At 42.4% G+C, this 57,671-nt stretch carries 42 protein-coding genes and 2 tRNA genes (1 of these 44 running past the window's edge); 22 read left to right on the forward strand and 22 right to left on the reverse strand.

Annotation, left to right across the window (positions count from 1 at the left end):
• Positions 1-352 precede the first annotated feature (352 nt).
• From B5D06_RS00830 to B5D06_RS00895, 13 genes are all read left to right on the forward strand, one after another.
• Positions 353-796 carry a DUF5606 family protein gene (locus B5D06_RS00830; protein WP_078736141.1) on the forward strand — a complete coding sequence of 148 codons (444 nt, stop codon included), beginning with the start codon at positions 353-355 and terminating at the stop codon, positions 794-796.
• A gap of 45 nt (positions 797-841) precedes the next feature.
• Positions 842-2,032 (forward strand): glycine C-acetyltransferase, encoded by a 1,191-nt coding sequence (kbl, locus tag B5D06_RS00835; RefSeq protein ID WP_078736142.1) that lies wholly within the window; start codon positions 842-844, stop codon positions 2,030-2,032.
• A gap of 157 nt (positions 2,033-2,189) precedes the next feature.
• The gene (locus tag B5D06_RS00840) at positions 2,190-2,735 is read left to right on the forward strand and encodes an RNA methyltransferase (protein WP_078736266.1); all 546 of its coding nucleotides are present in this window, start codon (positions 2,190-2,192) and stop codon (positions 2,733-2,735) included.
• A 73-nt stretch (positions 2,736-2,808) separates the two neighbouring features.
• Positions 2,809-3,777 carry a PorP/SprF family type IX secretion system membrane protein gene (locus B5D06_RS00845; RefSeq protein WP_078736143.1) on the forward strand — a complete coding sequence of 323 codons (969 nt, stop codon included), beginning with the start codon at positions 2,809-2,811 and terminating at the stop codon, positions 3,775-3,777.
• A gap of 134 nt (positions 3,778-3,911) precedes the next feature.
• On the forward strand, positions 3,912-5,378 hold the full coding sequence (porK, locus tag B5D06_RS00850) for a T9SS ring complex lipoprotein PorK/GldK (protein WP_078736144.1): 1,467 nt from the start codon (positions 3,912-3,914) through the stop codon (positions 5,376-5,378).
• A gap of 30 nt (positions 5,379-5,408) precedes the next feature.
• Positions 5,409-6,383, forward strand: coding sequence for a type IX secretion system motor protein PorL/GldL (porL, locus tag B5D06_RS00855; protein ID WP_078736145.1), 975 nt, complete (start codon positions 5,409-5,411; stop codon positions 6,381-6,383).
• A 5-nt stretch (positions 6,384-6,388) separates the two neighbouring features.
• Entirely contained in the window at positions 6,389-7,936 is a 1,548-nt protein-coding gene (porM, locus tag B5D06_RS00860; protein WP_078736146.1) for a type IX secretion system motor protein PorM/GldM, read from the forward strand.
• A 16-nt stretch (positions 7,937-7,952) separates the two neighbouring features.
• A complete protein-coding gene (porN, locus tag B5D06_RS00865; RefSeq protein WP_078736147.1) occupies positions 7,953-9,083 on the forward strand; it encodes a type IX secretion system ring subunit PorN/GldN in 1,131 nt (376 codons plus the stop codon).
• Positions 9,084-9,209: 126 nt separating this feature from the next.
• Complete coding sequence (locus tag B5D06_RS00870; RefSeq protein WP_078736148.1) at positions 9,210-9,764, forward strand: chromate transporter; 555 nt, start codon at positions 9,210-9,212, stop codon at positions 9,762-9,764.
• Complete coding sequence (locus B5D06_RS00875) at positions 9,761-10,333, forward strand: chromate transporter (RefSeq protein WP_078736149.1); 573 nt, start codon at positions 9,761-9,763, stop codon at positions 10,331-10,333. Before B5D06_RS00870 ends, B5D06_RS00875 begins: the two co-directional genes overlap by 4 nt.
• 465 nt (positions 10,334-10,798) lie before the next feature.
• Positions 10,799-11,407, forward strand: coding sequence for an HU family DNA-binding protein (locus tag B5D06_RS00880; protein WP_078736150.1), 609 nt, complete (start codon positions 10,799-10,801; stop codon positions 11,405-11,407).
• A 653-nt stretch (positions 11,408-12,060) separates the two neighbouring features.
• Positions 12,061-12,978 (forward strand): RHS repeat protein, encoded by a 918-nt coding sequence (locus B5D06_RS00890; protein WP_143742547.1) that lies wholly within the window; start codon positions 12,061-12,063, stop codon positions 12,976-12,978.
• Positions 12,979-13,152: 174 nt separating this feature from the next.
• Entirely contained in the window at positions 13,153-13,722 is a 570-nt protein-coding gene (locus B5D06_RS00895; protein WP_078736153.1) for a thioredoxin family protein, read from the forward strand.
• A gap of 88 nt (positions 13,723-13,810) precedes the next feature.
• Here the strand turns inward: B5D06_RS00895 and B5D06_RS00900 are convergent, their stop codons facing one another.
• The 4 genes from B5D06_RS00900 to pflB all read right to left on the reverse strand — a co-directional run bounded on the left by B5D06_RS00900 (position 13,811) and on the right by pflB (position 17,814).
• Entirely contained in the window at positions 13,811-14,086 is a 276-nt protein-coding gene (locus B5D06_RS00900; RefSeq protein WP_078736154.1) for a hypothetical protein, read from the reverse strand.
• Positions 14,087-14,096: 10 nt separating this feature from the next.
• Positions 14,097-14,672 carry a hypothetical protein gene (locus B5D06_RS00905; protein ID WP_078736155.1) on the reverse strand — a complete coding sequence of 192 codons (576 nt, stop codon included), beginning with the start codon at positions 14,670-14,672 and terminating at the stop codon, positions 14,097-14,099.
• Between the two features lie 167 nt (positions 14,673-14,839).
• A complete protein-coding gene (pflA, locus tag B5D06_RS00910; protein WP_078736156.1) occupies positions 14,840-15,583 on the reverse strand; it encodes a pyruvate formate-lyase-activating protein in 744 nt (247 codons plus the stop codon).
• A gap of 2 nt (positions 15,584-15,585) precedes the next feature.
• The gene (pflB, locus tag B5D06_RS00915; RefSeq protein ID WP_078736157.1) at positions 15,586-17,814 is read right to left on the reverse strand and encodes a formate C-acetyltransferase; all 2,229 of its coding nucleotides are present in this window, start codon (positions 17,812-17,814) and stop codon (positions 15,586-15,588) included.
• 459 nt (positions 17,815-18,273) lie between these two features.
• Here pflB and B5D06_RS00920 point away from each other — a divergent pair, with 459 nt between their 5' ends.
• Entirely contained in the window at positions 18,274-19,248 is a 975-nt protein-coding gene (locus tag B5D06_RS00920; protein WP_078736267.1) for an SDR family oxidoreductase, read from the forward strand.
• A 76-nt stretch (positions 19,249-19,324) separates the two neighbouring features.
• On the forward strand, positions 19,325-20,596 hold the full coding sequence (locus B5D06_RS00925; protein WP_078736158.1) for a nucleotide sugar dehydrogenase: 1,272 nt from the start codon (positions 19,325-19,327) through the stop codon (positions 20,594-20,596).
• 232 nt (positions 20,597-20,828) lie between these two features.
• Here the strand turns inward: B5D06_RS00925 and B5D06_RS00930 are convergent, their stop codons facing one another.
• Complete coding sequence (locus B5D06_RS00930; protein WP_143742549.1) at positions 20,829-22,859, reverse strand: leucine-rich repeat domain-containing protein; 2,031 nt, start codon at positions 22,857-22,859, stop codon at positions 20,829-20,831.
• A gap of 1,148 nt (positions 22,860-24,007) precedes the next feature.
• Here B5D06_RS00930 and B5D06_RS00940 point away from each other — a divergent pair.
• From B5D06_RS00940 to B5D06_RS00965, 5 genes are all read left to right on the forward strand, one after another.
• Positions 24,008-25,165, forward strand: a complete 1,158-nt coding sequence (locus B5D06_RS00940) for an NAD(P) transhydrogenase subunit alpha (RefSeq protein ID WP_078736161.1) — start codon at positions 24,008-24,010, stop codon at positions 25,163-25,165.
• A gap of 122 nt (positions 25,166-25,287) precedes the next feature.
• On the forward strand, positions 25,288-25,590 hold the full coding sequence (locus B5D06_RS00945) for an NAD(P) transhydrogenase subunit alpha part 2 (protein ID WP_078736162.1): 303 nt from the start codon (positions 25,288-25,290) through the stop codon (positions 25,588-25,590).
• Between the two features lie 8 nt (positions 25,591-25,598).
• A complete protein-coding gene (locus B5D06_RS00950; protein ID WP_078736163.1) occupies positions 25,599-28,685 on the forward strand; it encodes an NAD(P)(+) transhydrogenase (Re/Si-specific) subunit beta in 3,087 nt (1,028 codons plus the stop codon).
• Between the two features lie 240 nt (positions 28,686-28,925).
• On the forward strand, positions 28,926-30,824 hold the full coding sequence (locus B5D06_RS00960) for a DUF4954 family protein (protein ID WP_078736165.1): 1,899 nt from the start codon (positions 28,926-28,928) through the stop codon (positions 30,822-30,824).
• Positions 30,825-30,889: 65 nt separating this feature from the next.
• Positions 30,890-32,992, forward strand: a complete 2,103-nt coding sequence (locus tag B5D06_RS00965) for an alpha-L-fucosidase (protein ID WP_078736166.1) — start codon at positions 30,890-30,892, stop codon at positions 32,990-32,992.
• 158 nt (positions 32,993-33,150) lie between these two features.
• Here B5D06_RS00965 and B5D06_RS00970 read toward each other — a convergent pair whose 3' ends face one another.
• The 17 genes from B5D06_RS00970 to B5D06_RS01050 form a co-directional block, all read right to left on the reverse strand.
• Entirely contained in the window at positions 33,151-33,918 is a 768-nt protein-coding gene (locus tag B5D06_RS00970; RefSeq protein WP_078736167.1) for a TIGR03915 family putative DNA repair protein, read from the reverse strand.
• Positions 33,919-33,928: 10 nt separating this feature from the next.
• A complete protein-coding gene (locus tag B5D06_RS00975) occupies positions 33,929-35,191 on the reverse strand; it encodes a putative DNA modification/repair radical SAM protein (RefSeq protein WP_078736168.1) in 1,263 nt (420 codons plus the stop codon).
• Positions 35,192-36,355: 1,164 nt separating this feature from the next.
• Positions 36,356-37,111 (reverse strand): succinate dehydrogenase/fumarate reductase iron-sulfur subunit, encoded by a 756-nt coding sequence (locus tag B5D06_RS00980; protein ID WP_078736169.1) that lies wholly within the window; start codon positions 37,109-37,111, stop codon positions 36,356-36,358.
• A 21-nt stretch (positions 37,112-37,132) separates the two neighbouring features.
• Positions 37,133-39,076 carry a fumarate reductase/succinate dehydrogenase flavoprotein subunit gene (locus tag B5D06_RS00985; protein WP_078736170.1) on the reverse strand — a complete coding sequence of 648 codons (1,944 nt, stop codon included), beginning with the start codon at positions 39,074-39,076 and terminating at the stop codon, positions 37,133-37,135.
• Positions 39,077-39,088: 12 nt separating this feature from the next.
• A complete protein-coding gene (locus B5D06_RS00990; RefSeq protein WP_078736171.1) occupies positions 39,089-39,793 on the reverse strand; it encodes a succinate dehydrogenase/fumarate reductase cytochrome b subunit in 705 nt (234 codons plus the stop codon).
• A 468-nt stretch (positions 39,794-40,261) separates the two neighbouring features.
• The gene (locus tag B5D06_RS00995) at positions 40,262-40,684 is read right to left on the reverse strand and encodes an RNA-binding S4 domain-containing protein (protein ID WP_078736172.1); all 423 of its coding nucleotides are present in this window, start codon (positions 40,682-40,684) and stop codon (positions 40,262-40,264) included.
• Between the two features lie 127 nt (positions 40,685-40,811).
• A complete protein-coding gene (gene pth / locus B5D06_RS01000; RefSeq protein ID WP_078736173.1) occupies positions 40,812-41,387 on the reverse strand; it encodes an aminoacyl-tRNA hydrolase in 576 nt (191 codons plus the stop codon).
• A gap of 96 nt (positions 41,388-41,483) precedes the next feature.
• Positions 41,484-42,053, reverse strand: coding sequence for a 50S ribosomal protein L25/general stress protein Ctc (locus B5D06_RS01005; RefSeq protein ID WP_078736174.1), 570 nt, complete (start codon positions 42,051-42,053; stop codon positions 41,484-41,486).
• Positions 42,054-42,259: 206 nt separating this feature from the next.
• Positions 42,260-42,334, reverse strand: a tRNA-Val gene (locus tag B5D06_RS01010).
• Positions 42,335-42,366: 32 nt separating this feature from the next.
• Positions 42,367-42,441, reverse strand: a tRNA-Val gene (locus B5D06_RS01015).
• A gap of 206 nt (positions 42,442-42,647) precedes the next feature.
• Positions 42,648-44,336 (reverse strand): putative transporter, encoded by a 1,689-nt coding sequence (locus B5D06_RS01020; protein ID WP_078736175.1) that lies wholly within the window; start codon positions 44,334-44,336, stop codon positions 42,648-42,650.
• A gap of 133 nt (positions 44,337-44,469) precedes the next feature.
• Entirely contained in the window at positions 44,470-45,012 is a 543-nt protein-coding gene (gene rplI, locus B5D06_RS01025; protein WP_078736176.1) for a 50S ribosomal protein L9, read from the reverse strand.
• A gap of 17 nt (positions 45,013-45,029) precedes the next feature.
• Positions 45,030-45,308 carry a 30S ribosomal protein S18 gene (gene rpsR, locus B5D06_RS01030; RefSeq protein ID WP_078736177.1) on the reverse strand — a complete coding sequence of 93 codons (279 nt, stop codon included), beginning with the start codon at positions 45,306-45,308 and terminating at the stop codon, positions 45,030-45,032.
• Positions 45,309-45,324: 16 nt separating this feature from the next.
• Positions 45,325-45,666: a 30S ribosomal protein S6 gene (gene rpsF / locus B5D06_RS01035; RefSeq protein ID WP_078736178.1), complete on the reverse strand. Its 342-nt coding sequence runs from the start codon at positions 45,664-45,666 to the stop codon at positions 45,325-45,327.
• A 641-nt stretch (positions 45,667-46,307) separates the two neighbouring features.
• A complete protein-coding gene (locus B5D06_RS01040; protein ID WP_078736179.1) occupies positions 46,308-47,282 on the reverse strand; it encodes a glycosyltransferase family 2 protein in 975 nt (324 codons plus the stop codon).
• Between the two features lie 7 nt (positions 47,283-47,289).
• Positions 47,290-49,617, reverse strand: a complete 2,328-nt coding sequence (gene tamL, locus B5D06_RS01045; RefSeq protein ID WP_078736180.1) for a translocation and assembly module lipoprotein TamL — start codon at positions 49,615-49,617, stop codon at positions 47,290-47,292.
• The gene (locus B5D06_RS01050) at positions 49,607-54,517 is read right to left on the reverse strand and encodes a translocation/assembly module TamB domain-containing protein (RefSeq protein WP_078736181.1); all 4,911 of its coding nucleotides are present in this window, start codon (positions 54,515-54,517) and stop codon (positions 49,607-49,609) included. Before B5D06_RS01050 ends, tamL begins: the two co-directional genes overlap by 11 nt.
• Before the next feature lie 857 nt (positions 54,518-55,374).
• Here B5D06_RS01050 and B5D06_RS01060 point away from each other — a divergent pair.
• Together B5D06_RS01060 and B5D06_RS01065 are read left to right on the forward strand one after the other, a co-directional pair.
• The gene (locus B5D06_RS01060) at positions 55,375-56,631 is read left to right on the forward strand and encodes a lipopolysaccharide biosynthesis protein (protein ID WP_078736183.1); all 1,257 of its coding nucleotides are present in this window, start codon (positions 55,375-55,377) and stop codon (positions 56,629-56,631) included.
• Positions 56,603-57,671: the 5' portion of an asparagine synthase-related protein gene (locus tag B5D06_RS01065; RefSeq protein WP_078736184.1), read on the forward strand. It continues 542 nt past the right edge of the window; the window shows 1,069 of its 1,611 coding nt (coding positions 1-1,069); the start codon lies at positions 56,603-56,605; the stop codon falls past the right edge of the window. Before B5D06_RS01060 ends, B5D06_RS01065 begins: the two co-directional genes overlap by 29 nt.

A 57,671-nucleotide genomic window follows, 5' to 3' on the forward strand; every position in this document is an offset into this window, starting at 1 on the left:
TTTTGTACTAATCGCACTATAATAGAATTGAAACGCTATTTAGTACATCAGCCTTTCCTTGAAGTTCCGTACTAATCGCACTATAACAGAATGAAAAATAAGACTTAGATAGAGTCTGATAACGAAGTATTACTACATAAAACTATTTCTACTACACGAGAACAATCTATTTCCTTTAAGAATACCGCTACAATACCTCTCCTCTTCTCTCCAAGAAAAAGATTAGATTATGCAGAAAAATGGTTACTTTTGCCCCTGCGGAATTGTCTGCCTTTCCATTAAGAAAAGAAGAGCATTCTTTTCTAAGAAAGAGTGCTCATAATCAAATAAAAATCAGTTACTGGTATATACTATGCTTAGAGAAATCTTATCTATTTCGGGTCGTCCTGGATTATTCAAACTTCTTTCACATACAAAAGGCTCTATCATTGTAGAGTCTTTGACTGATGGCCGTCGTACACCTGTTTATGCGAGTGATCGTGTAGTCTCTCTTGCCGAAGTAGCCATCTACACTACAGAACAGGAAAAACCCTTAGGAGAAGTTTTAGATCTTATATATAAACATACTGAAGGTAAAGAAGTAGACCTGAAAGCTCTTGGTACTAACAAGGAAAGTCTTTATGCTTTCTTTGAAAAAGTACTTCCCTCGTATGACAAACATCGTGTCTATCCTACTGATGTGAAAAAGGTAGTTACATGGTACAACCTACTCGTGAAGAATGGATTCGACCGTTTTGTGGAAACAAAAGAGGAAAAAGAGTCTACAGGAAACAACGAGCAAGGAACTAACGAGTAAGATTAGAACATAAAAGCATCTATAAATAATTAAATCATAATCAATATGTTTAAAGGCATGAAGAACTTCTTAGGTGAAGAACTTAAGAAGATTAAGGAAGACGGTCTTTACAAGGAAGAACGCATTATCACGACACCACAGCGTGCCGATATAAAAGTAAATGCTGGACAAGAAGTACTCAACTTCTGTGCTAACAACTATTTGGGACTTAGTGACCACCCTCGCCTTATAAAAGCGGCCAAGGATGCAATGGACAGCCACGGATATGGTATGAGTAGCGTTCGTTTCATTTGTGGTACTCAAGACCTACACAAAGAGTTGGAACGTGCTATTGCAGAGTATTTCCACACTGACGATGCAATTCTCTATGCTGCTTGTTTCGATGCTAATGGAGGTCTTTTCGAACCTCTATTCGGGGCAGAAGATGCTATCATTAGCGACGCTCTAAACCATGCTTCGATTATAGACGGAGTACGTCTTTGTAAAGCAAAACGTTATCGCTATGCCAATGGTAACATGGAAGAACTTGAAGCTTGTTTGAAAGAAGCGCAAGAACAACGCCATCGTATCATCGTAACCGATGGTGTATTCTCCATGGATGGTAACGTTGCTCCTATGGATCAAATTTGTGCTCTAGCAGAGAAATATGATGCCCTTGTAATGGTAGATGAGTGTCACTCTGCAGGAGTAGTAGGCAAAACCGGACGTGGTGTAGCAGAACAATATAACTGTTGGGATCGTATTGACATCCACACAGGTACATTGGGTAAAGCTTTTGGTGGAGCTGTAGGAGGTTTTACGGCAGGTCCTCAAGAAGTAATCGATATGCTTCGTCAACGCTCTCGTCCATATTTGTTCAGTAACTCTATTCCTCCCGCAGTAGTAGGTGCAGGATTGGAAGCCTTCAAGATGTTCAAAGAAAACAACGAATTGCACGACAAATTGATGGAAAACGTTGCTTACTTCCGTGATAAGATGCTCGCTGCTGGATTTGATATCAAACCTACTCAAAGTGCTATCTGCGCCGTAATGCTGTACGATGCAAAGCTATCTCAGGTATATGCAAAACGTATGCTTGAAGAGGGGATTTATGTAACAGGGTTCTACTATCCTGTGGTGCCTAAAGGTGAGGCTCGTATCCGCGTCCAACTTTCAGCAGGACACAGACGCGAGCACTTAGACCGCTGTATCGAAGCTTTTATCAAAGTAGGTAAAGAGTTAGGTGTTATTAAGTAAAATAGCCCCTCTACTCGTTATATCATCAACTATAAAAGAGTTTTCATAATTATATATAGTCCTATCTAAATCGAGACCCCGAAACGACCCCCTATATAGGGCTTCTTTTCGGGGTTTTTATGTGTTCTCTTACGAATTAAGTTTTACCCTTTCTTCTATGTCCCGAAAACTGCACATTACCGAAATGAACCGTCTTGACATAGGTACGTACAAAGAGCGTAAGAAAATCCCTCTTACAATCTTACTCGATAACGTGCGTAGTATGAACAATATTGGCTCTATTTTCAGGACTGCAGATGCCTTTCGTATAGAAAGGATGATTCTTTGTGGTATCACAGCTGTGCCTCCGCACCCTATGATTCATAAGACGGCATTGGGAGCTGAGGAAAGTGTAGAATGGGAGTATAGCCCCTCTATTCTGGATCGCGTTCTCGCTTTAAAAGCAGAGGGCTATGAGATATGGGCACTTGAATTGGCAACTCATAGCCTTCCCCCAGAACAAAGTCTACTACAAAAAAATCAGAAAGTGGCACTGGTTATCGGCAACGAGGTACATGGGGTTAGCGATGAAGTTATCGCACTGGCAGATCGCTGCATAGAAATCCCCCAATATGGCACCAAGCATTCTCTCAACGTGAGTGTCTCTACAGGTATTGCTCTTTATACCCTTGTTTCTCCACTACTATCCTCTCTTGAGGACTAAAGTTCTACCTCGAAACTTTCATTGATTCTCTTATTTAAAGTACTAAACTGAAAACAAAAAACGTTGTAGAAAGATGGGAGTTAAAACAGGTATCTTATCCTATATAACGGGGGTGTTTGTCCTCTTTTTACTAACTCCACAGCTTGCTGGAGCACAGTATGATGCTGTTTTTTCCCAATACTCTCGACTCTCTCCCTACTATAACCCTGCTACTGTTGGTGGCCAGAAAGAATGGCTTACCCTCACAGCCTCCTACCACCAACAATGGATTGGCATGCCAGGAGCTCCTGCAAACTTTATACTTTCTGGCAATACAGCAATAAAATTCTTAGAACGAGATCATGGTGTAGGCATAACTATATCTGGACAGAAAAAAGGGCTTTTTCTCCACACACAACTAAGCGGAGCTTATGCCTTTCTTATGCCTTTATGGAGGGGGACGCTATCAATTGGAGTGCAGGGTTCTTTTATCTCATCCTCTTTTGATGGGGCTGGAGTTTTTATCCCTGACGGAGAGGGGCTCTCTCCTAATGACCCTGCTATCCCTCTAACACGTATCGGGGGAAAAACTCTCGATGCTTCTGTAGGAATTTCCTATCGCAATAAAAACATCTCGGTTGGCATTGCATCGCAACATCTATTACAACCCGAAATACGTCTCAACGAATCTCATTACTTCCGCCTACGAAGAAGTTATATCGTACAAGCAGAATACGCTATACGTCCCCTTGATAGCCAAGTTTCATGGCATCCCTCCCTTTTTGCCATCAGTGATTTAAATTCCTACAGAATAGATGCCAATCTTAACATCGCCTATAACGATAAGTTTTTTGCGGGGGTAATGTACAGAGTACTAAGTGCCGCGGGCTTTAACTTAGGTATGCGATGGAGTAGCTTTTTCGTAGGATATGCATTTGAGATGCCAACCTCTGAACTTGTAAGAGGTAATTGGGGTAGTCACGAACTTTTATTCAGTTACTTAATCCCAATGAATAAGAAAAAAAATAAGTCTGCTCGCTCAAAAAGCGTACGACTTTTATAACCTGGTTATACACTACTCAGATAAGCATAATTATCTTTGTGAGCGAAAAAACGAATATAAGACAAATTTATTCTCCCTATTTTACAATAATAAAAAGAGGGGGTGCGTTAATGACAGAGATATAGTACAGATGTATGATAAAAATAAGTAGTTCGAAACTCTTAGCTCTTACCCTACTATTGGGAACAACCTTTCTGATGTACTCCTGTGCCTCTTCTCGTTCTCGAAGCAGTGTAGGAGGAGAGTTGGTGGGAGCACATTTAACTTCTTGGCAAGAGCCCTCCCCTTTTGGCATGGTATTAATTCCGAGAGGAACAATCATTTTGGGGCATACAGAAGCGGATAGCTTGTGGGGGTTCCCAGCAGAATCCAAAGCGATATCCGTAGATGCCTTTTGGATGGATCGTACGGAGATTACCAATGCCCAATACAGGCAATTCGTCTACTATGTACGAGACTCTATCATAAGGGAACGTTTGGCAGACCCTGCTTTTGGTGGCAATGCCGATTACAAGATTACTACCGATAAGTTTGGAGATCCTGTAACTCCCTATCTCGACTGGTCTCGTCCACTGCCAAATCCGAAAAAAGCCTTTGACGAAGAGCTTGCAGCGATGAATAGTGTTTACTATACCAATCCCGTAACAAAAGAGCGTCGCTTAGATCCCAACCAAATGCTCTATAAATACGAGAGATATGACTATCGTTTAGCTGCCTTGTATAGAGATGAAATTTTACTGCTACAACGCATGACTCCCGAGGAGGTGTTTGCCAACAGCGAACGTCCCATGATAGCGAAAGATACGGCCTATATCGATGACAATAATAAATTGGTACGTACCACAATCAATAGGCCTCTGAGTGGAGAATATGATTTTCTAAACACCTACATCGTGCCCATTTATCCCGATGAATCTTGCTGGGTACGAGATTTTCCCAACTCTACAAATGACGAATATAGCCGTCTATACTTCAACCACCCTGGTTACGACAATTATCCCGTGGTGGGAGTAACATGGGAGCAAGCAAATGCCTTTTGTGCATGGCGTTCTGACTCGTTCCGTAAAGGCATGAATATACCCGAAGGACTTGTTGTGGAAGAGTTCCGTCTTCCGACAGAAGCAGAGTGGGAATATGCTGCTCGCCAGGGCGACTCTAATCGAAGATACCCTTGGAGCAGTGAAGACATCTCCTCTAAAAATGGTTGTTATTTGGGTAACTTCAAACCAGGAGAGGGAAATTATACTGCCGATGGACACTTGATTACCAGTCAAGTCTCCACCTATTCGCCTAATGATTTCGGTCTCTATGATATGGCTGGGAACGTAGCGGAGTGGACTACCTCTGCTTACTCTTCATCGAGCTATAAAGAAGTAGATGATATTAACCCCGAGTTGGACTATAAGGCAGACAGAAAAGACCCCTCACTTCTTCAAAGAAAAGTAGTAAGAGGAGGTTCTTGGAAGGACGTTGCTCGCTTTATACAATCTTCTACTCGCAGTTTTGAACAACAAGACAAACCCCGCTCCTATATTGGATTTCGCTGTGTTCGCAGAGCTATCTCTTTTGAAGCTCCTCGAAAGACAAAAAAACGCAAGTAAAAACAGTTCTTCATTACGATCTATAAGACAATGAAAAAGTCATTTGCAAACAGTAAGATTACACGTTTTCTCGCCACTCCTCGTGGGAAACGAGCTTTAAATATCGCCTATAGCTGGGGTGCCGCAGTGGTTATTCTGGGAGCTCTCTTCAAGCTTTTACACTGGTCTTTTGGCGACGAAATGCTTTTTGTCGGTATGATGACCGAGTTTTTTGTGTTCTTCATCTCTGGATTTGAGAGTACAGAAGAGCCCTACAAATGGGAGAGAGTTTATCCTGAATTGCGTAGAGATGATGAAATGAGTCCCGAAGAACTCGAAGAGCACCGCTCCTACATCTCTGAAAGAGCTGCAGAAGCTCACAAGAGAGTAGAAGGTTGGGAACGATCGCCTATCTATTCCCACCACACTACTTCGGGCAATGTTATTGCAGCAAATACACAAACTCCTCCCCTTGCAGAGGTTCTTTCGGAAGAACAAATCAACGAACTGGCTACGAGCATCGGTCGTCTGGGAAAAGCCGTAGACCAACTATCTCGTTTGGCCACACTCACTACAGACTTAACACACCAGTGGGAAAACCTTCACATAGATAGTAATTCTTTAGAGCAACAAACTAAAGCCTACAAAGAGCAGGTAGAAACGCTCAACAGAAGCCTTGCAGGGCTTAGCAGTGCCTATGAAGCACAGCTGAGAGACGTTACTGGTCAGGTAAATGCTATAGAAAATATCAATCGAGGGCTAGACCGCTTGGGCCAAATGTACGATGGTTGTATCATGGAGGGTAATATATTCCGCAGCGAACACTCACGTATGGCACGCCAACTACAAGATCTCAATGCCGTATATGCACGACTACTGGATGCAATGACAGTTAATATGACTATTTCGCGTCCTTACGATCCTTATACTCCCCAATATGGGACAAGAGATAACTACCCCCCTTCTCGCAGAGAGGCTTACCCTCCACGAGATGAACACTCTACCCCTAATAATCAGCAACATTAATAGCTATGGCTATTTCAGGAGGAAATAAAAATCGTCAAAAGATGATTAGTTTGATGTACCTCGTATTTATTGCGATGGTAGCATTAAACGTATCGTCTGAAGTATTAGATGGATTTGACAAAGTCGAGGAGAGTCTACACTCTATGTTGCAGGGCACGGAAACTCGCAACAAGTATACCGAACAAGCCCTCAACTCTGCCTATGCCGCCAATCCCTCAAAAGCCAAACAGGCATACAATAAAAGCAACGTACTTAAGCGAGAAGCAGACTCTCTCTATAATCTTATAGAAACACTCAAGGTCAAGATTGTAAAAAAGACCGATGGAGCTAAAGGTGATGTGCACAACATCAATCGAAAAGATGATATGAACGCCTCTTCTGAAGTAATGCTTAATACGCTATCTCCTTGGGGAGCTCATCTTCGTAAACGTATTGAACTCTTCTGCCAACTATCCTCATCCTACATTGAAAGCCCCCTCAAACGCCAAACTATTGAGAAGACACTCTCTACCGAGGGAAAGGGTATGAAGTCTTGGGAAGAAAGCCTCTTTGAGGGAATGCCTACCATTGCAGCGGTTACCCTTTTGACCAAACTACAAACGGATGTTCGTAGCGTAGAGGGTGAGGTATTGCAGGAACTTATCCGCAGCATAGATGTATCGGATATCCGTGTAAATAAAGTGGAGGCACAGGTCATCCCCGAGAGTCAAATCGTAATGCGTGGAGGAGCTTATAGAGCACAAATCGTGCTAAGTAGTGTAGACTCTACAGCACAACCCAAAGTAGTGGTAAACGGTAAAGAATTATCTGCTGAGAGCAGGGGGATTTTCACAGCATCGGCAAACACTGCAGGCACCTACCCCATCAAGGGATATATCGAGACATTGGGAGGCGATGGCACCGCCATCCGCAGAGAGTTTTCCTCTCAATACGTAGTTACGGAACCAATGGCTTCCATTGCCCCTACCTTGATGAATGTACTTTATGCAGGTATTGACAACCCTATCAACATAGCGGTTCCTGGGATAGCCTCTGAACAAATACAGGCTACTATGAGTAACGGCACCCTCTCTCGCAGAGGGAATCTGTGGGTAGCACGCCCCGAGAAAGTAGGAACCGAAGCGGTTATTACCGTTTCTGCCAAAGGCAACAATGGGGTTGTATCTCGCATCACAGAACAGAAATTGCGTGTACGTGCCCTACCCGATCCTCTTCCTTTCATAGAGTATCAAGATGCCAATGGAGCTATGAAGCGTTTCAAAGGGGGGTCTCTCTCGAAAAGAGATCTTCTCTCTGCCAAGGGTATCCAGGCTGCAATTGATGATGATATCTTAGAGGTATCCTACTCTGTAGTACGCTTTCAGCTCACCTTTTTCGACCAGATGGGTAATGCCATGCCCGAGATTTCAAATGGAGACCGTTTTTCAGAAAGACAAATCAACAGTATGCGTGCCCTATCAAGAGGCAAACGCTTCTACATAAGTGAAGTTATAGCTCGTGGTCCTGACGGTGTAGAGCGCAAAATTCCACCCATCGAAGTAATTGTAAAATAGACATTCTCACACACAGATGAAGAATCTTAGCATAAAAATATTGGCTTCATTACTGGCCTTTCTTCCTCTCTCCTCTCTTTTTGCTCAAACAGACACTTTAGCCACGGAGAATAGTGGCAGTAAGGTCTCGGCAGTGCGTAGAGTAACCTCCGCCCGTAGAGATCTGAAAAAAGAGCAACCAAAGGAGGAAGGGCTTTCGGTAAGAGCACAAGAATTCAACAAACGTTTGCGTAACGACAGTGGTAATACCCCGTGGAAACGCATCATCTATCGAGAACTCAGCCTCGACAGTGCAGCCAATACGGCTCTTTACTATCCTCCTCGCCCCACTCAAGAGGAACAAAATTTATTCTCTACGATATTTAAGTTGCTCGCCAAGGGAGCGATAAAAGCCTACGATTATGTAGATGGTTATGAAATTTTCGACGCACAACATGAGCTAAAGCTTGGCGACTTTTTAGATCGTTTCGGCATCCTTTACACAGAGAACAGCAATGCACAGGAGGCGGAACGCTACACGATAGCTCCCGCCGATATTCCTTCGGATTTGGTTAAGTCCTACTTCATAAAAGAGGAATACTACTTTGATCCTATCCGAGGTATTATAGATACACGTGTATTGGCACTCTGCCCTATTCTTTTTGAGACGGGAGATTTGGAAGAGACCTTGCGCTTGCCCCTCTTCTGGGTTACTTACGAAAGTATCCGCCCCTACCTCTCTACCCTCCCTGTCATGCTCAGCGATGTAAACAACGCCATGCAGTCTACGATGGACAACTACTTTCGCATGCGCCTCTACAAGGGCGAGATCTACAAAACACGTAACCGACTGGGTAGAGCTTTGGTACAGTATTGCCCCACGCCCGACTCTTTGCAGAAAGAGCGCATGAGAATAGAGCAAGAACTCGCCTCTTTTGAGAAAGCCCTATGGCAACAAAAAGAAAGTGTGACAGAGGAGACCTCTTCGGAGACCACTGACACTACCGAAGGGAAAAAGGAGAGCAAAGAGGGAGAGACAGCGCGTGCTCGTCGTCAACAACAAAAAGAGGGCAAAGTCTCTAAGAAAAAGACGAAAGCACCCAAGCAACCCAAAACGAAGAAAAGTACCTCGTCGAGCACCAAGCGTTCGGCACGTAATCGCTTCTGAAAAAGATTGTTTTTTTCTGTACAATGTTTCATTAAAATGTAGAGTTGTTTCTGAAGGGGGGCTTCGGGAACAACTCTTTTTTGTAGCGTCTGTTTCCATTTACCCTCTATACCCCTTCCACGAGCTATGCTATTCCGTCTATTCTATACTTTCTTCCGGATAGGTCTCTTCACCTTTGGAGGGGGCTATGCCATGCTCCCTTTCATAGAGTACGAAGTGGTAGAGCGTTATAAGTGGATATCTCAAAAAGAGTTTCTAAATCTCTTTGCCATGGCACAGTCCCTGCCAGGGGTTTTTGCCGTAAATATGTCGATATTCATCGGCTACCGTTTAGGAAAGTTTCGTGGTGGTTTCGTGGCAGCAATAGCAACTATACTCCCCTCTTTTATAGTGCTTTTGAGCATTACCCTCTTCTTTGAAAATATTCAAGACAATAGATACATAATGGCCATAATGCAGGGTTTGCGCCCAGCAGTAGTAGCCTTAATAGCCCTCCCTGTCTACTCTACTTGGCGCAAGATGGCACTTCCCCGTGGCATGCTCATAATCCCGATCGCAGTAGCACTCTTAGTCTGGTTCTTTGGGGTATCTCCCATTGTTATTATCGTCACGTCGGCATTAGGAGGGATTCTATACGGTATGGGCATTCGTCCTGCATTGAACAAGGAGGGTAAATTATGATTTACTGGCGACTTTTCTGGGTATTCTTTGAGATTGGGCTCTTCGGATTTGGAGGCGGATATGCCATGCTCTCACTCATTCAAGAGGAAGTAGTTACCCAAAACCATTGGCTTACCATGGGAGAATTCACCGATATTGTCGCCATTAGCCAAATAACCCCCGGTCCGATAGGTATCAACAGTGCTACCTACGTGGGATATAAGGTCACGCACTCCGTATGGGGCTCCATCGTTGCTACTGCGGCAGTCTCCCTGCCCTCTTTTATACTGGTTTTTATCCTCTCTATCCTCTTTTCTAAGGCCCAAGAAAACCGTTGGATAAAAGCTGCCTTTAGTGGATTGCGACCTGCTACGGTGGGTTTGATCGCTTCGGCAGCCCTTTTCCTTCTTTTTCATCCCAATGCTCTACGCGCCCTAAAATTCGGAGAGGTTATAGTCCAAGAAAACTTCATTGACTGGAGGAGTTTTCTGATCTTCTTCGGAGTGTTATTCATCGGCATCAAACGATGGATACACCCTATACTCCTGTTGTTATTAGCTGGAGTTGTAGGACTTTTTCTTTACTCCTAAGGGTAATTCTTTTTCCCTTCTTCTCCGACATTTTCATTCGCCAAAGGTGTTTCCTTGTATAAACTACACAAGGTATGTTTTTGCCCAACTTTCCAAAATATTGTACTCCAAAGATTTACATAAGGAGAAAAACGAGACAATTTATTCTTTCGAACCCATTTACTCCGTCCTATGCAAAGGTAAATCTTCAGAGGAGTATAGAAAAAACTTGAAACGTATAGGGTAAAAGTTCAAAAACGTATCAGCATTTCTTTATATGCAATTTGAATATATATATTCTCAATCTACACATATGTATATTCAACCTCAATATATGTATATTTAGATTGCATATAAAGAAAAGGATATACATTTTGCATTTTATACCTATAAATAAACTACTTTTGTGCTTGTAGTAAACGATTTTCTGATACGAGATCATCGTCCTATCCGAACATTATTCTAAGTATTACTAAACACAACATTATGGCAAAGTACATTATGCAAGAGATGCCCGATATGCAGGGCAAAGGGGAACGAATTAAATACCCTCGTATGCTGATTGAAAGAACCGTCAATTTAAGCTCCATAGCCGACAAAATAGCTGAGAATACAACTTTTGCAGCTGGCGAAGTCGAGGCGATCGTAGGTATGGTTGCCGAAGAAATCGGACGAGCTATTGCTGATGGAAATTGTCTGAAAATAGAGGGAATAGGTGCTTTCTCGGCAAAACTTGGGCTCAAACAAGACGTAAAAAGAGAGGAAAAGGGAGCAGGCAAGCGCAATGCTCAAAGCATCGAAATCTGCAATGTGCACTTCCGACCCGATAAACGCCTACTCAATACAGCCAATCGTTACTGCGATTTGCAGCGTGCGAACAGCAATACGTACAGCAAACCGAATGTCGATTTGGAAAGAAGACTTACCCTCGTACAGAACTTCCTAAAAAACAACCCTTTTTTAACCCTAAAAGATTATGTGTCACTAACTGGGGTTAGCTTAACTACAGCTTCTGTCGAGCTACGCAAGTTTGCATCTCAAGGCCTGCTTGCTGTCGAGGGGCAAGGCACCCATCGTATCTATATACTGCCTTAAAAAAGTAATGATGCTCTATCTTTCTTTTGCTCCTCTCTTTTTAAATGAGTCTTTTCATCCACTCCTTCTTTCTAACTCTAACAATTTTTCCATAGAAGAAATATTCAACTTTATCTTCAGTGCTATGAAGATAAGACCACTCTAAGAAATGACAATCTCGGACTTGTTTCAAAATTTACTCACAACAAAAGCACACTAAACACAATAATATTATTATATCCACAACAATACACAACACTTTAATTTGTATAACACAAGAAAAATATTATTTTTGTGGTAAGCCTTATGTGAGAGGGTGGTTTTATTCCCCTTGGTAGAATTAGGCTGATAATTGAAAAAAATGAATAGTAAAAGTAAAATCAAAATGAAAACAAAAGAGTTTTTAAAACCATTGCCGTTACATTGATATTATTCATCAGTGGTAGTATGGCAAATGCTCAAGAAAGCACAGGAAAAAAGTACGTCCTCAAAAGCGTACAGCAGATTTACGAGGGAGTTCCATCTGGGGAAGCGGTATTTTTTGAGTATAACGACAAGCTCCATCTCACAGAAATGACTTCCAGAAGGCCAATTGGGGGGATTTATCAAATCCTAAATTAGTAGCAAGAAATAAAATTAAGACTGATAACCAAGGACGAATCATACAAATTGATTTGTACGAGGTTCCTGATGCGGTATCGGAACCTATTGAACCATACCCACACATAGGTCGGATTGTGTACGAGTATGACAACGGAGGGAAACCAGCTAAGAGAAGTGTCTATGATGCTTCGGCATCTCTCGAGGAGCCAGAAGTTACGGGAATTTTTGAATACGATACTGAGGGAAGACTTATCAAAATCCAGAGTTCTTCGGGAGCCTATAGGAGTTGGGAATACAATGAGAAAGGACAACTTGTAAGGACGCAATTTTGGGCCCCTGAGCCTAGCATTGCAGAAAAAGAAAGCTACGAAACTTATGAATATGATGATACAGGATTACTTAGAAGAAAAAATTACCACAGTAAAACATATCCCGAGCAATCTATCAATCGCTATTTGGATCATGAATATGAGAATGGGGTCTTAAAATCGTATGAATTATTTCTCTGGTATTCTTCTAAAAAAAAGTATGATAGTCGAGGTAAAGTTTTCTTCTCTTTCGACTTAAATGAAAAAAGAGAGGAGACTTATATCCCAATCTTCTATCATGAAAGGGAAAACCCGATTGAAGGTTTTATGCAAATGCTTAAATATTATCTCCAACCTGGACCTCGGCTCTCTTCAATAGACTATGGAGATGGCTTACTAATTGTTTTCAACTACCAATTGAGCTCTGAAATACTTCCAACTGAGAGAATAGCTCTCAAAACTGAAGGTATAAAGGCTTATAAAAACGGCAACCTCCTCTCCATAGAAGGAGTAGGTATAAGAGATGTAGAAATTTATAACATGAATGGAAAACGAATTTTCAAGCTAACTCAAGAGACAGATAAACTCGACCTTCCAGTTTCTGCGTTTACAGATAAATTCTACTTGGTAAAAACTACAACCCAATCAGGCAAGAAGCAGTCTATCAAGGTAAATCTCTAAATAGAGGAGAGTTATCATATTATTTAAATAGCCTATTAAATACAGACAAAAAAGAGAGGCAACAGCCTTGCTGGGGAGTAATCCTCTCTTTTTTCTTGAGTTTTTATCGCCAAGAGAAAAATTCTCTTTAATGAAACCACAAGACCATTTTATCAAATTCAAACAACAAACAAAATGAAGCTGAAAACATTTGCCCTACTACTTACGGGCCTACTTTTAGGGACAGTTATTTTACCTGCCTGTAAAAAAACAAAAGAAGAACCCAAAATAGTAACGCCAACTCCAGAGCCAGAACCAGAACCAGAACCAGAACCAGAACCAGAGCCAGAAGGTCCCATGCTCAAATTAGAAGGGAAAGTAGCACACTTCTCTTCAAAAGATATAATAAAATATATCTGGGATTATAAGACCCATCCTAAAGAACTCGTTTACAAAGGAGATCGATTGGCTGTAATAGATTTTAATGCAACTTGGTGCGGTCCCTGCAAAGCTCTTTATCCACATTTAGAGCTCAGAGCCAAAGAACTCAAAGATGAAGTCTATTTTATAGGAGTAGACATTGATACGGATAGAGAAGTTTGGGTGGCGGCATCTAATCTTCTAAACCCCATAAACAAATATTTTGGCTCAGGTATTCCAGCCATGGTTCTCATCTCAAGAGACGGAAAAACGATTAAAACATTAGTCGGGTTCACTCGTAAAGTGCTTGACCAGTTGGATAGTTTTATCCAAGAACATAAGTAACTTCTGTCACAGAATTTACACAAGAAAATAAGGAGTATACCCTGAACATTTGAGTTGTCTATCGTAATGGCAATTTAAAAGTTCAGGGTTACGTGGCTTTTATATTACAATAGATTGAGAGGAAAAGAAATTGAAAGGAAAAAGCACTATCCTGGAGTATCCCATTATAGCGGTCTAAAGGGATGAGATCAAGAGCATAATCAGACAGAAACCCTGTTGTAACTTCTCTCTTATCTAAATCTTCAAAAATAGCTTTTCGCTGTTGTAAGAAATCGGTTGCTCCGTTTTGTCCTTCTCCTGTATAGGGGGAGCAGAGTAAAAATAGGCAACCTACAATGAACGATATAAAAGTTTTCTGTTTCATGCTATTTTATTTATAATTTGGAATATAATAAGTCAAAAAAACCGTTCTCAATCTTCAGCGTTTTCGTCCTATCACGGATGGAAGTTACCTCTCCCGAAAATGTTCCTGCTACTTGTCGCTTTACACTATCAATATGATCTATTGTCCAAGAGAATTGCCCTTCTTCTGACTCATAACTACCAAATGTAGCTCCTCCCTGAATAATAGAAATAACTTCATCGCCCCATTTGAAAGAACCTCCAAAAACAAATATTGTAGGGTTAAATCGCTTCCGTCTTCTATCTGCCGTAAAATATAAGTAGTATTGGTCTCCTTTTTCTAGATAAATAGAGACAACCCAAGTGGGGGGGGCAAAGAAATGACTCTTATTGGAACCTTTGGCTGGAAAAACGTAAGGCTTTCCATCAATCTCAAAAGCAATAATATCTGCTCCAGACTGTGTACGAGGAGGCATCTTAGTAAAGAATAACGAATCATCATTGATCCGATAGGTGCGTTTAGGACCTTTAATCCACCAACAAGAACTTAATGTAAATAGGATAACTAAAAAGCCCCCTATTAGCTTAATTGATTTTTTTGTGTTCATAATGTTGTTTTGATAAGTGTTTGTTGTGCGAATATATAAAAAAAAGAATCAAAGCAAGTATCTTTTTTTGTCACTCCTTAAACTTAGATATAAAAAGAAGAGCCAACAGTTGTGAATTTGTCGACTCCTCTCTCTTTATTAAATGCTTTCGAACTGTTGAAGGCTTCTTATTGCGACCAAACGTTCTTGAAGTATTTCGATAGAATAGCTTTGGCAGCTTCTACCTCTTCGTGCGAAGGCTCCCTCACTGCCTCCAATTGGTAGGTAGCCCCCATGGATTCATACTTATGTTTGCCATACGTGTGGTAGGGTAACACCTCTACTCGGTCTATGTTTTCATACTGAGAGAAGTGTACGCCCAAAGCCTCCAAGTCTTCGGAAAAGTCTGTATAGCCTGGTACCAATACATATCTCAAGCGAACGGGCTTGTGGATAGAGGCGAGGTACTCGGCGGTCTTCAGGACTTGCGCATTGTCTCTCTGTGTGATGGCCTTGTGACGGGTAGGATTAAATTCCTTACAGTCCAATAGTACCATATCGACAAGCGAAAAGAGCTCTCGGACGTGGTCATTGGCGATGCTCCCGTTCGTGTCGATGCAGATGTGGATGCCATTCTCCCTGAGCATACGGCACAGAGGGATAAGCTCCTTGGCTTGTACCGTGGGTTCGCCTCCGCTGAAAGTAATACCACCACGTTTGCCGAAGAAGGGCTTTTCGCTAACGGCTCGGCGTAGTATCTCTTCAGAAGGTACCATCTTCCCTCCCGAACCAATGGGAATCGTGTCGGGGTTGGCACAGTAAAGGCACTCGAAGTTACACCCCTGCAAGAAGACGACGAGCCGGAGACCCGGCCCGTCGAATGTACCCATAGATTCAAAAGAATGTACCCTAATGGGAAACGTTTCTTCCATGCTTAGCGCAAACGTTGGTGGAACGAACGGGAGATAACCTCCAACTGGTGCTCACGGCTTAGCTTGATGAAGTTCACGGCATAGCCCGATACACGGATAGTAAGCTGTGGATAGTTCTCTGGGTGCTCCATAGCATCTTCGAGCATCTCTCTGTTCAACACGTTGACATTGAGGTGGTGTGCTCCCTTACTGAAGTAACCATCCATCATGCTGGTCAAGTTCTCGATTTGTTCCTCTCTATTAGAACCTAAAGAGTGAGGTATAATGGAGAAAGTGTTACTAATACCATCTTCTGCATCGGCATAGTTCAACTTCGCTACAGATGTAAGAGAAGCAATCGCTCCGTGGTTATCACGTCCGTGCATGGGGTTAGCACCGGGTGCAAAAGCAACTCCCTTTTCACGACCGTCAGGTGTAGCTCCCGTCTTCTTACCATACATCACGTTACTTGTGATAGTAAGAACAGAGAGAGTAGGTTGTGCATTTTTATAGATCGGCAATGCCTTGAGCATCTGGCTGAAAGTATGAGTTACCTCCTTAGCAATGGTATCTACACGGTCATCGTCGTTACCGTAACATGGATATTCGCCCACTGTGTCAAAGCCCTCTGTAAGCCCTTGTTCGTTACGCTTAGCTGTAACCTTTGCATACTTAATAGCAGAGAGTGAGTCTGCCACGATAGAAAGACCAGCTACTCCATAAGCCAAGTTGATAGCAGGGTCTGTATCGATGAATGCCATCTGAGCACGTTCGTAATAGTACTTGTCGTGCATATAGTGGATAATATTCATAGACTCATTGTACACGCGAGCTACTTGCTTGAGTACGAGGAGGTAGTTAGCCCACACTTCGTCGAAGTTTAATACATCGCTCTTAAGTTCAGGGATACCTTCGATGAGTTTAGTGCCTGTAAATTCGCAACGTCCTCCATTGATAGCCAAAAGTAAGGCTTTTGCCAAGTTGGTACGCGCACCGAAGAACTGGATTTGCTTACCAATCTCTTGGAAAGATACACAGCAAGCGATCCCGTAGTCGTCGCTACAACGAGTAGCACGCATAAGGTCGTCGTTTTCGTACTGTATAGAAGAGGTTTCGATAGATACTTGCGCACAGAAATCCTTGAATCCTTGTGGCAAGTCTTGGCTCCAAAGGATGGTGAGGTTAGGCTCTGGGCTAGGGCCAAGGTTATATAGAGTTTGCAAGAAACGGAAAGAAGTCTTGGTAACTTTGTGGCGACCATCTACGAGGCATCCCCCAACAGACTCAGTTACCCAGGTTGGGTCTCCTGCAAAGATTTCGTTGTAAGAGTTCATACGCAAGTGACGTACCATACGCAACTTGATAACAAATTGGTCAATAAGTTCCTGAGCCAGTACTTCTGTTAAACCTCTGTGATCCATATCGTATTGAATATAGATGTCGAGGAAAGAAGATACATTACCCAAAGACATAGCCGCCCCGTCTTGATCTTTGATAGCAGCGAGATAAGCAAAGTACACCCACTGAACAGCTTCTGTAGCGTTGAGAGCAGGACGACTTACATCAAAACCATACATAGCCGCCATCTGTGTGATCTCCTTAAGAGCCTTGATTTGCTCGCTAACTTCTTCACGCAAACGGATAACGTGCTCAGTCATAGGACCTACTAACTTATGCAGGTCTTCTTCTTTAGCTTCGATCAAACGAGCACTTCCGTAAAGGGCCAAACGACGGTAGTCTCCAATCACACGACCACGAGCATAGTTATCGGGAAGCCCTGTCAAGAAGCCTAAGGAACGGAATTGACGTATCTCTTCGGTATAAGCATCAAACACGCCATCATTGTGCGTCTTACGATAGTGCGTAAAAATATCTTTTACACGCTCATCTACCTCGAGACCATTTTCTTGAACTGCCTTTTCTACTACTTTGTACCCTCCGAAAGGCTTCATTCCACGGCGGAGTACTTCGTCGGTTTGTAGTCCGAAAACAACCTCGTTGTCTTTGTCGATATATCCAGGAGCAAAAGAGGTTATAGTTGAAACCGTCTTGGTGTCTATGGAGCGTACTCCATTGTTTTCGCGCTCTTCCTTAAGAGCTGTAAGACACTTCTGCCATACCGCTTTTGTCTTCTCTGTAGCGGGTGCAAGGAAAGAGGCATCTCCATCATAGGGAGACACATTCTTAGAAACAAAATCACGGACATTTATTTCTTTTTGCCAAAGTCCGCCAACAAAATCCATTACATCCATAAAATCAATCAGTATATAATTGTAAAAAACATCTCAGTTGCTGAATTTGCAAAACACGCCTTGCAAATTCCGACACAAAGAAAACACTTTATTACTAAATAACAACTATGTTTTTTCTTTTTTCCTCCCAAAAAAGAAGAATTCATAGATATATCTTCACAACTGATGTGCTACACCGCCACACAGGTTACGACAAAGGGGATTAAAAGAGCTATCCTCCCACTTAATAGAAAGCATTTTCCACTGAAGAGATTCTTGGCATTGCAATGATTATTTCAAATGAGGAGTAATCCGATTTAAGAAACTTATCCTCTTCTGTAGAATTTATCTAACTAAAACTACCCTCCTTATCGGCCTTATTTCCTTTATAAATACTTACCTTCGTGGAAGTCTTAATCAGAAGGAATCTCTATTCTCTGAAATAGGATCTTCGTGTTTTATCAAAAACGACAGAAGGGCGTGCAAAAAATACTTATTACGGGGGGAGCTGGTTTTATAGGTTCCAATTTGTGTGAGTTCTTCTTGCAAGAGGGTAACACAATAGTTTGTTTGGACAATTTCTCCACTGGAAAAAGAGAAAATATCGAAGCTTTTATGGGAAATCCCTCTTTCGTTCTTATTGAAGGAGATATTCGAAATCTTGAAGATTGTAAAAAAGCCTGTACTGAGGTAGATTACGTTTTACACGAAGCAGCCTTGGGTTCTGTACCTCGCTCCATAAAAGATCCTATAACCACCAATGAAGTGAATGTTGGGGGCTTCCTAAATATGTTAGTTGCAGCTCGAGATGCAGGAGTGAAGCGGTTTGTATTTGCTGCCAGCTCCTCCACTTATGGCGATAGCATCACTCTCCCCAAGGTAGAGGAAGTTATAGGAAAACCTCTTAGCCCTTATGCTATCACAAAATATGTCAATGAGTTGTATGCCGATGTATTTGCCCGTACATACGGTATAGAATATATCGGCCTGCGTTACTTCAATGTTTTTGGTCGTCGTCAAGACCCACATGGAGCTTATGCCGCAGTAATACCCCTGTTTGTCAAAATGCTTATGAACCATCAATCTCCTATAATTAATGGTGATGGAGAGTATAGTAGAGATTTTACCTATATAGACAACGTGATACTCATGAACAAACTTGCGATAGCAACTTCTAATCCCAACGCTGTGAATCAGGTCTACAATACGGCATTTGGAGAGCAGACGACACTAAATCAGCTTTTAGTTCTTCTCAAAAAGAATTTAGGGAGATTCGATACCTCTATAAAGAGCATAGAGGCTATCCATGGTCCCAATAGAACTGGGGATATCCCCCACTCTTTGGCCTCTATAGAGAAAGCACGCACTCTTTTGGGGTATACCCCAGAGTTTTCCATGGCTAAGGGATTAGAGGCTTGCTGTGAGTGGTACTGGGAAAACTTAAAGAGTTTATAGTTTAAGGTTTTCGATTTGATTACGCCATAGTTTGTAGTTGTACTGAAGTATTTTCGAAGTAAATAGTTTTAGATATATGAACGAGACAAAGATTGCTGTTATAGGTCTTGGCTATGTAGGATTACCTTTAGCTCGTCTTTTTTCCACAAAATACCCTACCATTGGCTTTGATTTAAATGAGGCTCGTTGTAAAGAAATAATGCAGGGACATGATGCAACTCTGGAAGTTGCAGATGAACTTTTGCAAGAAGCGATAGATAAACATGGCTTTAGATGTACCTCAGATATCGAACAACTGCGCTCCTGCAATTTTTATGTCGTAGCTGTACCTACCCCCGTAGATAGAGACAATCGTCCAGACCTCTCTCCTCTCATTGGAGCGAGCAATACTGTAGGAAAGGTTATTTCTAAGGGAGATATTGTGGTCTATGAATCTACCGTTTACCCTGGAGTTACAGAAGATGAATGCATTCCCGTTGTGGAGAAAGTTTCGGGTCTCGTTTTCAACCGAGATTTCTTTGCAGGCTACTCTCCCGAGCGTATCAACCCAGGCGATAAAGAGCATACCGTAGAAAAGATAAAGAAAGTAACTTCTGGCTCAACCCTCGAAGTTGGGAAAATAATCGATGCCATCTATGCTTCTGTTATAGAAGCGGGAACGCATCTTGCCCCGAGTATTAAGGTGGCAGAAGCAGCCAAAGTAATTGAAAACTCACAACGAGACATAAACATAGCCTTTGTAAACGAGTTGTCAAAGATATTTACTCGCATGGGAATAGACACCCAAGATGTTTTAGAGGCTGCTGGTACGAAATGGAATTTTTTACCCTTTAAGCCAGGACTTGTTGGGGGGCACTGCATAGGGGTAGACCCCTACTACTTAGCTCAATGTGCACAACGCTACGGATATAATCCAGAGATCATACTGGCAGGCCGTCGTTTGAATGATAGCATGGGGGAATATGTAGCAGAACAAGTGGTTAAGTTAATGCTCAAAAAAGGGATACAAGTCTTTAATTCTCACATCCTTATTATGGGCTTTACTTTCAAAGAAAATTGTCCCGATGTACGCAATACAAAAGTTATAGATATCGTAAGAACACTCAGCGAATACAGTGTTAATGTTTCGATATACGATCCCTGTGCAGATGCACCAATGGCCCAGCAAGAATATAATGTGGACATAATGAACCAACTACCTCATCGGCAGAAATATGATGCCATTATAATTGCCGTAGCTCATAAAGAGTTTTCAGAAATCGACATCGAACTCTTTAGATGTGCCAACTCTATCGTGTTTGACGTGAAGTCTTTCTTCGGAACAAAAAAATACGATGGGAGACTATAAGGATACCCTCCTCTTCTTACACCTTATTTGAGCGGTGCCTTATATCTAAAGACATCCTACAAAGTCCCCTCTTGAAAAGAAGAGCCTTTTCCCCAAAGAGGCTTTCCCAAAGATCTCCATTATATCCAGATAAGAGATACAAGAAAAGGGTATTGCCGTTAAGCAACACCCTTTTACTATACCAACGGGAATCGTATACAAATTCCCTACAAAGGGAGCAATAGCCCCTCTTTTAGCGTTTTACAGATACTCGTAAAGCTTTTCCCCCTACCGTAACTACGTAAAGTCCAGAGTTAAACGCACGTGTATCCAGAGTAAGCGTACCTTCTGCACCAACAACTCCTCTGTGTAGCAGCAATCCTTCCATCGAATAAACCAAAACTTCTGCATAGGGAGTTGCGTTTATTTCGATGTAATCGGTTGCTGGATTGGGATACAAGATTACAGCTCCTGCCTCTGCGACCTCTTCTACACTTGTTATCTCTCCAAACTTGGCAATAACTTCCGTATTAGCCTCTACTTTGAAAGTCTTAGACTCTGTTATATCTACGCCTCCTGCTAAAAGCTGCTTTAGCTCGTGTTTATCATCCTTAGGAGTAGCCACTATTGAGAGGATGCTCCCCTTCTCTACTGCTGTAAGGTCTACAAACTCGTCTTCTAAGGCAATCGTTCCCCAATCATCTCCTTTCAAAGTAACAGTATAGGTGGGCAACAAATCTACCCCAGCATATTCGATAGCCTCATCTTTTACTTCAGTTTGACTATTCCAATCGAAAACAATCCAGTTTTTACCCGTAAAGAGCTGTACATGGTCTTTTAAGCAACGATTGGTCTCTTCAGCATCTTTCCCGTTAACGATATAGAGCATTCCCTTCATACCAAAATGACTCGGGTGATTGCGAATAACCTCTGCCATCTTAGCCATAGCACCATACTTTATTCTATTAGAGTAACAAATCAACTCTGACAAAGCTTGCTGTGCTGTTAAGTCAATATATGATAGAAGATTGCGACTACAATTTAGAGAAGTAAGAGCCTTGTTTTGAGAGAGGTCTAAACGTTTAATCCTATTTCCCGCACAAGAGAGCGTACCTAAAGTCTTGTTACTACTCAAATCCAATGAAACAATCTCATTGTTGGCACAAGAGAGGTCGGTCAATTTTTTATTAGAGGAGAGATTTATGGTCTTTAGTTTGTTGTTAGAGCAAGATAAAGTTTGAAGCTCTATGATAGAAGAAACATCTAAATCTTCCAAAAGATTCTCATTACACTCGAGAAGAACTGCTCCTGTTATGTTCTTTAAATCCAATGCTTTAATCTTGTTATCACTACAGTAAATCTGATTTATCGCCGTTACATTTTTCAAGATTAACTCTTCGATCTGATTGTTGGAGCAATTCAAAGAAGAGAGAACAGCATTGTTTGACAAGTCTAACTTCTTAAGCTTATTATTGTAGCAACTAAAAGAGGAAAGTGCTTTATTTTCACTCAGATCTATCGCTTCTAATTGGTTGTCTGAGCAGCTAACATCTTTAAGCGAGGGACAAGACTTCAAAGAAAGCTCCGTAAGGCGATTGTTGGAGCAGCGGAGTTCTTTCAAGGCCTTATTGTTTGTCAAATCTAAACTCGAGAGACGGTTATTTATACAGATTAAACTTTGTAGCCCCGTCGCTTGAGACAAATCTAAACTCTCCAGTTTATTGTCGGAACAAGTCAATACTTCAAGACTTGTGCACCCTGTCAAATTGATTTTCTTGAGCGCATTCTTGGGAGCGTAAAGACGAGAAAGTTCTGAACAACCAGAGACATTTATTTCTTCCAAATTGTTCGCTTTGTCGCTTCCGCCACAGTACAACTCTTGCAAACTGGGACAAGAGCTAAAGTCGAGTACCTTGAAAAAGTTCTCGCCAGCATCGAACTCTTGTAGATTGGCACAATTTTCAAACGTTGCCTCAGAAAAAGAGAGTGTAGAGGTCTTTATCTTTTTGATACTTCCCCTAATTACAATGGTTTCATCCGCTACCTTGTACCATATATAACGTGAGTTCTCCCATTGGACATCGTCCTGAACTCCCGTAATAGTAACATCATCTTCAAGAGCTGTTATTTGTAGCATTATCTTTTCCCCCAAAGCCTTAGTTGTTTTTAGCGTAACAACGGCTGGTTGGTTCTCTGCATGAGCGGTAAAAGCAGAGAGTCCGAACAAGACAACTGCACTCATAAGCAAAGTAGTGCACACTCTTTTAAGTAATTCTTTGTTCATAGTATTTCAACGATTAATTAATACCTAAATCCCTAAACATATTCCTAATAAAAATATAGAACATTATTGTACGAACAGAAAAGTATCAAAACGATTCTACTTCCCCACCTAATAAATGCCCTACTCTAAAGCAAAGATATAAACTAATATTATAGAGAACAAGCTAATTGTCTTAAAAAGAGAAGATATACCTAAGAATAATGAATCTTCCCAGATTAGATAGTTCCAAATAAAAGGAGACTCTTCCCATTCCTAAAATATAGTACAAAAAAGCTCTAATCTCCATAAAGAGAACTTTGGGTATCACTCCACTGCATGCTACCATCGTAATAGTTGCATCAAAGGAGTACCTAATGGGTCAGATAATATAGAGGCTAACAAACTGGAAAAACAAAAATGGCACAACAGACAATCCATTATGCACTTCTCCTCAACAGCTAAGCCACTAAATGCGGTATCGCCTCACAAGAAAAATCTCTTTTCAGTACTAAAAAGCGAAAAAGGCACGTGCTAAAACAGTTTTAGACATATGTATTTCTTTATACGCAATCTGCGTATATATATTTACAGATTGCATATACATATATTTAACTTGAATATATGTATATTCAGATTACGTATAGAAAAATAGATGTAAGTAAATGACTTTTAGGCTATGTATAAAGTATTTTTTCTATCCGTTCGATACAGTTTTGAAACAAGCATGTAGCATAGCATTAGCAGTGTTACATCTCTGGAGAATATAAGATACACAGCTATCCAGCAGTACTCCCTTCACTTAGATTACCCTCAACCTACGAGTTCGCTTATGTTCTCGTTTAGCCTCCATCTATCCAAAGGCATTGTATTACCCTACCCTCTGCAAGGCAACTATTACGATTGCAACATACTGCACAACCCCGCAAAAGCTCTATTTAATGCAACTTTTGAGAGGCTATACCACACTATCATTTTTGCTGAGCCTTAGCAAGAAGAAGAAAAGTAGATTTTTGCTCCTCTCGGGAATACGCTCTACCAATAAATGTACTATCTTTGCCTCGAAACCAAGAGCTCTTTTTACGATGCCCTCACTTTGTTTTGAAGAGCTGCGAACTGTGAGTACGCGAGTTTTTATACAATTCAATAATTAACTATATAAGAATAAAATCATGATCATTGGTGTTCCAAAAGAGATTATGCACGAGGAAGCTCGTGTAGCTGCTAGCCCTGAGGCTGTAGCAAAATATGTTGCAGATGGCTTTACTGTATTGTTTGAAAAAGGAGCTGGAGAAGGTGCTTTCTATCACGATGAAGAGTATGCTAAGGCTGGCGCACAGCTAATCGACGGACCCAAAGAGGTGTACGATCGTAGCGATATTATCATCAAGGTAAAAGAACCTTTGTTCAACGAAAAGCTGAACGTTCACGAAATCGATATGATGCACAAAGGGCAGTATATCATTACGTTTATCCACCCTGCCTCTCCTGTAAACCACGATATGGTACGCAAGATGGCTGCTCAAGGAGTTATCGGTCTCACATTGGATGGTGTACCACGTATTTCACGTGCACAAAACTTAGATGCTCTTACCTCTATGAGTACATGTGCAGGTTATAAGGGCATTTTGATGGCTGCCAACGATGTGGCAAGCTTCTTCCCTCAGATGTTTACAGCGGTAGGTCAGATACAGCCTCTCAAAGTTATGGTTATCGGTGTCGGTGTGGCAGGATTACAAGCTCTGGCTACAGCGAAGCGTTTAGGAGCTATTACCTATGCTGCCGATATTCGCCCCGCTGCGGCAGAACAAGCAACCAGCTTGGGAGCCAAAATCGTAGAGACAGGAGTACCTGCAGACTTGGCTATTGCAGAGGGTGGATACGCTAAACACCTACCCGAAGAATGGTTGGTAAAAGAGAGAGCAGCCTTGAGAGATGCTATTAAGGAAATGGATGTAGTTTTCTGTAGTGCCCTCGTTCCTGGTAAGATTGCTCCTATCATCATCACCGAAGAGATGGTAAAAGAGATGAAACCTGGCTCTGTAATCGTTGATATCTCTATTGACCAAGGTGGTAACTGTGCTATTACGCCTGCTGGTAAGCGTGAGGTAAAACATGGTGTGGTTCTGGAGGGTATCAAAAACATCCCAGGTCTTTTGCCCAAGAGCTCTACATGGATGTTCTCTCAAAACATGTACAACCTTGTTAAATATCTCGTTAAAGACGGTAAGATGCATCTCGATATGGAAGATGAAGTATGCCGTAAGATTTTGGTTACACGCGACGGAAAAGTGGTTCATGAAGGAACACTCGAAGCAATGGGTCAATAACTTTGATCCCTATGCACTATAACTAAAGATCGAATCATCCCCTCCTTTTCTTTAATTATGGGGGATGGTTCGTTCTTTTTATTTTACAGTAAAGGGAAAAATCACTACATAGAAGTAAAGAAATGAGTCCGTTGATATTAATCCTTGTCTTTCTGGTAGCCACTATCGTTGGCTATTTTCTCATAAAAAATGTTCCAAGCCTTCTGCACACCCCTCTTATGTCTGGAATGAATGCACTCTCTGGAGTAACATTGGTGGGGGCTTTGGCAGCAACTGGTCTGGCAGTACTTTTAGACCACTCCGTATGGGGGCAGGTTATAGGAGGCTTAGCCATAATTTTGGCCACCATAAATGTGGTGGGTGGTTTTGGTGTAACGCACCGTATGCTCCGCATGTTCAAACAGAAAAAGAAAACCGATAAGTAAGATTTTTTATGGATACTCTATATATCATTATCTGTGCCGTACTCTCTCTCTTGGTGATGCTCGGCATATCTTTTATGAGCAAGGTACCTCGTGCTTCCTTTGGGAATTTATTGAGTGCTTTTGCCATACTTTTCGGTGTTGTGTTTACTCTTTTAACTACAAAAAACAGTGATGGCACACCCATTATTACAGCGTGGACACTCTACCCCTCTATTATCATAGGAGCTCTCATCGGGGGGCTTTTTGCACAGCGTGTGCGAATGATACAGATGCCTCAATTGGTTGCTTTACTTAACGGATTAGGAGGGGCGGCTTCGGCACTGGTAGGTATCCTCTCAGTAGCAGGTATTGGCAATATATCTTCCGAGCAACAGGGAGCTTTCGAACTCCTAACAGGTTATCTCGCCATCGGTGTGGGTATGATTACCCTCGTGGGCAGCCTTGTTGCAGCGGGGAAATTACACCGTTTACTGTCTCAAAGACCTCAAGTGTGGGCCTATCACTCCATGGTGACCATGCTCTCTTTGGCAGTTTTGGCTATATTCATACTGGTGGGGACTTTCAGTGGAGCAAAAGATACTCCTCTTTTCTGGCTCGTTATAGGTACTACTCTTTTCTCTTCTATCTTCGGGCTCTATTTCTCTGTCCGTGTAGGGGGGGCAGATATGCCTATCACTATATCTTTGCTCAACTCTTTAAGTGGGGTGGCAGGAGCCATAGCAGGTATGGCTATCAACAACGTACTTTTGGTAGCAGTGGGAGGTATTGTTGGAGCATCGGGATTGCTTTTAACGCAAATTATGTGTAGAGCTATGAACCGTAGTCTTCTCTCCATTCTGCTCGGTGGCAAAAGTTCTGCTCCTCTTAAGAAACCTACTTCTGCCCCCAAAACAGGAATTCCATCGACGACAAATACAGTAGCAGAGAAAAAAGAAGTTTCTGCAGGAGCTGTATTGGCACACGCCAAAGAGGTAATCATCGTACCAGGATATGGTATGGCATTGGCACAAGCACAGCACGAAGTAAAGCAGTTGGCAGACAAGTTACGCTCCGAAGGAGCTCGCGTGCGTTTTGCTATCCACCCTGTAGCAGGTCGTATGCCAGGACATATGAATGTACTTTTGGCAGAGGCTAACGTACCCTATGAAGATCTCTACGAAATGGAGGCTATCAATGATGACTTCGCCAAGTGCGATGCTGTCGTAGTTATCGGAGCTAACGACGTATTGAACCCTGCAGCTCGCGATGCCGAGGGAACTCCTATTTACGAAATGCCTGTACTCAATGTAGATAAAGCTCCTTTTGTTGTAATCTGCAACTATGACCTCAAACCAGGTTATGCAGGAGTTGATAACCCATTATACTTCAGAAAAGAGGGCGTTGCTCTTATGACAGGCGATGCCAAGGAATCTCTTGCTCAACTCACTACTCTGTTACAACAAGCTAAACGAAAAGAAGCTCCCAAGACAAAACAAGAAACGGGCGTAAGTGATGCCAATCGTTTGGCAAATGCTAAGAGGGTTATTATCGTTCCTGGCTACGGTATGGCATTGGCACAAGCACAGCATGAGGTGAAACAGCTGGCAGACAAGCTCCGCTCCAATGGTGCAGAAGTGCGTTTTGCTATCCACCCTGTAGCAGGTCGTATGCCAGGACACATGAATGTGCTTTTGGCAGAGGCTAACGTGCCCTATGAAGATCTCTACGAAATGGAGGCTATCAACGATGACTTCGCCAAGTGCGATGCTGTTGTAGTTATCGGAGCTAACGACGTTTTAAACCCTGCTGCACGAGAGGCAGAAGGTACTCCTATCTATGGTATGCCCGTACTGAACGTAGACAAAGCTCCCTTTGTGGTTATTTGTAACTACGACTTAAAACCAGGATATGCAGGAGTTGATAACTCTCTTTATACACGTTCCGAAGGCATTTGGCTACTCACAGGCGATGCTAAAGAAAGCCTTGCACATCTTTTGAATGCCGTACAAGGCGAGTGGGCTATACCTCACATGCAGGAAGAGGCAGCCACAACCGAAATTACCCCTGGAGGGTATTTGCGATCGGCCAAGCGAGTTATCGTTGTACCTGGTTATGGCATGGCATTGGCACAAGCACAGCACGAAGTAAAGCAGTTAGCAGATAAACTTCGTTCTCATGGAGCCGATGTGCGCTTTGCTATCCACCCTGTAGCAGGTCGCATGCCAGGGCACATGAATGTGCTTTTGGCAGAGGCTAACGTGCCCTATGAAGATTTATACGAGATGGAGGCCATAAACGACGATTTTGCTACTTGCGATGCCGTAGTTGTTATCGGAGCCAACGACGTTTTGAACCCCGCGGCACGAGAAGCAGAGGGTACTCCTATCTATGGTATGCCCGTACTCAATGTAGACCAAGCTCCCTATATAGTAATCTGTAACTATGACTTGAAGCCTGGCTATGCAGGAGTAGAAAATCCGCTCTATACACGTTCCGAGGGGGTTGCTCTTATGACGGGCGATGCCAAAGAGAGTGTGGCAAAACTATCTCAGCAAATTGATGAGTGGAAAGAGCATACTCCCTCCACAGCAAAAGCTACTTCCTCCCCAAACTCTTTTGAGATGTGGATGAAAGAAGCTAAGAATGTGATTATCGTACCAGGCTATGGTATGGCATTGGCACAAGCACAGCATGAGGTAAAACAGTTAGCCGATAAATTGCGCAACCGTGGAGCCGATGTACGCTTTGCCATCCACCCCGTGGCAGGTCGTATGCCAGGACACATGAACGTTCTTTTGGCAGAAGCGAATGTTCCCTATGAAGATCTCTATGAAATGGAGGCAATCAATGGAGATTTTGCCAAAGCCGATCTTGCCATCGTAGTGGGTGCTAACGACGTTTTGAACCCTGCTGCTCGCGATGCCGAGGGGACACCTATTTACGGTATGCCCGTACTCAATGTAGACCAAACCGAGCATATCGTGATTTGCAACTACGATTTGAACCCTGGTTATGCTGGCGTAGAGAATCCTCTTTACACACGTTCAGAAGGAGTCGTGCTCCTTACGGGAGATGCAAAAGATAGCTTAGCAAAGCTTAACGCAGCATTAATCTAAACTTGACACTACAGATCTCCAGAGAGAAGGGTATAGATTTTTTCCAATAAGAAGTCTATAGCTTTCTGCTTTGGAGATCTCTTTTTTTACCTGTATCTCTTCATATAGATAAGTACATCCCAATCGCACTATAAGAGAATTGCAACCGCCATGAGGCACTCGGTGCCTACAAAGAAGAGTGGTAAAAACAACAAAACAGAGAGAGAAAGCTATTTCAAAGCACACTAACGACCTTTCACTATGCGTAATCTGAAAAATATAGAGATAGAACAAATGAAAGCTTTGGGGTGTAGTGCCGAAGACTGGTCTCTAATCACCGTCGACGACGACTTCTATCCTGCAAGCTATCACCACGTAACACTCAAGGGGAAATGCCATTTAGGAACCTGCCGAGGAGTATATCGTTCACAGGCTTATGCTCCTCGTACGTTGGGGGTATCTCACGTGGTTTTAGAAGAGTGTACATTGGGGCGAGATGTACTCATAGAGTATGTTGATGGAAGTATTCGAGGGTACAAAATTGGTGATAACGTTACAATAGCTCATATTGCCTCTTTGAAAGCCGATCCAAGAGCCTCTTTTGGAATTGGCTTCCCCATCTCTGTATTGGATGAAACAGGGGGACGTAGAGTATCCATTAGCAGTTCTCTCTCGGCACAATTGGCCTATATCATAGCTTTCGCCAAACACGATGCCGTATTGCAGGAAAGAATCGACACGTTAATCCGAGAGGAAGCCGAGAATGTAGCCCAACAAGGAGCTTATATCGGAGCAGGTACCACCCTCTTGTACGGAGGTATTTATCATAATGTTTGCATCGGAAAGAATACCTATATCGAAGGAAACGTCTCTCTAAAAGATGGTATCATAGGCGACAGTGTGCATATAGAGGGAAACAGTATAGGCAATACTTTCTGGATAGGACGAGACTCTCAACTCCAAGGCTCTACTCTATTGCATACTTTCGTAGGTGAGGGATGTCATATATCGGGTGGATTCTATGCTCACGATTCGTTGATTTTTGCCAATAGCACCCTTGCCAACGGAGAAGCTGCGGCAGCTTTTTTGGCTCCTTACACCGTTTCCATGCATAAATCTACGCTACTTATCGGCGGGCTCTTTTCATTCTTCAATGCGGGAAGCGGGACCAATCAAAGTAACCATCACTACCGACTTGGTGCCATGCACTACGGTGTTTTGGAACGTGGAGTGAAGTTTGCCAGCGATGCCTATATCCTCTGGCCTGCTCACATAGGAGCTTTTTCTAAAATCATGGGACGTATTTATGCCCTACCCAATACGTCGGACTTTCCCTTCTCAGAGGTACGCGGAGAGGGCAATAAGGCTCACTTGTACCCAGCTCTAACACTCGTGCAAGTAGGCACATGGCGAGACCTTTTTAAGTGGCCTAAGAGAGAGCGTAGAAACAAAGATTTTTCAGAAGAATGGCTCGATAATATTGATTTCCGTTGGGAGCAACCTTTCTTGGTCGAGAGTTGCTTCCGAGGCTGGAGTGCTCTTGCGCACCATACTCCCGAGGAGATGTTCAATCTTTATAGGGTAACCGTAACCGCTGGAGACATGGCTACGGGAAAAGAACTCTATCGTCGCCTACTAACCATAATACTTGCCCTTTCTTTACAAGATACGACACTCTCCGAAAGCTCCTCTATTACAGAAAAGAGATATTTAGACCTTGCAGGTGTTTCCGTAGCCTTTTCTGACTACAACGCTTGGGTCGAACAGGAAAAAAACTCTCCCTCTACTACCATTAGAGAACTAAAAAAACGACTTGATACCATTAGCAAGGGCTCCGATAGGCAAGATACTTTGCTTTTAAGTACCATTCTTTCTGCACTCTATCCCGAGTACTCAACACTCCCCGAGAGCGCATGGAAATTTCTTCTCAAGGAACAAGCTCTAAAGGATGCTCTACACATAGAAAAGTTAGTATTAAAGGAAGCCACCCGCGAGCTTATGCCCCAAAGAGCAATGAACTTTGGCTTTTTAGCGGAGGAGAAAGGGGGGTTCGAGGCAGATTTCAGAGCCGTTCGGGGAGCAATCGAGGCGCACTCTTCTATTCGAGAGTTGAAAGATTATTTTGCCACTTTACGCAACAGACTTTCGTCCCTTTCGTAAAGTGAGGAAGAGACTTGTCATAAAGAGAAGATATAGAGATCAATTATAGAAAAATAAGGGGTTTTATGAGACGAATAAAGGGAGCCGTTTTACTACTCATAGCACTACTTTTCACACAACATATTCGAGCTGATTGGTATGGAGACAAGTACTCCATGTTCGTGCACTATGGGCTTTACTCCATACCCGCAGGGGTGTGGGATGGAAAGCCTGTAACACAAGGTTACTCCGAGCAGATACTAACCTTCGGCATAGGCTTTTCCGATTGGTACGAAGCTTATACCCAACTCTTCGATGCCTCTGCGTTCGATGCTGAGAGGATTGTGCAATTAGCAAAAAAAGGGGGAATGCGTTCGGTAGTTATGACCGCCAAACACCACGATGGCTTCTGTCTATGGCGCACACAAACGACCGAATATAATGCCTATGATGCAACACCCGCTCAGCGAGATCTAATTGCGGAGTTAGCAGAGGCATGTCATCGCAATGGAATAGGCTTTGGGATTTATTTCTCCCTGATAGACTGGCACTATCCTTATGCGATGCCCTTTTCTTCACACAACGCAGACCCCATAACGCCTCCCCATCACGAATACAACAAAAAACAGGTCGAAGAACTCTTAACGAAATATGGGAAAGTCGATGAACTCTGGTTTGACATGGGTTCTCTACGCCCCGAGCAAAGTAAAGAGTTATACGAATTGGTACACACCCTCCAACCCTCTTGTCAGGTAAGCGGGAGAGTAGGCAATGATTATGCCGATTTTTCTGTGATGGCAGACAACGAATACCCCGATTATGCAATGGAACTTCCGTGGCAAACAGCCGCTTCTATGTTTGACGAAACATGGGGCTATCGCTCTTGGCAAGAGAGAGGTTCGGCAGAAGAGAAGGCTCGCGAGAAGTTCACCGCTCTCGTTAAAGTAGTAACGGGCGGAGGTAAATACCTCTTGAACATAGGTCCCAAAGGAGATGGAAGCCTTGTGCCCTTTGAAGAAGAAGTAATCTCACAAATAGGAGCTATGATAGAGCCCATAAAAGAGGCTATCTACAACACGGTAAAAGCCCCATTCTCAGTTGGAGAAGGTACTCCCTGGGCAACTCTCTCTGCTGGAGGTAAAGAGCTCTATCTCTTTGTCCCTACAACAGAAAAAGAGATATATATCCCCTGTCCAAAAGCTAAGTATAGTACAATTACACTACTCAATGATAGCCGTAGCGTTACGGTAAAAAAAACTTCTTCTGGTCTACAACTCCGTTTACAGGGGGTAAGTAAAACAGTGGCCAATGCTCCCCTCACGGTTGTCAAGATCGTTTTCAAGGAGCCTTTTACCACAGACGCTCCTTATACAAAAGGGAAGCAATTTACTCCTTATAACGCAGAGGTGCTATACGCCCATTCGGCAATTGATTATTACACAGGATATAAAAGCATCGTGGGCTATAAGTGGGGACGTAAGCAAGTATTTCAAAAACTTCTCTGCTCCTTTACAGAGGCAGAGCAAGGTCATCAACTACTATTTAACAAGCAAGCCGTTGAATTATCTCCTACCAAGGCTCATACCGAGGAGGTTCCAATCAACCTTGACGGAATAACTTGGGTAAAAATGGAAGTTGCCCAACAGGGAGGACGCTTCGGTGTACATCGCACCTCCTTTATCGACACAAAAACCTACAATGCCTCCGACTGGGAGGAACAACCCATCTCTATGGAAAGGACCTCAAAGGGAAAGGCAGAATATCTGCGCTATACAATAGAGGTAAAAGAGGCAACAAATATGCCCTTAGAGATAGCTTATTCCGAGGGTATGATGCTTTTTCTGAACGGCAAGTATATAGCAGGAGAGATAGCACGTCCAAGCGAAACGGATCTTCTCCACAAGCAGTTCTTTGTTTTACCTCTTACAAAGGGACGTCATGTACTCACGATTAAATCGTATCGTAGATGGGGGTACCAAGCGAGAGTAGCCCTCTCTCTGAAAAAATTTTACACAAAGTATACGCAAGAGGTCATACTAACCGAACCCTCTAACAGGTTGATTCTCAAAGAGTGGGCACTACCCTCGATGGGGAAAGAAGCCAAAAAGAGTAGTACCTCTTCACAGGGAACTTATCCGAAAGCGCGCAGTATCGGGCTGTACAATATCTCGATACTACCGATTCGATAAGCTTCGCTGCGGTAATGAACACTATACAGAGAGAGGAATCTCATCTTCAACAGAGAGGTTCCTCTTTTTGGGTTGAAAAACAAAAGGCTTAGAGGAGATAGGCAAGAGGCAAGGTTTCTGAGAACGGTCGTAGATTGAGCTATTTTTGCCTCTGAGAGTTACTGTATCTCTGTGAGATATCGCCAATAACGCTTAGGCATATGTCTTCGCTGAAGAGAGAGATTGATGCGCTCGCGAATAGTGGTGCTCTTGAAATACTCCCTCCAAAGTTCTTGGTAGAAAAGCTCTTCGTCCGAAAGCTTTTCTTTCTCTACTTTTCCCCTTCTAAGCCCCTCAAAATCCTCTTCCGAAAAAGAGACGTATCGGACGCTTAACTTGTCATAGTAGAGTCCTAAGTTTCTCTTGGTATCGTAAACAATCCACTGTTGATTGGCATAGCGTTCTTCAAAATGGGATGCAATAAGCGAGAGAATATTAAATCTGGGAGCAATCGGGGCAAAGTATACATTGTCGGTCGTTTGTTGAAATCGGACAAACTGAATCATCTGTCTCGACTCTCCTGCAACCTTCTCGGCAATTTCCTTAACCCTTACAACATCTTCGTCGCCAAAGTTCATTTCAAAGCCTTTGGGGTGGTCTACCATCTTACAGATGTATCTAAAGAGAAGCATTTCGACCTCGGGAAGCTCAGACAACCATACCAAAAGAAACATGTTCTGCGCAATCTTGGAGAGCTTTTCCTCCAACCTTCTCCACACTCGTTTAGACTTTGCCGTGTCGGTCTTTATCGAGTAGCAGGCCTCCATCAATAGCGGTCTCTGAGCCGTGTCTGCAACGATATAATCAGGTTGTATCTTGTGCTCATAGGCAAAGAAAACACAACAAAGCAGACCGTCAAGAGTCTTATCGTAGATGAATAGCTTCATTCTGTCCTTATTAAGAGAAGTCTAAGGGAAGTTGCATCTCCTCGGGCGATGCCTCTTGCGCTTTCCTCTGCGAAACTTGCCTACGTACATACTCGGGAGTAACCTCGTTAATAGTCCTCATCGGCAAATCGCGACATACAATGAAATATTGAGCTCTCTTCATCACAACACCTATACGCTTGAGTTGGTGGGAACTCAGTGTGCCGAACCTCCGTGAAGCGAGGATAAGTTTGGCGGACTTAACACCAATACCTGGGACACGCAGTATCATTTCGTAGGGAGCGGTATTGAGATCGATAGGAAAGTATTCGGGGTGTCGAAGAGCCCAACCCATTTTAGGGTCAACATCCAAATCTAAATCGGGATGAAGATCATCTACAATCTCTCGAGCATCAAAATGGTAAAACCTCATCAGCCAATCAGCTTGATAGAGCCTATTCTCCCGAACAAGCGGAGGAGAAAGAAGTACGGGGAGACGATTGTCATTGTTATTGACAGGGATATATCCAGAGTAATACACACGCTTAAAAGAGGGACGTCGGTACAGAGCCGAGGCAAGAGTAAGAATCTGCTTATCGCTGTCGGGAGTAGCACCAATAATAACTTGTGTGCTCTGACCAGCAGGGACAAACTTCGGAGCATATCGAAACTTTTTCCGCTCTTCGATATTCTCCAGCATACCTTGTTGAATAAAGCGCATCGGAGCAAAAACTCCCGCGTAGTCCTTCTCAGGGGCAAGAAGTTTGAGGTTCTCTTCAGAAGGAATCTCAAGATTCACACTCATACGATCGACATAGGTACCAGCCTTTGCTACAAGTTCTTGACTTGCTCCAGGGATACTCTTCATGTGAATGTAACCATTGAATTGGTGAACTTCCCTAAGGAGCCTGACCGTGCGTAACATCAGCTCCATAGTATAGTCTGGATTACGTACAACCCCTGAACTCAGAAAAAGACCTTCGATATAATTACGACGATAAAACTCGATTGTAAGATCTGCCAACTCTTCGGGTGTAAACATCGCTCGACGAACGTCGTTACTTCGCCTATTAGTACAGTAAGCACAATCGTAAATACAGTAATTCGTAAGAAGAACTTTGAAAAGAGATATACAGCGACCATCGGGGGTGAAACTATGACAGATACCCCACCCCGAGGTAGTACCTATGCCGCCCTTAGCCTTGCGACGAGAAGAACCACTCGATGCACAAGATACATCGTACTTGGCCGCTTCTGCAAGAGTTTTCAGCTTATCTATAGTACTTTCATTCATAAGAGAGGGGTATTTGCTTCAGACGCTATCGAGAACAAATATAACCCAAAAACCAACAAAAAACTCTAGCAAAAAAAATAATTTTGGAACATGCAGACTGCAGTACCGAGTACAAAGTTTTCCGAAATATAAACCAGAAACTCCCACTTGTCTCCCAAAATACATGATAGTAGATTGATAGGATGCCTATCTTCTTTTTTTGATTGGACTCTTCTTCACCCAAGATACACGATAGTAGATTTATAGAGAGGGGGTGAATAAGAGTTAGTGCTCTGCCAACAATCCAAAGAAAAAGTAGCGAATATCGAAAAAATGTGTCTGCTCCCTATCTCTTATCTTTAGGGTTGAGAGAGGCAACAGAAACTCCCATAGATGGACTTTTCTCTATGTAGGCTCTCTTTTAATCCTTTTATCTCGCTAACTTTCTTCTTTCATCGCACAAAATTCTTTATATTAAAATTGAATATACATATACGCAACTTGAATATATATAAACGCAATCTAAATATACATATACGCAGATTAAAAATAAAGAATTATGTGTAGTCTAAGCATTTTTTGCACCTGTAAAAACTACTTTTTGAAGATGTTCAATGAGGTTATCCTCATCTTATCGAAATAAAGTCGATACAGACTTTCATAGATCAAAAACCTATTAAAAGAAGAAAAAAATAATTGTCAGCGTGTGAAACGCTCCTTTTTGAAATGCTTATCTCGTGTGTAAATGCCGTAAAGAAGACACTTAGAGAGAAATGGCAAATAAACAGAGCAACCACAACCCAGAACTCTGAGACGAACAACCTAAATCACCCACTTTTGGGGTAGCCACTACCCTGCATTGGAGAACTTAAGACTTGCCTAAAAGGTAGAGTAACAGAGTATAGATGGATACTGCTCCGTAAAATGCTTACTTCTACCCATTGTTGTTTATGGTTAGTTGGGTGATTCCAAAGTAGCAAAAAAAGGGATGACTACCTGATACAGTAGCCCACCCTTGATTTTATAACCTCAAGACTTTCATCGGACACCAATAAGAAAATATCTATAAATCAAACAAAAAGAGGGTGAAATGATAATTACACTTCACCCTCTTTACTATTCCAGTTCCGAAAAAATTCTTTCCAAAAGAAGAGAGAATCTCTCAAGAAATAGTCTCTCAAAAACTTAGTCTCTACATTTTGCTTTGATAAACTCTCTATTCAAACGAGCTATATGCGTAATTGATACGTTCTTAGGACACTCCAATTCGCAAGCTCTTGTATTCGTACAGTTTCCGAACCCCAACTCGTCCATCTTCGCCAACATGGCTTTAGCACGTCTTGCAGCCTCAGGTTTCCCCTGGGGTAAAAGAGTCAGCTGGCTCACTTTAGCACTGAGAAACAGCATTGCCGAACCATTCTTACAAGCAGCAGCACAAGCTCCGCAACCAATGCAAGAAGCGGCATCCATAGCTTCGTCTGCCTTCTCTTTGGGGACAGGGATAGCATTTGCATCAATAACTCCACCCGTATTAACCGACACATAACCACCTGCCTGAATAATCTTATCATAAGCAGAGCGGTCTACCATCAAGTCGCGGATAATAGGGAAACCTGCCGAACGCCAAGGCTCTACCGTGATAGTATCTCCATCGTCAAAGCGGCGCATATGCAACTGACAAGTAGTAATGCTATCGTCTGGACCATGAGGATGACCATTAATATAGAGAGAACACATTCCGCAAATACCCTCACGACAATCGTGATCATATGCGACGGGGTCTTTCCCCTCGGCAATTAACTGTTCATTCAGAATGTCCATCATTTCAAGGAAAGAAGCACTTTGCGATACTTCTTTGAGTGAATAAGTCTCAAAGCGACCTTTCTCTTTCGGACCCTTCTGCCGCCAAACACGTACGGTTATATTTATATTCTTATCCATGATAATTCCTTTGAAACGATGTTAGTTCTTGTAATTACGTGTTGCACGCTCGGTAAATTCATATTCGAGAGGCTCTTTATACATGACAGGTGCTTTGTCGTCTCCTTGATATTCCCAACAGGAAACATATGCAAATTGATCGTCATGACGCAAAGCTTCTCCCTCTTCGGTTTGATGTTCCAATCGGAAGTGCCCACCGCAACTCTCCTCACGATCCAAAGCATCGTGTGCCATAAGCTCTCCAATCTCTATAAAGTCCGCTAAACGGAGTGCTTTCTCCAACTCCAGATTGAGTTCTCCTGGCTCTCCTGGAATAAACACTTCCTTCCAGAACGTTTTCTTGAGTTCTGCCAAAAGTTCTATACCTTTTTCCAAATTAGCCTTATCACGTCCCATACCAACGTATTCCCACATGATATTACCCAATTCCTTATGCAAACTATCTACAGAACGCTTGCCCTTGCACTGCATCAAATGGTCTATACGATTCTGAAGCTGTTTTTCCGCCTCGACAAACTCGGGTGCATCTATACTAAAGCGTGGTACTCGGATTTGATCTGCCAAATAGTTCTGAAGCGTATAAGGCAAGATGAAGTAACCATCCGCCAAGCCTTGCATCAATGCCGAAGCTCCCAAACGGTTGGCTCCATGATCCGAGAAATTCGCTTCTCCGATAGCAAATAGTCCAGGTATAGTGGTCATCAGTTCATAATCTACCCACAAACCACCCATTGTGTAGTGAATCGCAGGATAAATCATCATTGGTGTTTCGTAAGGATTGTCGTTGGTAATCTTTTCATACATCTGGAACAGGTTACCATACTTCTGCTCTACGACATCTTTTCCCATACGACGGATAGCGTCATCAAAATCCAAGAAAACCGCCAAGCCTGTATTGTTTACCCCAAAACCTGCATCACAACGCTCTTTTGCAGCACGACTTGCTACATCTCGAGGCACAAGGTTACCAAAGGCTGGATAACGACGCTCCAAATAGTAATCTCTATCCTCCTCGGGTATCTGATGGCCCTTTAGGGTACCCGCTTGAAGCTTTTTCGCATCTTCTATCTTTTTAGGCACCCAGATACGTCCATCATTACGAAGCGATTCGCTCATGAGTGTCAACTTAGACTGATAATCTCCGTGCTTAGGTATACAAGTTGGGTGGATTTGAGCCATACAAGGATTAGCAAAATAAGCTCCCTTCTTATAGCATTGCCAAGCTGCAGAACCGTTAGATGCCATAGCATTGGTCGAGAGGAAGTAGGCGTTTCCATACCCTCCCGTAGCAATAACAACCGCATGTGCTGCAAAGCGTTTAATCTCTCCCGTTGTTAAGTCTCGAGCAATAATTCCTCTGGCACGACCATCAATCAAGACAACATCAAGCATTTCATGGCGTGTATAAAGCTTAACACTTCCCTTACCTACCTGACGGCTAAGTGCAGAGTAAGCTCCTAAAAGCAATTGTTGTCCCGTTTGACCTCGGGCGTAGAAAGTACGAGACACCTGAGCCCCACCGAAAGAACGGTTGTCCAAAAGACCACCGTAATCACGTGCAAAGGGAACTCCTTGTGCTACACACTGGTCTATGATGGCATTACTTACCTCGGCCAAACGATACACGTTTGCCTCTCGAGCACGATAATCACCACCCTTTATTGTATCATAGAAGAGACGGAAAACAGAGTCTCCATCATTTTGATAATTCTTCGCCGCATTAATCCCCCCTTGAGCTGCAATTGAGTGAGCTCGACGGGGCGAATCTTGAATACAGAAGTTAAGGACATTAAAGCCCATCTCTCCCAAAGAAGCTGCGGCCGAAGCTCCAGCAAGCCCCGTACCTACGACTACAACATCAAGACGACGTTTATTGGCAGGATTTACTAATTTTTGATGATCCTTATACGAGGTCCATTTTTCTGCCAATGGTCCCTGAGGTATCTTAGCATCTAATATAGACATAGCTTACTTGATTTATACGTTGAGATGAGGGAAAAATCCAAGGCTTGCAAGGTAGTAAACGACAACCACAATTGTAAAGCCCAACATAATGATTGTAGAAAAAACAGTTGAGATCGTTCTAATACGGTTCTGCCACTTGAGATTATTCCATCCAAGGGTCTGAAAAGAACTCCAAAAGCCATGGTTGATATGCAACCAAAGAGCTACGAACCAAATGAGATAAAGAATCACATAAACTGGGTTCTTAAAAGTGTAAGCTATAAGCCCTGCTCCATCCGTAGGGCCACTCACGCCTTCTATTCCCAAGTCGTGTATATGCATTAACTCAGCTAACTGCATCTTTGCCCAGAAATGGAACAGGTGAAGAGCAATACCTAAAACGACAATAACTCCCAACAGAAGCATGTTTTGAGAAGCCCACAACACTCCTTTTGGGCGAGAAACTACTCCATAGCGATCGGTTCCACGAGCTTTACGATTTTGGATTGTGAGCCAAAAAGCATAAATAATGTGCACCACAGTCAAAAAAGCGAGCCCAAGAGAAGCAACTAAAGCATACCAATTGGCACCGAGGAATGCACAAATTGCATTATAACCCTCTGGGCTGAAAATTGCCGCCAAGTTCATGGACATATGAAAGGTCAAAAAGAGAATCAGAGAAAGCCCCGTGATACTCATTACAACCTTTCGACCTACGGACGAATTACATAACCACATAAGCGATTCTTTTTGTTTATACTTGTTTTATACCTTAAATCTTTCTTCGAAAAGTACTTCATCCAAACGATAAAGGAGAGGTTGGAAATCAAAAAACTCATCCCCAAAAAGATAAAAGCAACACTGGGTAAAAGCTTTAACTCCCTCATACTCCCTTTCCGAAAGTACACAATCTCCCTATACTCTCCGCAAAGATAGACAAAATACCTTGTTATAGGTAATAAAAGTAGAAGAACAGTAAGTTAAATAGTAAAAAAGATACTCCCAACATAATGAGTTATTGCTAAAGAGTTATTTTTCGGGGTTTATCGCTTTATAAAGAGAGGTGTAATAAGAGCAATAGTTGAGTTAAGAAAACATTCCGAAATAGATTCAAACAAAAAAAATGGATAGCAGTATCTGGAAGAACACAACTATCCATAATATCCAGACATTAGAGACTTTTACGCCTCATCAAAAGGGATCATCTCAATCCTCTTCCCACTCAAAAAAATCATCGTCGAAAAGAGCGTAAGAGTCATTCATACCATGCCATTCATCCAAGGAACGGCGCTCTTTCTTCGTGGGGCGTCCTTCCCCTTTGGATCGATCCACAAAGCCCGCTATTTTCTTCAACTCCAACACTTCGTACTCTTCCTTGGGAGTGATATTTTGGATGAAATCTGGTACAAGCTTAGCCCCCATCCTATTTTTGGCCGTTTGTAAAACTTTAAACGTATAGGTAATAGGAGCCTTACGGACTCCGATAACATCTCCTACAACGACACTTCGGGCGGGTTTTACCAGCTGTCCGTTTAGAGTAACTCTTCCTTTCTTACACGCATCTGAGGCAATAGAACGACTTTTGAAAATACGAACTGCCCATAAAAAACTATCTATACGTACCTCCATAACTACCTATATATTATGAATCTATTTGAGACTGTACAAATACCTTCTTTTACTTCTTCTTTTAAAGAAAAGTGGCAAAACAAAAGGATATCCCTTTTTTCACGAGGTCCCAAGAGAATCTTTTTACTCAAGAAAGTTTTTCCTTTTTATTATGCAGATTCATAGCCCTATCAACTCCAATAAGACAAAAATCTCTTACTATAGCAACCGCCTCCTCCATTAAGAGAGGCATCGCGCTTTCCTCCTCGGGAGTAAATTTACCCAACACAAAATCTACTTGCCCGCCCTTAGAAAAAGAGGAGCCTAAGCCAAATCTCAAGCGGGCATACTGTACTGTATTCAGTAGCAATGCAATATTCTTGAGGCCATTATGTCCCGCATCGCTCCCCTTAGCCTTCAAGCGCATAGTACCAAAATCCAAGGCTAAATCATCTACCAAGACAAGAATATTTTCCAGAGGGATATTCTCCTTCTTCATCCAATAGCGCACAGCCTCTCCGCTCAGATTCATGTAGGTAGATGGCTTTAGTAAAATCAACTCGGCGTTTTTCATACGCCCCAAAGCAATTGCCCCATAACGAGAATCGACAAAAGAGGCTCCAACAGCTTCTGCCACGGCATTAATCATACGAAAGCCTATATTATGTCGGGTGCCATAGTACTCTACTCCAATATTTCCCAAGCCAACAATTAAAAATTTCATTGCAATCCTCTATTCGATTAACAAAGTAATAAAAAAAACTCCTCACCAGCCCAAAGACAGATGAGGAGCGTATTATAGCAAATGTTATCGCAAAAATTACTTCTTTGCCATAGCTCCACGAGCAGCACGAGTAAGTTTAACAGCACAAACGACAGCATTCTTTGCGTTCATAAGCTGCAAGCCGTCAAAGTGCAGTGCTCCCACCTGAATTGTTTTTCCTAACTGAAGATCTTCTACATTGATAGAGAGACGCTCAGGAATCTGGTCATAAGCAGCCTTAACTCGTAGTTTTCTCATTTCAAGAACCAATTTACCCCCTGCACGTACCCCAGCAGCATGACCTTCAAGTACAACAGGCACCTCCATTTCGATGGGCTTTTCTTTTGTTACTTCAAGAAAGTCCAAGTGCAATATCTCATCTGTTACAGGGTGGAATTGAACATCTTTCAAAACAGCCTTACACTGTTGACCTGCCACTGTAAGATCTATATCATAAATCTCTGGGGTATAAATAAGGTTACGAACAGCATCTTGTGTTACAACAATATGACGTGTTTCTGAACCTCCGTAAATTACTGCTGGAATGATTCCTTCTTTTCGAAGAGCTTTAGTAGCCTTCTTTCCCAAATCTGCACGAGATGCAGCTTCTAATTGAAATGTTTTCATTTTCTTTTGTGTTACTCAAAATTAGTATTCCTAACTTCCCATCACACCTAACTTAATCAGTCGCGATAAGAATGCTCCAACCCATCGTTATTTAGAATAGACTCTTACAAACAAAAAGACTACTGTCTTCTAAAAGAAAGTAGCCTGTCCCGACTCCAAAGGAATATCTCCTATAGAATACTCTATCCTCCGTACGACGTATTAAGTGGGCCCAATAGGATTCGAACCTATGACCCCCTGCTTGTAAGGCAGGTGCTCTAAACCAGCTGAGCTATAGGCCCTAACATCTTCAAAAAAAATAGCGTTCAAAAAGTGGGCCCAATAGGATTCGAACCTATGACCCCCTGCTTGTAAGGCAGGTGCTCTAAACCAGCTGAGCTATAGGCCCATTTAAACGCGACAAGACACTTATTCTCTAAAAAGTGTGTTGTTTTTTGAACAACGATGCAAAGGTACTGCTTTTTTTGAAACTTGCAAGAGGAAAGTCCCTTTTTTATTACGCGTCTCTTACTTTTACCATTACCTCCCACCTCTCTGTATTATAGCAAAACTCTGTTACACAATAGAGTTACCCTTTTTTTGCTGTCCTTAAGATTATCCCACAAACAAAAGGATAAGAATCTGAGCCGTAATAATACGGGCAAACATGGAGAGAGGATACACAGTGGCATATACTACATTATGGGTGTCATCTTTCACCTTTCCCTCAAGAAAGTCAAGAGCCATAGGATTGGCCATACTACCACAAAGCATACCGCAAGTAGCTCCATAGCTTCGTTTGAAAAAGCGAACTGCCAACCAACCTACAATCAAAACAGGTAAAAGGGTTATTACAAAGCCTAATAAAATCCACAACAATCCATCACCTCTGAATATAATCGAGAAAAAGTTTGCTCCACTCGATAAACCCAAGCATGCTAAATAGATCGTTACTCCCAACTGCCTCAAAAGCAAACTGGCGCTATTGGTTATATAGGTACAGATATGAAAACGAGGCCCATAAGCTCCCATCAAAATACCAACTACGATAGGACCTCCCGCCAACCCTAACTTAATAGGAATAGATATCCCAGGTATAAAAATCGGAATCACACCGACCACACACCCCAATAGCAGTCCCACAAATATACTGAGTAGATTGGGCGCATCGAGCAACTTAATCTCATTACCAAGGCGTTCTTTTACATTTTCTATTGCATTAGCCTCCCCGACAATCGTCAAACGGTCTCCTAACTGCAGGCGTAAAGAGGGAGTAGGAAGAAGTTCTACACCCGAACGATCTATACGCGTGATATTTACCCCGTAGAGATTGCGAAGTCGTAAAGCTCCTAACTTTTCGCCATTAATATCCTTTCGGGTAATAATAATTCTCTTAGAAACAAGACGATTATCCAAAGTATCCCAATCAATATCCTCTCTATTCCAATCCTTTGAAACTTTTGCTCCAAAGAGGCGTTCCAGATGTGCCACATCCTCTTCATGGGAAGCGACTAAGATATGATCTCCCTCTAAGAGTCGACTTTGAGAAGTAGGTACAGAAACGGTACCGCTACGCCAAACACGTGTTATGACAAAGCTAAAAGGTTCTTGTCGAGCTAATAGCTCTAAAGTGTATCCAAAAACGGCTGGATTGCACACCTCGAACTCCGTAATAAACGAGACATGTGAGTGCCCCTCCGCCTCCTCTGAGGTTCTCTTTTGTTTATCCTTTATAGTTCTAAGAACTACCATCGCCAAAATCATTCCTACCACACCAAGGGGATAAGCCACAGCACAGGCCAAAGCCATATTGGACTGCATGGCTGTGCTTGCAGGGTCTATGCCTGCCAATGTACTCTGAGCAGCCGCCAGTACAGGAGTATTAGTCACTGCACCAGACATAATACCTACAATCTCTGGCATAGAGATGCCTGAAAAAAGATAAATCGCCCAGCAAAGAACAAGTGTTATCCCTACTAAAAGAAGCGACAAGAGATTATCCTTAACTCCCCCTTTTCTTAGCGAGGGAATAAAAGAGGGACCCACTTGCACACCGAGAGCATAGATAAAAAGAACCAGCCCAAAATTCTGTGCAAAAGTCAGCATAGTAGTATCCACCAATAGTCCGAAGTGAGCCGCTAAAATACCTACAAAGAAAACGAAAGTTATACCTAAAGATATTTTCCCCAGTTCTACTTTGGAGAGCATCAAGCCCAGAGAAGAAACAAGAGAAATAACAATGATAGTTTGAGTAGCAGAAGGCTCCAAAAAGACCTCTTGAAGCCAAGAAAGAAAGGGAGACATAATAGAATTAAAACGGTACCCTATAAATAAGTGTTATATATAAAAATAACCGCACTCCATCCTAACGATAGAGCTGCGGTTACGAAAGTATCAATAAAATTCTACTTTACAAAAAGGAATTTTATCTCTGTAATTACTCCTCTGTAGCAGGTTCTACAGAAGCTTCTTCTTGTTTTGCCACAGGCTCAGCTACAACTTCTTCCTGCTTAGGCATCTCAAGATCATCTTGATGATTTTCAGAACGCACCTCAAAAGGAATAGCTACCTGCACATCTCTGTGAAGACGCAACTGACAAGTGTACTCTCCCACTTCTTTTACAGGGCTCTTTAGGTAGATTACCTTACGGTCAATATCAAAACCCTCTTTTTGCAAAGCCTCTGCCAATTGAATAGAGGTAACGGAACCAAAGATTACTCCGAACTTGGAAGTTTTAGCCAAGAGAGAGAGCTTCACTCCTTCCATCTTTGCAGCAAGATCCTCTGCAGCCTGCTTGATAGCAGCGAGTTTGTGCTGACGTTGACGGAGGTTTTCTGCCAAAACCTTCTTAGCAGATTCTGAAGCGACTACTGCCAAACCACGAGGAATAAGATAGTTGCGACCATAACCATCGCGAACTGTTACAATATCATCCTTAAAACCAAGGTTGATCACATCTTCTTTTAATATAACTTGCATAGTCTATCTCTCCTCTATTATTTCATCAAATCGGTTACGAAAGGCAATAAGGCCAAATGACGTGCGCGTTTAACCGCACGAGCCACACGACGCTGAAACTTCAAAGAAGTTCCAGTGATACGACGTGGAAGGATACGCCCCTGTTCGTTAAGGAACTTCTTAAGGAATTCAGGATCCTTGTAGTCGATATATTTAATACCACTCTTTTTGAAACGACAATATTTTTTCTTCTTATTGTCTACAGACATTGGAGTCAGATAGCGAATATCGCTTCTATTTTTATTGTATGTTGCCATAAATCAAAATCCTCTTTTATTCGCCTTTGTTAGACTTCAAACTTCTACGTTTCTCTGCGTACTCGCGAGCAAACTTGTCTTGGCGAATCGTCAAGAAGCGTAATACTCGTTCATCACGACGATAGTTAATCTCCAAGTTTTTGATTACCTCGGGAGCTGCATTAAACTCTACAAATTGATAAAAACCTGTAGTCTTCTTTTCAATGGGGTAAGCAAGTTTTTTCAAGCCCCAGTGCTCTTCGTTTACAATCTCTGCCCCTTGTTCCTTGAGCAGATCAACGAACTTCTGTACCGTTTCCTTCATCTGAAGATCAGACAAAACGGGAGTAAGGATGAAAACGGTTTCGTAACTGTTCATACAAACTGATCTTTAATTGTTATACATTCAAAATTCTGGGCAAAGGTACTACATTTCTTTCGATTAACAACTACTCGGCTTTATTTCTTCTCTTTTTTCTCCTTACACAAAAGAGTATAAAGCTTTCTAAATAAGGGATTTTCTCTTCTCTCAATAGAGAGAGTTAGTCCATTCTGTAAAGCGTGCTATTACTTTGGACAGAAAGAAGTTCTTCTTACGAACATACAAGTGATTAGATCTCTTCTTTCGATACTCAAAAACAGTGATAAACCTCACCGCTATTACAATACGCCCTGCTTAAGCTCTCAATATAAAACACTTTAGTTCCGCAGAAAAAACAGTTTACACCTATCCAAAAACCTGTAAACTCTCGAGTAATTTTATATTTACAGATTGCATATATATATTTCTAATCTAAAAATACATATATGCAAGTTGAGAATATATATATTCAATCTATAAATAAAGAATTGCTTAAGAGAAAATGAATTTTGCTACTAATCTATAGCAATATTTAAGTAAGCAATAGAGATAATTACTTCAGGGTATTGCTTATTTTGGAATCAAGAATTGCAAATGGAAGCAGATACACTATAAGAGGTATAAGATGTATGGGAAAAGACTTGACAATGAGGCAAGCATCAACCTCTACGCATAGACTTTTGTTGTAGTAAAAAGAGTTTCCACACAAAAGAATAGGGCATAACTCTCGCCAAATTGAAAAGCAGTTTAATTTTTCTATTAGAGGTTACCCTTAAATAGCTACGTAAAGTTGCGTTTTGCAAGAAAGTAGTGAAAAATTCCATTGCTCCTCTCTTGTCGTTATACCTACGATAAAGCCCAAAAGGAGCCTTTACTACGTGATCCACCCTTGTAAGAAGGGCTGAATGAGGACTTTGCTCATAAAAAGAAAAAAGACTTTCGGCAACAGTTAACAAATCTCTACAACGCTGAGGATTATATACCATCGTTATAGATCCCGTACGCTTTCGGTAGTGATAAACAGGAAAGGAAGAGTAAGAAATCTTAAAGGCTTTGTAAAGAGCCCGAGGCAAGAACTCCTCATCTTCATGCATAATTCTTGGATAGAAGCTAATCTGGTATTGGACCAAAAAAGAACGTCGAAATAAGTAATGATGTACTGCTATAAAGAGAGACGTATCCGCCAAATGCTCCACGCCACTGCGAGAGATTTGATTTTCTGCATACTGTACAGAGATTTGACTACGCCCATTCTCCCCAAACTCTACTCCCGAGAGTGCCAACATGTCTGGACATTTCTCTTCCAGGAGCTTTTTTTTCAAGAGAGCTAAACTATTGGGAGCTATAAAATCATCAGAATCGACAAACCATACATACTCCCCTCGTGCCTTTTCCAGCCCTGCATTGCGGGCTTCACTTAGCCCCTTGTTTTCTTGATGTATCCAATAAGCATTGGGAAGCTTATGGAGCAACTCGTTAACGATAGCTACACTTCTATCTTGCGAACCATCATCAATAAGGATCACTTCATACTCCTCAAAAGGAATCCCTTGAGGTATCAAGGAAAGAAAAGCCTCTTTTACAAAAAGCTCTACATTATAAATGGGTAGAATAATCGAGAAAAAAGGAGCCATACAGCTATTAAAAAGGATAACCTATCGCAAAGTGAAAACTCAATGCATCTCCAAAAGAGGGGATATTGTAATAACCTTTACGAGAAGTTGGGTAAGGTAAATGTAACCCCATCCCCGTATCAAGACGTATCACTAATAGCCCGAGATCGTAACGAATACCTACTCCCGTACCCAAAGCAATCTGATCGAAAAAGTCCGATGCGCTACGTATTTCCGAGAGGGCACCACCCATACGGCTCTTATCTTCACGTAAAAGCCATATATTCCCAGCATCTAAAAAGAGTGCACCATGCAAGCTCCCCAACAAACGAAAGCGCCACTCAAGATTGGCCTCAAGCTTAAATTCTCCCACCTGATCTATAAAAGCATACCGACCTTCGGATGGGATATAACGTCCAGGTCCTATGCTGCGAACTGAAAAAGCTCGTACACTATTGGCTCCTCCCACATAAAATTGCTCACTATAGGGAGCTATTACACTATTGCCATAGGTGAATATACCACCCGTAGACAATCTCGCAGCAATAGACTGCTTTGGATTAATTTGATAGGTATAGTGTACATCTCCCGTAAGCTTTACGTACTGTGCAAAAGGGATACCAAAGAGTTCTTTAGTTGTATCGTACTGTTTACCCGAGAGAGTGTATAGAAGGTTTATCAAATTACCAGCTTCAGAGACAGAGTACTCCATCCATAAGTGGTGAGACCCCCTATCTTCAAGTATGTCATCAAAGGTGTAGGTATAGGCAACCTCTGGTATAAATTGATTACGAAAACTAAGCCCAAGAGCCGTATTGTTGGCCAATATATCGTTAAACTCATCGGTACGATGACTTAGAAGATTGTACTTCAAGCGAAGTGGAACAATCGTATGCTTGTGATGCATCCAACGATTGAACATATAGGTCGCCGAAAATCCTAAAGAGAGCATTCTAAAATAGCGCGCTCTATGCAACATAGAAGCCGATAGAGTAAAGTCTGTCGTGGTAGGGAAAGAATAGAGATTGTCGCTTAACCCTGGCAAAAGGATAGAAGGAGTCGAAAGAGAGAGGTCCATACCCAGCTCATAACTATTCAATCCTAAGCGAGAGTCGAATATATGCTTGAAATCTTGCCACTCATACGATCCTATCAAAGACATAGAGAGACGCTCGCCTCCACCGAAAGCATTTCTTCTCGCAGCCGACCAAGCCAATCCTGGACCTCTAAAGGCATTACTCTTTAATTTGAAAAGAGCCTCCAAAGAAGTATCCCATGGTTTATCTACATTGGTAGATATGTGAAGATTAAGAATATGATTTACCGTATCAACGGGGAAAAGTGTCAAATTGGTCGAAGAGAATGCCCCCAAGCGACTTAGAGCTTGTAGCGTGTTTTGTTCGTTGGTTTGTGCGTAGTAGGAAAGAGGTTTTAAGAAGATACGACGGCTTAACACAGTCCTTCGCACAGGGAGTGTTCCATTATAACGAAGCTTAACTCCCTCAAAAACTAAAGAATCTCTCAACTCTTCCCCCGTTTCTCTCTGAACAGAAAGCGTGACGGAACCTATTTTCCACGGATTTAATGCACGCGAACGAATACCATCTTTCAGGCGTACACGCATCTGCACCTTACCTGGACTTGCAATTGTATCCGCCTCGTAGGCTAAGGCCTCTGGAGAGAAATAGTAATGTCCATGGTTTCTTAGGTAAGAAGATATCTGAAAACGATCCAATTCGATAGCTGCTAAATTGAACTGATCTCCTACCTTCAGCAAAGAAGCTCTTTCGTGATCATAATACTTGCCCTCGGGGAGAGACCATTTCGGTAGATATGAGATGGAATCGTATGGGTAAGGTTCGCCCACATTCATGGTATAAAAAACCCTTGCCTTAAGAGAGTCTTTTTCTAAGAAAGCGACACTATCAGTCACATAGGCTTGAAAAAAGCCATGTTCTTTAAGAGAGTTTTCTGCCAACTGCGCACGCAATGTAGGGCTTACAGTACTCAAAAGGACTGGTTCGGAACCAAACATACTGTAAATCTTCCGCCCCCACCAAGAGGAATCTTGGGCAAAAGAGTTATGTACCCATAGCCCTGGCTGTATAGGAAGTCGGTATCGAGAACTACCGAATAGAGAGCCATTGGGAGGCACGTTCAGATGAGACTCTGCCACGGCAATAGCTTTTTTGGTCTCTTTAGATTCTCCCTCGGTTATTATCTTGTTCTTTCCCCTACCTATATAGAGATACTCTCCAGAGGGGAGATTGGCGGTTGTAGAACAACCTATAAGGAGAAAAATAATTCCCCAAATAGATAATAATTTGAAAGAGTTATGCCAACAATTATTGCTCATCTTTGTCAACTTGTTCTGTGGGTGATGAAGTTGTTTGATTCTGTTCTGTAGGGGAAATAGACTTAACCACTCTCTTTTTCTTTGCCTCTTTCTTGAAAAGCTCCAAAAGATTGTTCAATTTTCTACGAAGCACATATCCCACGCCCGTTTCCGTTACAAGCCCCTCTAATAGATGGTCATTGTTTCTCTTGTGGAACAGACGTACATACTGGCGCCCTGAACGATCTAATTGATACTCCAGAGAAAGATTATCGATAAAAGTTTGCTCATAATTTGTCGGGAGGTTTCCCGTACCGACACGTCCCCCAACAGAGAAACGCAGGCGATCATTGTAGAAACGTCGGCTAAAGTTATAAGTGTAGTCTGTATAGGCTCTACCCGACTCTGCCGCATCGTGCAACTCCATGCCAAGATCTAAATCGGTTCCTTGGAGCAACTTCCCAGTAAGACTATTCAATTCACTTACCGCTAAACCACTTAGCATCTTTTGCATATTGGTAGGTGTTGCATCGGAAGCCAAGAAAGTACCTGTCAGCATCAAGCCCAAAGCCTGTTTACCCCGCTCTTCCTTATTCATCGTCGCCAACTTACCCTGTAGGGAAAGATCCTCTGGAGCCGAGAGATCAAAGCCTAAATCAATCTTGTCTACCGTCTCTTTGGCTACAATCTCTACGTCGAAGTTTACCTTACGGGTAGCACCTCCCTCTGTAACATTCGCCCGCACCCTCTGTTTGGCCACAAAATCAATGTAGGGATTGGTAACACTGCCATTCCACTGGATATAACTATCAGGGTCTATAACAAAATCTTTACGCCCTACAACTGGGAAGTTATAACGCACATCTCCCCCGCCTTGTAGATTATACCTACCCGTTAAACTCATCTCTCCAAAAGGCGGATACACAAAGTGCAAATCGCCCCCTCCCATCACTGTAACATAATCTTGGTGATCTGGAGACAAATCAACACTCAAGCGTACTGAAGGTGCCACATTGATGTGAAGCGTTAAATCCATTCCTCCCAACGAAATGGGGTGACGTTGTCTCTCCCAAGTATCTAGCGTATCGGAAAAATCTGTAAACATTACGACATCTGAAAGCCTATCTTTAGCTTGAATCGCAGATTGTGTATATACGTAGGTTACATTGGTTCCTCCTAAAATGTCTACCTCTCCTCTTACGCGAGGTTTCATAACATTGCCACGTACAGAAAGGTCTACCGAAGTTAACAGTTTACCATATAATAGTTGTCCTCTCTTATACTTGCTATTGATAAGCTGTACATCTTGCCCTCTCACACTCAAATCTGTAGTCAAAGCCTCTGGTCCCAGCAAGGTAAGATAACCGTCGACAACAAAAGGCTGCTGGGCATCTGCATTGCTCAACTGCAAATTATCGAAAAGCAACTTACTATCCAAGAACCGAATAGGAGGGGTGGTAATGGCAAATGTATTCCCCACCATGGGTAAATAGAAAGTAGCTCCCTCGGGGATAAGCTCCCCATTAAGCAGGATATTATCAAATGTTCCTTTGGCAGACAGATTACCCTTAACCTCTCCCTGCAGGGAGGCCAAGTTTGCTCCAATAAACGGATTCGCTAAGGAGAGAGGGAAGTTCTCTATTTGAGCTTTGAGGTTCAGGGGCATCTCTTTATCCTCGGAGTGGTATTGCCCCTCTGCCACAAGGGCTAAATTACCATCGACAGAGACGTAAGCATCTACAAAATGTCTGCTATTATCACGTGGTTCGTAGAATGTAGCAATACTAATATTACCAACACGACTGGCATCGTAGGTAAGGTCGTTAATCGAGATATCGCCTACCACACGGGGCAAATCGTAAGTGGGATCTATCTCCAATCTCAAATCGGCAAACATATACCCCTCTATCGTAGTCTTACCCAAAAGATGGGCTATATCCGAGAGTTGCAAGCGTTGGAGATTCATGCTTAACCTGCGGGTATTCTTTGCATTTTCATCTTCCAGAGAGTGTAAAGAGAGCTTGGCATCTTGCAAACTGGTAAGGGTTAGATTGGCCCATAGCTCCTTCTGGGTTGGATTGAAAAAGAGCGCATTATGAGGGTTAGGATTAAGTTGATAACCCGCGACTATAATGGGAGTGTCCTTGAATGTCAAACCATAACCCGAAGCATTTTTGAAAAGAATTGCTTCCAGAGAATAAGCCTCCTCTCCCTCTTGCAATAGATGGGTAGTAATATCTACTGTACGGAAGTCACTTAGAGCTCTCAGATAAAAATTGAATGGTTCTTGATTTCTATATCTTTTCTTATTGGCACGTATATCGGCACGAAGGTATTTGTCAAGCAATTCCCCCTCTCCGGGTCTCTTTACAGCACGTATGGGCTGCGTATCGGGCCAAGTAAAACCACTCAAAGCGTCATACACGGCCTCGGAAAGAGAGGTACGTTCTATCCCTTTTTCCGTACTGATACTGGCATATAGCTGGTCTATTTTCAGCGTATCATGCCTAAAGTTATAGATATTGGCTTCTAAGTCAAGCCCTCGATTTCTGACGTTGGAGAAAAGTATTTCCCCTCTATCAATCGACATTTTATAGGGAGCCAAGATCTCTTTCAAAGGATTGTCTTTGTGGAAGTAAATATCCAAACCAATAGGCGGCAATGCATCAAGCATCGTAGCTACCGTAGAGGGAAGTAAAGAATCGACCTGTAAAGAGGGAGTAAGCTCCGATATCCTGCTCGCCGTTGCCGCAATGGAGTCTATACCTCCGCCAATATAGGCGTCGAAGAATAGGTCTCCTGCAGAGAGTGTAGCCAAGACCGTATCTGGAGTAGTACGTGCACGTAAAGCTAAAGAGTCGTAAGAGTAGAAGGTGTTGGGCATCTTCAGGAAAATATCGTTCACCTCCAAAAGAAGAGAGTGAGAGGTTTTCCAGTCTGTCGAGAAAGTTCCACAAAAATGCCCTCCTAAATCGAGAGTATCTGCTACAAAGCCAAGACGGGCTAAAGACAAGGTATCTAAGTGGACATCCAAATCTCCTTTCAAAAGAGCATCTTGTAGTAGAGCATCAAGGTTCATAACAACAGAAGCCCCTGGATTATGACTATCCATCTTGAGAGCCAAAGCTCCTGACTTTAGGGATAAATCGAGTGTTATATCGCTTAAAATCACCCCATTATAGTTCAATTGGTATACATCTAAATCGGCACTGGCAAAGGTCTTCGGACTCATTACATCAAATCCTGCCCCCTGCATCTTAAGAGCCATACTAACCGTACCAATAGAATCCTTTGGGAGGAAAGAACGAACGTTAAGCTGGGTAGAGTTGAGCGTTATATTGTAAGCCTCCTGAGGTAAAGAGTAGAGAGCATCTAACGAGATCTTTCCATCCTTGCGGGTTTGGAGTTGGCTCTTCAAAGCATATCTCCCATTGGAGATATTGACCTTGCCTTGGAAGTTCATCGCTTCTGGGAAAGCAAAACGCCCCTTTAGCCCCGAACCCATTAGAGGATACAAGAGATAGGCTTTTCGTTGTGCCTTAACATTGACACTTAAATCTGCCAAGAGCTTTTGCGGTGCGAAAAACTCTCCGACCTGTCCCTTTAACTGCAACTCTACTATCTCTGGTAAAGAGAGCGCAAAAGTTTCGATATCGAGATGTTTGACAGTTCCCTCTGCCTCTATTGCAAAATCAATAGGAGTATCTAAAATAGGGTATTTCCCGCCTATGTATTGGCTGATATCGAACGTACTAAAGTAAAAAATATCTTCGTAGCCCAGAGAACCTTTTAACTGTGCTTTTATGAGCGATGTTTCATCTCCCTCAGTAAAAATACTCAAGGGAAGCCGAAAAGAACCCGAAGCACGTGTGTAGGGAGTGAGCAGAGAGAAGTCTTCTAACTCTATCAAGCCATCCTCCATAAAAAACGCACCCCTAAAATCGGTTACACTTGCTCCCGAACGCTCTCTAAAACGGGCATGCTCTATATCCGCTCTTAGAAGAGTATTTTGCTGTACGAGTTTACTCCCTTTTATCTCTAAATCCCGCGCATAGAGATGGGTATAATCGACAAAAGGAACCGTAGAATAGATGGTGTCCTGAGCGTAGCTTGCCTCCGAAGCCCTGAGAGAGACATGACGTCCCTCTAAACGAAGCGTGCCGATATCGTATGAAAGTTCGTCAACCTCTCCCTTATCAATTTGGGCATCTACAAAGAGTTGGGTAAAGGGCATCTCTATATGGAGCCGAGACTTTACGAGATCGACCCTATTTACTGCTATCTTCCACAAAACGGGTTCAGGATTGGGATTGGGAACAGTATCCACACTAAATAGAGAGAAAGAACCTTCCTCAAAGAGTAGAGCCCCCACATCTACATTTTCTTTGCGCAGATTTACAGAGAGAGGACCGACCTCTATATTACGGGCATCTGCCTTCATAATCGTGGTGCGGGCAGAGTCTGGGAAGAAAACCCTCACATCTCTAACCGCCAAGTATCGGGTCTCAATCTGCCCATTAAACAGAGGCATAAGAGGAACAGAAGTTTCTAAATGCCCCAAGCGTAGTAATGTATCGCCCTCTGCGGTTACTACTTGAATTGACTTAAGAGAAAGATTGAGCGGAAACTTTAGGCGCAAAGCTCCAATCTCTAAATCCATTCCCGTAGCACTCTCGACTTTCTCTTCTACTATCCCCACAACAAACCTTTGGATAGGAGGAATATAGAGAAGTACAATAAGTAATACGATTAAAAGAATCGGGGCTAAAAGAAGGCCTAAAAGCCACCGACGTATCTTAGTACCTACACGCCCTCTAATGGGCTTTTCTTCCCTACCATTTGTCGACAAGGAAACCTCTTCCGTCACTTGAGACCCGACAGAAGAGTTATTTTCATGCTGCTCTTTTTGCAATTCGTCCATTATCTTTCCACAAAAGTACGAAACTATTACATTGAAACTATACTCTTTACAAAAAAGAGATTTTACCGTTAGAGCAAAAAAAGCCTGAGTAATAAGTACTTCTTTGGAGAGTGTATCAAAGAAATGGGTAAGCCAAGTTTTCTACTTTTAGAGTTCTGCCACATTATCCGATCTGCAGCTTCCCAATGTATTTACCATTTCTCACGAAGGATACCTTATTCATGGCAGATTGGTCCCTCCTTAGTATATGGAGTACATATTTCAAAGGTTGCACTTCACACGCCGATGACTTCTTTCCTTTCTGTTGATGCGCTTCGCCTTCCCGAAAGTTTATCCTATCTATTGACTTTTGCTCTCTCATCTCTGTAAGAAGAAGAAATAACTCGATTGCACTTCTTCAAAAAGTATTCTCTATAGGTGCAAAAGTTTATTTCTCCACCCGCAATTCTCTATTTTCAACCTACGTATATATATATTTAGATTGGGTTTATATATATTCAAGTTGCATATACATATATTCAATCTTAATATAAAGAATTGCACACTCTAAAAGAAGAAAGTTAGTAGTATAAAAGCAGAAAAAGGGTAGCTACATAGGGAAAAGTTCTCTTATGAAAATTTCTGTTTTCTCATTTTAACCTCCAACACTAAAAATAGGAACATGGAGGTTACACACATTTCCCAACCACTATCTACTTTTTTGATAGAAGATTTCCCAATCTCTTTCAGAGGTATTCTTTTTAGAAACTCTTGCTGGGTCTCTTTTTTGAATATATCGTAATTGGGAAAACAGCTTTTTACTACCTTTGATAAAGCAGAAAGATTTATCTCTTTGCCTTAGACGAATCAATAAAAAAATGAAGAATAGTAGTCTCATTGCCTATAATGCACTAAAGCTTGTAGCCTCGGGTGCTTTGGGACAAGTGGTAGCTCTTCTACTTTTGATGATTGTAGGGAGGCAATACAATGAAGAGATGATGGGAGTCTTAGGCTCTTTTCTAAGTTGGGGCGGAATCCTATCAATCGCTACAACAGGTCGCTACGAGCAGGCTATCGTCATTGCCCCCTCGGAACAAGAAGCATACGATCTCTATATCTGCGGTATACGTCTTAGTACTCTACTCTCCGCTGTCTTGTTTCTTGGCTCCTTGCTTATTTATTTACTCATTCCAGAGCAAACTTTAGGGGTATACATTCTGCTTCTTCCTCTATTTGTTCTTTTCACATCTTTGTATGCCCACATCTCCTCAATGGCATTGAGAAACAAAAGTTTTAACCGTCTCTCCTTGGCTCAATCTATAAACGGTGTCGGTAATAACCTGCTAAAGGTAGTTTGGGGTAGCTTTCACCCCTCTGTTATAGGACTTATATCCTCCTCCATAACGGCTATATTTCTGGCTTTTTTCTCTTATATCCCTTTTATAAAAAAAGTTTTCCGACGCCCCGTATCGCCCCTGTCTGCATCTCTTGCTATCGCCCGTAAGTATCGGAACTTCCCTCGATATTCTCTGCCCCAAGCACTGATTGATACCCTTTTGGGGAGCTTGCTTATCCTCTTACTTCCTCTGCGTTTTGGGATGGCAGAAGTAGGCTTTTTGACCATGTCTATCATGTTGGCTCGCCGACCGCTTAATATTATCGGGGAAAACCTCGGAAAAGTTTACTTTCAACGACTGAGCGAAACTGTACACAACGCACAGAGCATTGCTCCGACTGTACGCCGTCTACTCCTCATTACGTTTATCCTTGGTATTCCTTTGGCTCTTGCCTTAGCCTGGGGTATGGAGTATCTTGTCCTCTTTTTTGTGGGGAACAAATGGCTCGTTTCTGCCTACATAATTCGTTGGATGCTCCCGATGCTGATTCCCAACTTTGCTGCCGCTATATTGAATGTTATACCCGATATTTTAGGGTTTCAAAGGAGTAATATGTGGAGCCAAATAATCATGCTGGCTCTCTACACGACCGCTATCCTTTTGGGATTTTATTGCTTCTCTTTCGAACGCTTTATCCCCTTTTTCTATACCTGCATGGCTTTTGTGCAGATAGGATACTTACTTTATTTACTACGCTTAGTGGCAATATATGAACGTACTATTCAAAAAAACAACTGACACTGTACCCTACTCCAAAGGAATAGCCTTTGATGCACAGGACAACCTACTGAAAGAGGGCGATTTGAACTCTTACTTTTCAGAGCTGAGAGGCGTGAAAGATTTTATACAGCGAGCAGATGCGCTCAATGGCTCCTGGTGTACCTGTCAGGTCGCTCAAAAGGAGGGAAAAACAACAGCCCTATATATGGGTGTAGACCATCGTTCCACACACCCGCTCTTTTATCGTTTAGAGGGAGAGAGCGTGCTTATCAGCGATAATGGATTCGACCTGTTAAAAGAGGGAGAGGAACGTTTTGAGATAGAGGAAGAGCCACTTCTCTTTTTTTCTCAATGGGGGTTTACTCCCGAGGAGCATACCCTGCACCCAAGTATCAAACGTATTCCATCGGGATGCGTACTATATGTGGAAGAGGGCTACGACGCAACAATAATTCCTTACGCTCAAACACCTAAAATAAAAGAAGAGATAGCAGGGCTCTCCTTTGAAGAAGCTAAAAAAGGATTCGAAGAGCATTTAGAAAAAGCCTTTGACCGTATGAAAAGGGTTATAGGGGTAGCTCCCGTAGTGTTGCCTCTTTCGGGAGGACGAGACTCACGCCTTATAGCCATTGCGTTGAAGGAAAGAAATATTTCTCCTGCCATAACGATGACTTATGGACGTACGGCAAAAACCTCAGAAGTAAAAAAAGCAGCCGAGATAGCTCGGCGTTTAGGCTTAGAACATCGCTTCGTCTGCACAATACCCTCTGGATATACCCGCAAAGGATATACTCAAGATGAGGAAGTATTGCGCTTCTTTCGACATTTAAGCGGACTCTCTTCGTGCTACTTCTTTGCCGAATACAACCCCTCCCGAGAAGTATCGCAGTGGTTCAATGGGGAACAACCTTACGTCCTCCCAGGACATAACGGAGATACGCTATGTGGATTGAAAATACATCAACGATGGGTAGAGGGGGAACAATACGATGACTTCAACGCCTATCTCCTAACCTTTTATGAGGGAGGAAATCGAGTACTCTCACAACAAGAGGTGG

The organism is Porphyromonas circumdentaria (assembly GCF_900167105.1).
In the GTDB taxonomy this organism is placed as follows: domain Bacteria; phylum Bacteroidota; class Bacteroidia; order Bacteroidales; family Porphyromonadaceae; genus Porphyromonas; species Porphyromonas circumdentaria.

Excerpts from the sequence above, each read along its gene's own strand:
- kbl (WP_078736142.1), top strand. The coding sequence starts at position 842 with ATGTTTAAAGGCATGAAGAACTTCTTAGGTGAAGAACTTAAGAAGATT.
- B5D06_RS00875 (WP_078736149.1), top strand. The coding sequence starts at position 9,761 with ATGATTTACTGGCGACTTTTCTGGGTATTCTTTGAGATTGGGCTCTTC.
- pflA (WP_078736156.1), bottom strand. The coding sequence starts at position 15,583 with ATGGAAGAAACGTTTCCCATTAGGGTACATTCTTTTGAATCTATGGGT.
- pth (WP_078736173.1), bottom strand. The coding sequence starts at position 41,387 with ATGAAATTTTTAATTGTTGGCTTGGGAAATATTGGAGTAGAGTACTAT.
- porN (WP_078736147.1), top strand. The coding sequence starts at position 7,953 with ATGAAGAATCTTAGCATAAAAATATTGGCTTCATTACTGGCCTTTCTT.
- B5D06_RS00975 (WP_078736168.1), bottom strand. The coding sequence starts at position 35,191 with ATGAATGAAAGTACTATAGATAAGCTGAAAACTCTTGCAGAAGCGGCC.
- B5D06_RS00880 (WP_078736150.1), top strand. The coding sequence starts at position 10,799 with ATGGCAAAGTACATTATGCAAGAGATGCCCGATATGCAGGGCAAAGGG.
- rpsF (WP_078736178.1), bottom strand. The coding sequence starts at position 45,666 with ATGAACAGTTACGAAACCGTTTTCATCCTTACTCCCGTTTTGTCTGAT.
- B5D06_RS00830 (WP_078736141.1), top strand. The coding sequence starts at position 353 with ATGCTTAGAGAAATCTTATCTATTTCGGGTCGTCCTGGATTATTCAAA.
- B5D06_RS00965 (WP_078736166.1), top strand. The coding sequence starts at position 30,890 with ATGAGACGAATAAAGGGAGCCGTTTTACTACTCATAGCACTACTTTTC.
- B5D06_RS00980 (WP_078736169.1), bottom strand. The coding sequence starts at position 37,111 with ATGGATAAGAATATAAATATAACCGTACGTGTTTGGCGGCAGAAGGGT.
- B5D06_RS00995 (WP_078736172.1), bottom strand. The coding sequence starts at position 40,684 with ATGGAGGTACGTATAGATAGTTTTTTATGGGCAGTTCGTATTTTCAAA.
- rpsR (WP_078736177.1), bottom strand. The coding sequence starts at position 45,308 with ATGGCAACATACAATAAAAATAGAAGCGATATTCGCTATCTGACTCCA.
- B5D06_RS00840 (WP_078736266.1), top strand. The coding sequence starts at position 2,190 with ATGTCCCGAAAACTGCACATTACCGAAATGAACCGTCTTGACATAGGT.
- pflB (WP_078736157.1), bottom strand. The coding sequence starts at position 17,814 with ATGGATGTAATGGATTTTGTTGGCGGACTTTGGCAAAAAGAAATAAAT.
- B5D06_RS01020 (WP_078736175.1), bottom strand. The coding sequence starts at position 44,336 with ATGTCTCCCTTTCTTTCTTGGCTTCAAGAGGTCTTTTTGGAGCCTTCT.
- rplI (WP_078736176.1), bottom strand. The coding sequence starts at position 45,012 with ATGCAAGTTATATTAAAAGAAGATGTGATCAACCTTGGTTTTAAGGAT.
- B5D06_RS00900 (WP_078736154.1), bottom strand. The coding sequence starts at position 14,086 with ATGAAACAGAAAACTTTTATATCGTTCATTGTAGGTTGCCTATTTTTA.
- porM (WP_078736146.1), top strand. The coding sequence starts at position 6,389 with ATGGCTATTTCAGGAGGAAATAAAAATCGTCAAAAGATGATTAGTTTG.
- tamL (WP_078736180.1), bottom strand. The coding sequence starts at position 49,617 with ATGAGCAATAATTGTTGGCATAACTCTTTCAAATTATTATCTATTTGG.
- B5D06_RS00990 (WP_078736171.1), bottom strand. The coding sequence starts at position 39,793 with ATGTGGTTATGTAATTCGTCCGTAGGTCGAAAGGTTGTAATGAGTATC.
- B5D06_RS00870 (WP_078736148.1), top strand. The coding sequence starts at position 9,210 with ATGCTATTCCGTCTATTCTATACTTTCTTCCGGATAGGTCTCTTCACC.
- B5D06_RS00925 (WP_078736158.1), top strand. The coding sequence starts at position 19,325 with ATGAACGAGACAAAGATTGCTGTTATAGGTCTTGGCTATGTAGGATTA.
- B5D06_RS01040 (WP_078736179.1), bottom strand. The coding sequence starts at position 47,282 with ATGGCTCCTTTTTTCTCGATTATTCTACCCATTTATAATGTAGAGCTT.
- B5D06_RS01005 (WP_078736174.1), bottom strand. The coding sequence starts at position 42,053 with ATGAAAACATTTCAATTAGAAGCTGCATCTCGTGCAGATTTGGGAAAG.
- B5D06_RS00960 (WP_078736165.1), top strand. The coding sequence starts at position 28,926 with ATGCGTAATCTGAAAAATATAGAGATAGAACAAATGAAAGCTTTGGGG.
- B5D06_RS00930 (WP_143742549.1), bottom strand. The coding sequence starts at position 22,859 with ATGAACAAAGAATTACTTAAAAGAGTGTGCACTACTTTGCTTATGAGT.
- B5D06_RS00845 (WP_078736143.1), top strand. The coding sequence starts at position 2,809 with ATGGGAGTTAAAACAGGTATCTTATCCTATATAACGGGGGTGTTTGTC.
- B5D06_RS00985 (WP_078736170.1), bottom strand. The coding sequence starts at position 39,076 with ATGTCTATATTAGATGCTAAGATACCTCAGGGACCATTGGCAGAAAAA.
- B5D06_RS00905 (WP_078736155.1), bottom strand. The coding sequence starts at position 14,672 with ATGAACACAAAAAAATCAATTAAGCTAATAGGGGGCTTTTTAGTTATC.
- B5D06_RS00945 (WP_078736162.1), top strand. The coding sequence starts at position 25,288 with ATGAGTCCGTTGATATTAATCCTTGTCTTTCTGGTAGCCACTATCGTT.
- B5D06_RS00970 (WP_078736167.1), bottom strand. The coding sequence starts at position 33,918 with ATGAAGCTATTCATCTACGATAAGACTCTTGACGGTCTGCTTTGTTGT.
- B5D06_RS01050 (WP_078736181.1), bottom strand. The coding sequence starts at position 54,517 with ATGGACGAATTGCAAAAAGAGCAGCATGAAAATAACTCTTCTGTCGGG.
- B5D06_RS00895 (WP_078736153.1), top strand. The coding sequence starts at position 13,153 with ATGAAGCTGAAAACATTTGCCCTACTACTTACGGGCCTACTTTTAGGG.
- porK (WP_078736144.1), top strand. The coding sequence starts at position 3,912 with ATGATAAAAATAAGTAGTTCGAAACTCTTAGCTCTTACCCTACTATTG.
- porL (WP_078736145.1), top strand. The coding sequence starts at position 5,409 with ATGAAAAAGTCATTTGCAAACAGTAAGATTACACGTTTTCTCGCCACT.
- B5D06_RS00940 (WP_078736161.1), top strand. The coding sequence starts at position 24,008 with ATGATCATTGGTGTTCCAAAAGAGATTATGCACGAGGAAGCTCGTGTA.
- B5D06_RS00950 (WP_078736163.1), top strand. The coding sequence starts at position 25,599 with ATGGATACTCTATATATCATTATCTGTGCCGTACTCTCTCTCTTGGTG.
- B5D06_RS01060 (WP_078736183.1), top strand. The coding sequence starts at position 55,375 with ATGAAGAATAGTAGTCTCATTGCCTATAATGCACTAAAGCTTGTAGCC.